At 67.2% G+C, this 55,986-nt stretch carries 54 protein-coding genes and 1 tRNA gene (2 of these 55 only partly in view); 41 read left to right on the forward strand and 14 right to left on the reverse strand.

Features of this window, described 5'->3' with window-relative positions:
• The 3 genes in view from ilvD to BP68_RS11940 are tightly spaced (at most 14 nt apart) and all read left to right on the forward strand, a layout consistent with a single transcriptional unit that may run on beyond the window.
• On the forward strand, positions 1-559 hold the 3' end of the coding sequence (gene ilvD, locus BP68_RS11930; protein WP_496371979.1) for a dihydroxy-acid dehydratase. Its footprint begins 1,298 nt before the window's first position; only the last 559 of its 1,857 coding nucleotides appear in the window; the start codon falls outside the window, past its left edge; it ends in the stop codon at positions 557-559.
• The gene (locus BP68_RS11935; protein WP_496371981.1) at positions 556-1,296 is read left to right on the forward strand and encodes an SDR family NAD(P)-dependent oxidoreductase; all 741 of its coding nucleotides are present in this window, start codon (positions 556-558) and stop codon (positions 1,294-1,296) included. The genes ilvD and BP68_RS11935 overlap by 4 nt, the downstream gene beginning before the upstream one ends.
• 14 nt (positions 1,297-1,310) lie before the next feature.
• The gene (locus tag BP68_RS11940) at positions 1,311-1,736 is read left to right on the forward strand and encodes a PaaI family thioesterase (RefSeq protein ID WP_496371983.1); all 426 of its coding nucleotides are present in this window, start codon (positions 1,311-1,313) and stop codon (positions 1,734-1,736) included.
• Positions 1,737-1,787: 51 nt separating this feature from the next.
• On the opposite strand, the gene ycaC is transcribed toward BP68_RS11940, so the two are convergent.
• Together ycaC and BP68_RS11950 are read right to left on the reverse strand one after the other, a co-directional pair.
• A complete protein-coding gene (gene ycaC / locus BP68_RS11945) occupies positions 1,788-2,414 on the reverse strand; it encodes an isochorismate family cysteine hydrolase YcaC (RefSeq protein ID WP_496371985.1) in 627 nt (208 codons plus the stop codon).
• An 89-nt stretch (positions 2,415-2,503) separates the two neighbouring features.
• The gene (locus BP68_RS11950; protein ID WP_496371987.1) at positions 2,504-3,367 is read right to left on the reverse strand and encodes a pirin family protein; all 864 of its coding nucleotides are present in this window, start codon (positions 3,365-3,367) and stop codon (positions 2,504-2,506) included.
• 123 nt (positions 3,368-3,490) lie between these two features.
• On the opposite strand from BP68_RS11950, the gene BP68_RS11955 reads away from it, so the two are divergent.
• Positions 3,491-4,405: a LysR family transcriptional regulator gene (locus BP68_RS11955; protein WP_496371989.1), complete on the forward strand. Its 915-nt coding sequence runs from the start codon at positions 3,491-3,493 to the stop codon at positions 4,403-4,405.
• 99 nt (positions 4,406-4,504) lie between these two features.
• On the opposite strand, the gene bfr is transcribed toward BP68_RS11955, so the two are convergent.
• The 3 genes from bfr to BP68_RS11970 all read right to left on the reverse strand — a co-directional run bounded on the left by bfr (position 4,505) and on the right by BP68_RS11970 (position 7,425).
• Positions 4,505-4,969, reverse strand: a complete 465-nt coding sequence (gene bfr / locus BP68_RS11960) for a bacterioferritin (RefSeq protein WP_496371991.1) — start codon at positions 4,967-4,969, stop codon at positions 4,505-4,507.
• 118 nt (positions 4,970-5,087) lie between these two features.
• Complete coding sequence (locus BP68_RS11965; protein ID WP_496371993.1) at positions 5,088-6,287, reverse strand: MFS transporter; 1,200 nt, start codon at positions 6,285-6,287, stop codon at positions 5,088-5,090.
• Positions 6,288-6,378: 91 nt separating this feature from the next.
• On the reverse strand, positions 6,379-7,425 hold the full coding sequence (locus BP68_RS11970) for a GlxA family transcriptional regulator (RefSeq protein ID WP_496371995.1): 1,047 nt from the start codon (positions 7,423-7,425) through the stop codon (positions 6,379-6,381).
• 141 nt (positions 7,426-7,566) lie between these two features.
• Here BP68_RS11970 and lgt point away from each other — a divergent pair, with 141 nt between their 5' ends.
• From lgt to BP68_RS12000, 6 genes are all read left to right on the forward strand, one after another.
• Complete coding sequence (lgt, locus tag BP68_RS11975; RefSeq protein WP_496371997.1) at positions 7,567-8,388, forward strand: prolipoprotein diacylglyceryl transferase; 822 nt, start codon at positions 7,567-7,569, stop codon at positions 8,386-8,388.
• A 299-nt stretch (positions 8,389-8,687) separates the two neighbouring features.
• Positions 8,688-9,356 carry a GntR family transcriptional regulator gene (locus tag BP68_RS11980; protein WP_496371999.1) on the forward strand — a complete coding sequence of 223 codons (669 nt, stop codon included), beginning with the start codon at positions 8,688-8,690 and terminating at the stop codon, positions 9,354-9,356.
• Positions 9,353-10,813 carry a malonyl-CoA decarboxylase gene (locus BP68_RS11985; RefSeq protein WP_496372001.1) on the forward strand — a complete coding sequence of 487 codons (1,461 nt, stop codon included), beginning with the start codon at positions 9,353-9,355 and terminating at the stop codon, positions 10,811-10,813. The genes BP68_RS11980 and BP68_RS11985 overlap by 4 nt, the downstream gene beginning before the upstream one ends.
• 116 nt (positions 10,814-10,929) lie before the next feature.
• Positions 10,930-11,955, forward strand: a complete 1,026-nt coding sequence (locus tag BP68_RS11990) for a Bug family tripartite tricarboxylate transporter substrate binding protein (protein WP_496372003.1) — start codon at positions 10,930-10,932, stop codon at positions 11,953-11,955.
• An 86-nt stretch (positions 11,956-12,041) separates the two neighbouring features.
• Entirely contained in the window at positions 12,042-12,872 is an 831-nt protein-coding gene (locus tag BP68_RS11995; RefSeq protein WP_496372005.1) for an enoyl-CoA hydratase/isomerase family protein, read from the forward strand.
• A 19-nt stretch (positions 12,873-12,891) separates the two neighbouring features.
• A complete protein-coding gene (locus BP68_RS12000) occupies positions 12,892-14,451 on the forward strand; it encodes a malonate--CoA ligase (RefSeq protein WP_496372007.1) in 1,560 nt (519 codons plus the stop codon).
• 121 nt (positions 14,452-14,572) lie between these two features.
• Here the strand turns inward: BP68_RS12000 and BP68_RS12005 are convergent, their stop codons facing one another.
• Complete coding sequence (locus BP68_RS12005) at positions 14,573-15,016, reverse strand: universal stress protein (protein WP_496372009.1); 444 nt, start codon at positions 15,014-15,016, stop codon at positions 14,573-14,575.
• 153 nt (positions 15,017-15,169) lie between these two features.
• On the opposite strand from BP68_RS12005, the gene BP68_RS12010 reads away from it, so the two are divergent.
• From BP68_RS12010 to BP68_RS12050, 9 genes are all read left to right on the forward strand, one after another.
• On the forward strand, positions 15,170-17,551 hold the full coding sequence (locus BP68_RS12010) for a heavy metal translocating P-type ATPase (protein ID WP_496372011.1): 2,382 nt from the start codon (positions 15,170-15,172) through the stop codon (positions 17,549-17,551).
• A 1-nt stretch (position 17,552) separates the two neighbouring features.
• A complete protein-coding gene (ccoS, locus tag BP68_RS12015; RefSeq protein WP_152915866.1) occupies positions 17,553-17,690 on the forward strand; it encodes a cbb3-type cytochrome oxidase assembly protein CcoS in 138 nt (45 codons plus the stop codon).
• Positions 17,691-17,755: 65 nt separating this feature from the next.
• The gene (gene ccoN / locus BP68_RS12020) at positions 17,756-19,195 is read left to right on the forward strand and encodes a cytochrome-c oxidase, cbb3-type subunit I (RefSeq protein ID WP_496372013.1); all 1,440 of its coding nucleotides are present in this window, start codon (positions 17,756-17,758) and stop codon (positions 19,193-19,195) included.
• Positions 19,196-19,213: 18 nt separating this feature from the next.
• Positions 19,214-19,846 carry a cytochrome-c oxidase, cbb3-type subunit II gene (gene ccoO / locus BP68_RS12025; protein WP_496372015.1) on the forward strand — a complete coding sequence of 211 codons (633 nt, stop codon included), beginning with the start codon at positions 19,214-19,216 and terminating at the stop codon, positions 19,844-19,846.
• A gap of 11 nt (positions 19,847-19,857) precedes the next feature.
• Entirely contained in the window at positions 19,858-19,995 is a 138-nt protein-coding gene (locus BP68_RS12030; RefSeq protein WP_496372017.1) for a cbb3-type cytochrome oxidase subunit 3, read from the forward strand.
• A 29-nt stretch (positions 19,996-20,024) separates the two neighbouring features.
• Positions 20,025-20,939 (forward strand): cytochrome-c oxidase, cbb3-type subunit III, encoded by a 915-nt coding sequence (ccoP, locus tag BP68_RS12035; RefSeq protein ID WP_496372019.1) that lies wholly within the window; start codon positions 20,025-20,027, stop codon positions 20,937-20,939.
• Between the two features lie 86 nt (positions 20,940-21,025).
• Positions 21,026-22,468, forward strand: coding sequence for a cytochrome c oxidase accessory protein CcoG (gene ccoG / locus BP68_RS12040; RefSeq protein WP_496372021.1), 1,443 nt, complete (start codon positions 21,026-21,028; stop codon positions 22,466-22,468).
• A 73-nt stretch (positions 22,469-22,541) separates the two neighbouring features.
• Positions 22,542-22,820, forward strand: coding sequence for a FixH family protein (locus tag BP68_RS12045; protein ID WP_496372093.1), 279 nt, complete (start codon positions 22,542-22,544; stop codon positions 22,818-22,820).
• A 94-nt stretch (positions 22,821-22,914) separates the two neighbouring features.
• Positions 22,915-23,205: a hypothetical protein gene (locus BP68_RS12050; protein WP_496372023.1), complete on the forward strand. Its 291-nt coding sequence runs from the start codon at positions 22,915-22,917 to the stop codon at positions 23,203-23,205.
• 64 nt (positions 23,206-23,269) lie between these two features.
• On the opposite strand, the gene BP68_RS12055 is transcribed toward BP68_RS12050, so the two are convergent.
• The gene (locus BP68_RS12055) at positions 23,270-23,563 is read right to left on the reverse strand and encodes a hypothetical protein (protein ID WP_496372025.1); all 294 of its coding nucleotides are present in this window, start codon (positions 23,561-23,563) and stop codon (positions 23,270-23,272) included.
• 299 nt (positions 23,564-23,862) lie between these two features.
• Here BP68_RS12055 and BP68_RS12060 point away from each other — a divergent pair.
• A tRNA-Arg gene (locus BP68_RS12060) sits at positions 23,863-23,939 on the forward strand.
• A 3-nt stretch (positions 23,940-23,942) separates the two neighbouring features.
• On the opposite strand, the gene BP68_RS12065 is transcribed toward BP68_RS12060, so the two are convergent.
• The 3 genes from BP68_RS12065 to BP68_RS12075 are packed head-to-tail and all read right to left on the reverse strand — an operon-like array spanning position 23,943 to position 25,866.
• Positions 23,943-24,509, reverse strand: a complete 567-nt coding sequence (locus tag BP68_RS12065) for a class I SAM-dependent methyltransferase (protein ID WP_496372027.1) — start codon at positions 24,507-24,509, stop codon at positions 23,943-23,945.
• Entirely contained in the window at positions 24,509-24,646 is a 138-nt protein-coding gene (locus BP68_RS12070; protein ID WP_496372029.1) for a hypothetical protein, read from the reverse strand. The genes BP68_RS12065 and BP68_RS12070 overlap by 1 nt, the downstream gene beginning before the upstream one ends.
• Entirely contained in the window at positions 24,643-25,866 is a 1,224-nt protein-coding gene (locus BP68_RS12075; RefSeq protein ID WP_496372031.1) for an MFS transporter, read from the reverse strand. Before BP68_RS12075 ends, BP68_RS12070 begins: the two co-directional genes overlap by 4 nt.
• A gap of 103 nt (positions 25,867-25,969) precedes the next feature.
• On the opposite strand from BP68_RS12075, the gene BP68_RS12080 reads away from it, so the two are divergent.
• From BP68_RS12080 to parC, 3 genes are all read left to right on the forward strand, one after another.
• Positions 25,970-27,952, forward strand: a complete 1,983-nt coding sequence (locus tag BP68_RS12080; RefSeq protein ID WP_496372033.1) for a DNA topoisomerase IV subunit B — start codon at positions 25,970-25,972, stop codon at positions 27,950-27,952.
• 92 nt (positions 27,953-28,044) lie between these two features.
• A complete protein-coding gene (locus tag BP68_RS12085) occupies positions 28,045-28,857 on the forward strand; it encodes a lytic transglycosylase domain-containing protein (RefSeq protein ID WP_496372035.1) in 813 nt (270 codons plus the stop codon).
• Positions 28,854-31,199 (forward strand): DNA topoisomerase IV subunit A, encoded by a 2,346-nt coding sequence (parC, locus tag BP68_RS12090; RefSeq protein ID WP_496372037.1) that lies wholly within the window; start codon positions 28,854-28,856, stop codon positions 31,197-31,199. The genes BP68_RS12085 and parC overlap by 4 nt, the downstream gene beginning before the upstream one ends.
• Positions 31,200-31,244: 45 nt before the next feature.
• Here parC and mutS read toward each other — a convergent pair whose 3' ends face one another.
• The 4 genes from mutS to BP68_RS12110 form a co-directional block, all read right to left on the reverse strand.
• On the reverse strand, positions 31,245-33,890 hold the full coding sequence (gene mutS, locus BP68_RS12095; protein WP_496372039.1) for a DNA mismatch repair protein MutS: 2,646 nt from the start codon (positions 33,888-33,890) through the stop codon (positions 31,245-31,247).
• 77 nt (positions 33,891-33,967) lie between these two features.
• Positions 33,968-35,575: an alkaline phosphatase D family protein gene (locus BP68_RS12100; RefSeq protein WP_496372041.1), complete on the reverse strand. Its 1,608-nt coding sequence runs from the start codon at positions 35,573-35,575 to the stop codon at positions 33,968-33,970.
• 9 nt (positions 35,576-35,584) lie between these two features.
• On the reverse strand, positions 35,585-37,108 hold the full coding sequence (locus BP68_RS12105; protein WP_496372043.1) for a GGDEF domain-containing protein: 1,524 nt from the start codon (positions 37,106-37,108) through the stop codon (positions 35,585-35,587).
• 101 nt (positions 37,109-37,209) lie between these two features.
• Positions 37,210-38,184, reverse strand: a complete 975-nt coding sequence (locus tag BP68_RS12110) for an NADPH:quinone oxidoreductase family protein (RefSeq protein WP_496372045.1) — start codon at positions 38,182-38,184, stop codon at positions 37,210-37,212.
• Positions 38,185-38,320: 136 nt separating this feature from the next.
• Between BP68_RS12110 and surE the strand changes: the two genes are divergently transcribed.
• The 18 genes from surE to hflK all read left to right on the forward strand — a co-directional run.
• A complete protein-coding gene (gene surE, locus BP68_RS12115) occupies positions 38,321-39,103 on the forward strand; it encodes a 5'/3'-nucleotidase SurE (RefSeq protein ID WP_496372047.1) in 783 nt (260 codons plus the stop codon).
• Positions 39,103-39,876 carry a protein-L-isoaspartate(D-aspartate) O-methyltransferase gene (locus tag BP68_RS12120; protein ID WP_496372049.1) on the forward strand — a complete coding sequence of 258 codons (774 nt, stop codon included), beginning with the start codon at positions 39,103-39,105 and terminating at the stop codon, positions 39,874-39,876. The genes surE and BP68_RS12120 overlap by 1 nt, the downstream gene beginning before the upstream one ends.
• A gap of 11 nt (positions 39,877-39,887) precedes the next feature.
• The gene (locus BP68_RS12125; protein WP_496372051.1) at positions 39,888-40,784 is read left to right on the forward strand and encodes a peptidoglycan DD-metalloendopeptidase family protein; all 897 of its coding nucleotides are present in this window, start codon (positions 39,888-39,890) and stop codon (positions 40,782-40,784) included.
• 32 nt (positions 40,785-40,816) lie between these two features.
• Complete coding sequence (locus BP68_RS12130) at positions 40,817-41,815, forward strand: RluA family pseudouridine synthase (RefSeq protein ID WP_496372053.1); 999 nt, start codon at positions 40,817-40,819, stop codon at positions 41,813-41,815.
• Positions 41,816-41,969: 154 nt separating this feature from the next.
• Positions 41,970-42,716: an SMC-Scp complex subunit ScpB gene (gene scpB / locus BP68_RS12135; RefSeq protein ID WP_496372055.1), complete on the forward strand. Its 747-nt coding sequence runs from the start codon at positions 41,970-41,972 to the stop codon at positions 42,714-42,716.
• 1 nt (position 42,717) lies between these two features.
• Positions 42,718-44,088, forward strand: a complete 1,371-nt coding sequence (locus BP68_RS12140; protein ID WP_496372057.1) for a pseudouridine synthase — start codon at positions 42,718-42,720, stop codon at positions 44,086-44,088.
• A gap of 79 nt (positions 44,089-44,167) precedes the next feature.
• Positions 44,168-44,593, forward strand: a complete 426-nt coding sequence (gene ndk, locus BP68_RS12145; RefSeq protein WP_496372059.1) for a nucleoside-diphosphate kinase — start codon at positions 44,168-44,170, stop codon at positions 44,591-44,593.
• Between the two features lie 88 nt (positions 44,594-44,681).
• Positions 44,682-45,803: a dual-specificity RNA methyltransferase RlmN gene (gene rlmN / locus BP68_RS12150; protein ID WP_496372061.1), complete on the forward strand. Its 1,122-nt coding sequence runs from the start codon at positions 44,682-44,684 to the stop codon at positions 45,801-45,803.
• A 28-nt stretch (positions 45,804-45,831) separates the two neighbouring features.
• The gene (pilW, locus tag BP68_RS12155) at positions 45,832-46,662 is read left to right on the forward strand and encodes a type IV pilus biogenesis/stability protein PilW (RefSeq protein ID WP_496372063.1); all 831 of its coding nucleotides are present in this window, start codon (positions 45,832-45,834) and stop codon (positions 46,660-46,662) included.
• Positions 46,655-47,569 carry a helix-turn-helix domain-containing protein gene (locus BP68_RS12160; protein WP_496372065.1) on the forward strand — a complete coding sequence of 305 codons (915 nt, stop codon included), beginning with the start codon at positions 46,655-46,657 and terminating at the stop codon, positions 47,567-47,569. Before pilW ends, BP68_RS12160 begins: the two co-directional genes overlap by 8 nt.
• Positions 47,570-48,847 carry a flavodoxin-dependent (E)-4-hydroxy-3-methylbut-2-enyl-diphosphate synthase gene (ispG, locus tag BP68_RS12165; RefSeq protein ID WP_496372067.1) on the forward strand — a complete coding sequence of 426 codons (1,278 nt, stop codon included), beginning with the start codon at positions 47,570-47,572 and terminating at the stop codon, positions 48,845-48,847.
• A gap of 102 nt (positions 48,848-48,949) precedes the next feature.
• Positions 48,950-50,239, forward strand: coding sequence for a histidine--tRNA ligase (hisS, locus tag BP68_RS12170; protein ID WP_496372069.1), 1,290 nt, complete (start codon positions 48,950-48,952; stop codon positions 50,237-50,239).
• A gap of 14 nt (positions 50,240-50,253) precedes the next feature.
• Positions 50,254-50,931 (forward strand): YfgM family protein, encoded by a 678-nt coding sequence (locus tag BP68_RS12175; RefSeq protein WP_496372071.1) that lies wholly within the window; start codon positions 50,254-50,256, stop codon positions 50,929-50,931.
• Positions 50,932-50,957: 26 nt separating this feature from the next.
• A complete protein-coding gene (gene bamB, locus BP68_RS12180) occupies positions 50,958-52,076 on the forward strand; it encodes an outer membrane protein assembly factor BamB (protein WP_496372095.1) in 1,119 nt (372 codons plus the stop codon).
• An 18-nt stretch (positions 52,077-52,094) separates the two neighbouring features.
• On the forward strand, positions 52,095-53,438 hold the full coding sequence (gene der / locus BP68_RS12185) for a ribosome biogenesis GTPase Der (protein WP_496372073.1): 1,344 nt from the start codon (positions 52,095-52,097) through the stop codon (positions 53,436-53,438).
• Between the two features lie 77 nt (positions 53,439-53,515).
• Positions 53,516-53,764 (forward strand): RNA chaperone Hfq, encoded by a 249-nt coding sequence (hfq, locus tag BP68_RS12190; protein ID WP_496372075.1) that lies wholly within the window; start codon positions 53,516-53,518, stop codon positions 53,762-53,764.
• A gap of 63 nt (positions 53,765-53,827) precedes the next feature.
• Positions 53,828-55,006: a GTPase HflX gene (hflX, locus tag BP68_RS12195; protein ID WP_496372077.1), complete on the forward strand. Its 1,179-nt coding sequence runs from the start codon at positions 53,828-53,830 to the stop codon at positions 55,004-55,006.
• Positions 55,007-55,061: 55 nt separating this feature from the next.
• Positions 55,062-55,986, forward strand: partial view of an FtsH protease activity modulator HflK gene (hflK, locus tag BP68_RS12200; protein ID WP_496372079.1) — the 5' portion only. Its footprint extends 446 nt past the window's final position; only the first 925 of its 1,371 coding nucleotides appear in the window; its start codon is at positions 55,062-55,064; its stop codon lies off the right edge, out of view.

Genomic DNA, 55,986 nt, shown 5'->3' on the forward strand with positions numbered 1-55,986 from the left:
CATCGCCCAGGACGGCTGCGTGGTCAAGACCGCCGGCGTGGACGACTCCATCCTGGTGTTCGAGGGCCCGGCCCACGTGGTCGAGTCGCAGGACGAGGCCGTGGCCAACATCCTGGCCGACCAGGTCCAGGCCGGCGACGTGGTCGTAGTGCGCTATGAAGGCCCCAAGGGCGGCCCCGGCATGCAGGAAATGCTCTACCCCACGAGCTACATCAAGTCCAAGGGCCTGGGCAAGGCCTGCGCGCTGCTGACCGACGGGCGCTTCTCGGGCGGCACGTCGGGCCTGTCCATCGGCCACTGCTCGCCCGAGGCCGCGGCCGGCGGCGCCATCGGCCTGGTGAGGAACGGCGACCGCATCCGCATCGACATCCCCAACCGCACCATCAATGTGCTGGTGAGCGACGAAGAGCTGGCCAAGCGCCGCACCGAACAGGACGCCCTGGGCTGGAAGCCCGCCAAGGCGCGCCCGCGCAAGGTGTCGGCCGCGCTCAAGGCCTATGCCAAGCTGGTGATGTCGGCCGACAAGGGCGCCGTGCGCGACCTGTCGCTGCTCGATTGAGCACCGCACCCGTCGCGCTGGTCACCGGCTCCACCTCGGGCATCGGCGCGGCCATCGCGCGGCGCCTGTCCCAGGACGGGTATGCGGTCGTGCTGCATTCCCGCAGCTCCGTGGAGACGGGCCGGGCCATGGCCGCCGAACTGGGCCGGGCGGCCTACGTGCAGGCCGACCTGGCCGTGGACGCGGACCGGGTGCGGCTGGTGCGCGAGGCCGTGGCCCGGTGGGGCCGGCTGGACCTGCTGGTGAACAACGCGGGCATCAGCCGCGTCGTGCCCCACGGCGACCTGCACGCGGCCACGCCCGAGATCTGGCGCGCGCTGCACGAGGTCAACGTCATCGCCCCGTTCCGTTTGATCGCCGAGGCCCAGCCTGCGCTGGACGCAGCGGCGAACCGCGGACGGCCGGGCTGCGTGGTCAACGTCAGTTCGCACGCGGGCGTGCGGCCCAAGGGGGCGTCGATCCCCTACGCGGCGACCAAGGCCGCGCTCAACCACATGACGCGGCTGCTCGCGCTATCGCTGGCACCGCGCATCCGCGTGAATGCCGTCGCGCCGGGCCTCGTGGATACACCGCTCACGGCGGACTGGACGGCCGCACAGGCGCTGTGGCGCGACCGCTCTCCCATGCGCCGCGCCGCCCAGCCGCAGGACATTGCCCAGGCGGTTGCCCTGCTGGCGGCCAGCGACTACATGACCGGTGAAATACTGCTGCTGGACGGCGGGCTGAACCTCACATAACGACAGGAACGACCATGAACGATCTGCAGCAACGCATTGCCGGCAGTTTCGATGCGCAAGGACTGATGGCCACCCTCGGCGCGCGGCTGGCGCTGGTGCAGGAGGGCGAGGTGCATATCGAGATGCCGTTTTCCACCCACCTCTCGCAGCAGCAGGGCTTCGTGCATGCGGGCGCGGTCACCAGCATCGTGGACAGCGCCTGCGGCTACGCGGCGCTGACGAAGTCGCCGCCCGGCTGTGAGATCGTCACGGCGGAGTTCAAGACCAACTTCATGCGGCCGGCGAAGGGCGTGCGCTTCCTGGCGGTGGGCAAGGTGCAGAACGCGGGGCGCTCGCTCACGGTGTGTACCGGCGAGGTGCGCGCATTCGCCGGCGATGGCCCGGAATACAAGGTGGTGGCCCTGATGCAGGCCACCATGGTCAACGTGCCCATCGCCTGACGCGGCGGCACCGCGGCCCGGGCGGGCGCGGTGCCGTGGGGCGGCCGGGGCTTACTTGGCCGCCGTCAGCGTGGCGTAGCTGTTGATCAGGTTGCGGTAGTCGGGGATGTGGTTGGAGAACAGTGCGCCCAGGCCTTCCACGTCGTTGCGCCAGTCGCGGTGCAACTCGCAGGCCGCGCCGAACCAGGTCATGAGCTGGGCGCCGGCCTGCTCCATGCGGCTCCAGGCGGCCTGCTGGGTCATGCTGTTGAAGGTGCCCGAGGCGTCAGCGATCACGAACACTTCGAAGCCTTCTTCCAGGGCCGACAGCACGGGGAAGGCCACGCAGACCTCCGTCACCACGCCGGCCACGATGAGCTGCTTCTTGCCCGTGGCCTTCACGGCCTTGACGAAGTCCTCGTTGTCCCAGGCGTTGATCTGGCCGGGGCGGGCGATGTAGGGTGCGGTGGGGAATTTCTCCTTCAGCTCGGGCACCAGCGGGCCGTTGGGGCCGTTCTCGAAGCTGGTGGTCAGGATGGTGGGCAACTCAAAGTACTCGGCCATGTCGGCCAGGGCCAGCACGTTGTTCTTGAACTTGTCCGGGTCGATGTCGCGCACCAGGGACAGCAGGCCGGTCTGGTGGTCCACCAGCAGCACGGCGGCGTTGTGCTTGTCGAGGCGGGTGTAGGGTTTGCGCATGGGTATCTCCTTGAGGTGAGAAATGCGCCCGGGAGGGGCGCGGTGGGGGAATCGGAAAGGTTGTGGCGCGGCGGGGCCCGGGCGCCCGCTCACAGGCGGCCGAAGCGGCCGCTGCGCAGGTCGGTCAGCGCCTGGGCGATCTCGGCCTGGGTGTTCATGACGAACGGGCCGTAGCCGGCCACGGGCTCGTCAATGGGCTCGCCAGCCAGCCACAGCAGCGTGGCGTCGCTGTGGGCCTCCAGGCGCACCTGGTCGCCGCCCCGGTCGAAATGCAGCAGCTGGCCTTCGCGCACCACCTCGTGCTCGTTGACCAGCACCGTGCCGTGCAGCACCACCAACGCCAGCGTGTGGCCCGGCGTGGCTGTCAGGTCGGCTGTGGCGCCGGCGTTCAGGCGCATGTCCCAGACGTTGATGGGCGTGAACGTGCGCGCCGGCCCGGCATGGCCACCAAAGGCGCCGGCGATCACGCGCACGCGGCCCGCGCCGTGGGGCAGGTCGACGCTGGGGATGTCCTGGTTCAGCAGCGTCTGGTAGCCGGGTGCGCCCAGCTTGTCGCGGGCGGGCAGGTTCACCCACAGCTGCACCATCTCCAGCATGCCGCCGCGCCGGGTGAATGCCTCGGAGTGGAACTCCTCGTGCAGGATGCCCGAGGCGGCCGTCATCCACTGCACGTCGCCCGGGCCGATCAGGCCGCCGGCGCCGGTGGAGTCGCGGTGCGCCACCTCGCCCTCGTAGACGATGGTCACGGTCTCGAAACCCCGGTGCGGGTGCACGCCCACGCCGCGCGGCGCGTCGGCGGGCTCGAAGCGCTGGGGGCCGGCGTGGTCCAGCAGCAGGAAGGGGCTCAGCGCCTTGCCGTGGTCGCCGTAGCTGAACAGCGAGCGCACGGGAAAGCCGTCGCCCACCCAGTGGGGGCGGGGGGCGGCATACACACCCAGGATTTTCTTCAGCATCGCGTGACTCCTCAGAGTGGCAGGGCGGGCCTGCCGTTGAACATGGAGCAAGTATGGGTTTTGAACGATGATTGCGGTAGATGGCAATAATTGCCTTCAGCGTTCCATGAGTGAAACAGTGAAATGGCCCTACCCGATCTGAACGACCTGTATTTCTTCGCCCAGGTGGTGGAGCACGGCGGCTTTGCGCCCGCCGGCCGGGCGCTGGGGGTGCCCAAGTCCAAGCTCAGCCGCCGCGTGGCGCTGCTGGAGCGGCGCCTGGGCGTGCAACTGCTCATGCGCTCCACGCGCAGCTTCGCGGTCACCGAGGTGGGCAAGCGCTACTACACCCACTGCCGCGCCATGCTGACCGAGGCCGAATCGGCCGAGGAATCCGTGGCCGTGCTGCACACCGAGCCCTGCGGCGCGGTGCGCGTGTCCTGTCCCGTGGCGCTGCTGTCCGCGCGCGTGGGCCCCATGGTGGCGGCCTTCATGGCGCGCTACCCGCGCGTGAGTCTGCAGCTGGAGGAGACCAACCGCCGGGTGGACGTGGTGGCCGAGGGCATCGACCTGGCGATCCGCGTGCGCCCGCCGCCGCTGGAGGACAGCGACCTGCTCATGCGCATGCTGTCCGACCGGGGACAATGCCTGGTGGCCAGCCCGGCCCTGGTCGAGCGCTGCGGCGGCCGGCCCCTGGGGCCGGCGGACCTGGCGGCCTGGCCCAGCATGGACCGGGGCGCGCCGCAGGAGGTACACCGCTGGCTGCTGCTGGGCCCCGAGGGCGCGCGCGCCGAGGTGCGCCACAGCCCCCGCTATGTGACGGGGTCCCTGTTCGCCCTGCGCGATGCGGCGGTGGCCGGCGTGGGGGTGGTGCAGCTGCCGCACATGTTCATCGAGCGGGAGCGGGCCAGCGGCGCCCTGGTCGATGTGCTGCCCGGCTGGGGGCCGCGCCGCGAGATCATCCACTGCGTGTACGCCTCGCGCCGGGGCCAGTTGCCGGCCGTGCGTGCGCTGATCGACTTTCTGGTGGAGGAGTTCGCGCGGCTGCAGGAAGACTGACGGGCCGCGCAGGCTCGCGTAGGTGCAGCAGTGCCTTGTTTGCTATATTTAATATAGCTATTCGCGCTTGTTAGAAGGGCGCTGCGGCCGTTTTTGGTTTCATTTTTGGCTTTGCAGGTAGTTCTGCAGCCCGATCTTCTCGATCAGGCCCAGTTGCTGCTCCAGCCAGTAGGCATGGTCCTGCTCGGTGTCGTGCAGCTGGGCCAGCAGCAGGTCGCGGCTCACGTAGTCGCGGTGCGTCTCGCACAGGGCCATGGCGGCCTTGAGGTGCGTTTGCACGCTGTACTCGGTGTCCAGGTCCTTGCGCAGCATCTCCTGCACCGTGTCGCCCGGCGTGAAGGCGTGCGGGCGCATGTCGGGCTTGCCGCCCAGCATCAGGATGCGGCGCAGGATGGCGTCGGCGTGCTGCGTCTCTTCCTCCATCTCGTGGCCAATGCGCTCGTACAGGCGCGTGAAGCCCTGGTCTTCGTACTGGCGCGAATGGATGAAGTACTGGTCGCGCGCGGCCAGCTCGCCGCGCAGCAGGTCCTTGAGGCTGTCGATGACTTCGGGATGGCCTTGCATGTCGTTGTGCGTTCGTTCGTGAGGGTTGCGTTGCGTCCGAGTATCGCCCACGGCCCGGGTCCTTCACCTCCTCAATCCCGGACAGATCCGACTGGCAAGCCGACCGGGGCCAGGCGCCTCAGGTGCTGCCGGGGGACACCGCGGCGGCCCGGGGCGTGCGCAGCCACCAAGCCATGGCAGCCAGCACCGCCAGCACTGCCAGGTTGGCGGCCTGCCAGCCCGCGGTCTGGATCAGCACCCCCGAGGCGAACGACATGCCCGCCGCCATGGCGCTGTTGGCCCACTCCATCAGCGGCTGGGCCGTGGCGCGTTCCTGCGCACTGTGCGACTGCGCGAGCAGCGTCGTGCCCGCCAGCAGCGTCAGGTTCCAGCCCGCGCCCAGGAGCAGCGAGCTGACCAGGAAATGCGGCACACCCGTGCCCGACAGGGCCCAGGCCGCGCTGGCGCCCAGCAGCAGCACGCCGGCCCAGGCCACGCGCCGCGCGCCCCAGCGGTCCAGGGCCGCGCCGGCCCACAGCGACGGCAGAAACATGCCCAGAACATGCCACTGAATCACCTGGGCCGAGGTGGCCAGGCCGTGGCCGCACAGGTCCATGGCCAGCGGCGTGGCATTCATCACCAGCACCATCAGCCCGTGCCCAGCCGCCGTCACCAGTAGCGCCGCGCGCAGGTCGGGCCGCTGCCACAGCGCGCGCCGCGTGGTCGTGGGGGCCTGGGCGGCCGAAGGCGCGGCCATCGCCATCGCCGGCGCCGGCGGTGAGGGCAGCCAGCGCAGCACGCACCAGGCCAGTGCCGCCAGCGCGCTGATGCAGACGTACGCGCCCGCCATGGGCGCGCCCAGCAGGTTGCGCGTGTGCAGCGCCAGCGTGGGCGCCAGCAGGGCGGCGGCAATGCCGCCCGCGACCACCCAGGCCGCGGCGCGCCCCTTGTGGGCGCCGTCCACCCCCTCCAGCGCGGCGAAGCGGTAGAACCCGGCGGATGCCTGGTAGGCGCCCACCAGCATGCAGCCGAGGCTGAAGCACGCAAAGCTGCCGAGGGCGATGCCCAGCGCGCTCACGCCGCCGCCGGCCATGCCCAGCAGCGCGCCGCGCTGCAGCCCCGTGCGCCGGCCATGCACCTGCATCCAGCGGGCCACGGGCCCCACGGCCAGCAGGGTGCCGGCCACCAGCAGGGCCAGCGGCAGCGTTGCCAGCCAGGGCTGGGCGGCGAGTTCGCGCCCCACCAGCGAGGTGAGCGTGATGCCGATGATCGAGCAGCTCCAGTACAGCGCCTGGGCGGCGAACAGCAGGGGCAGGGCGGGGTAGCGTCTGAGCAGCATGGTGTGGACCTTGGAAAAAAGGGCGCGCGCCGCCCCGGCGCGGCGCCGCGCCCTGGCAAGGCGGCAGAGTGGAAAAGGGGACGCGGTGGCGTCAGCCGCCGCCGAAACGCTCGGCGAAGGCCTGCGGGCTGACGGACAGGTGCTTGTGGAAGCTGCGGCGCAGGTTCTCGGGATGGCCGAAGCCGCACAACCGCGCCACCGTGGCGACGGAGGACTGCTGCTGCGCGAGCAGGGCCGACGCGGCCTCCAGCCGCACCCGCTCCACGTAGCGCGCGGGCGTGGTGTTCAGCTCCTTCTGGAACACGCGCGCCAGCGTGCGCGGCGGCAGGCAGGCCTGCGCGGCCAGCCGTTCCATGCCCAGGTCGGCGCCGAGCTGGCCCGGAATCCACTCCAGCAGCCGCGCCAGGCGCGGCGCGTGCACGGCCTCGGGCGACAGCAGCGGGCTGAACTGGGCCTGTCCGCCGGGGCGGCGCATGAACATCACCAGCTGGCGCGCGACCGACAGCGCCATGGCGCGGCCCAGATCGGCCTCGACCAGCGCCAGGGCCAGGTCGATGCCCGCCGTGACGCCGGCCGACGTGAAGCGCCGCCCGTACACCGGGTGGCCGGCGTCGTAGGTGTGCAGCCGGTCGGCGTCCACCTGCGAGTCGGGGCTGATGGCGCGCAGCTCGTCCAGCCGGCACCAGTGCGTGGTGGCGTCCAGCCCTTGCAGCAGGCCCGCCCGCGCGAGCACCAGCGCCCCCGAGCACACGGATCCCAGCCGCAGCACCCGGGGCGCCATGGCCTGCAGCCAGCGGCGCAGGTCGGGGTCGTGCTGGGCGGCGTCCACGCCGTCGCCGCCGGGGACCAGCACCGTGCACTGCGCCTGCGCGCGCACCTGGCGCCAGGCGCGCTGGGCCACCAGCTGCAGGCCGCAGGACGTGGTCACCGGCCCGGCCGCGGCGGCCAGCAGCTCCAGCCGGTACATGGGGGGCAGGCCCTGCTGGCGGCGCAGGTCGTTGGCGGTGGCGAACACCTGCATGGGGCCCGTGATGTCGAGGCTCATCACGCCGGGATAGGCCAGGCACAGCACGCGGTGGCCCTCTCGGGCGCGGGGGGGCGGGGTGGCGGGGCCGGGGCGAGCAGTGGGCTGTGGCATGCCTGCAGTGTGGGGCGGGCGCGGCATGGCAGCAAGGACATTGTTCGCACATTTCCTGCCATGGGAGGCGAAGCATTCACCCCGTGCGCAGTGGTGTGAGCGCGCGCGGGGCTGTCATGCCGCTGCGGCACAATGTTCGCCATGCTGATGTACCCGCAAATCGATCCCGTGGCCCTGCAGGTCGGGCCGCTGGCCATCCACTGGTATGGCCTGACCTACCTGGCCGGGTTCGCGCTGTTCATGTTCCTGGGCATGCGCCGCCTGCGGCACCAGCCCTATGCCGCGCTGCGCGGCGATCAGGCCTGGTCGCGCCGGGATGTGGAGGACATTCTGTTCCTTGGCGTGCTGGGCGTGGTGGTGGGCGGGCGGCTGGGTTACTGCCTGTTCTACAAGCCGGGCTACTACCTGGGCCACCCGCTGGAGATCTTCTACATCTGGCAGGGCGGCATGAGCTTTCATGGCGGGCTGCTGGGCGTGATCGGCTCCATGTTGTGGTTTGCCCATTCGCGGCGCAGGCCCTGGCTGCAGGTGGCCGACTTCGTGGCCCCCTGCGTGCCCACGGGGCTGGCGGCGGGGCGCATCGGCAACTTCATCAACGGCGAACTGTGGGGGCGCTTCGCACCGCCGGACCTGCCCTGGGGCATGGTGTTTCCGCAAAGCGGCTCCATGCTGGCGCGCCATCCGTCGCAGATCTACCAGTTTCTGCTCGAAGGCCTGCTGCTGTTTGTGCTGCTGTGGCTGTATGCCCGCCGCCCGCGCAAGCGCGGCGAGGTGGCGGCGGCCTTCCTGGTGGGCTATGGTGCGCTGCGCTTCATCGCCGAATACTTCCGCGAGCCCGACAGCTTCCTGGGCCTGCTGTCGCTGGGCATGAGCATGGGGCAGTGGCTGTGCATCCCCATGGTGCTGGCCGGCGTGGGCCTGTGGCTGTGGGCACAAAAGCAGCCTGCGCCACTGAATTCATAATAAAAAAGGCCTCTGGCGCTTACTGGGTAAGCGCTGATAGCTCATTTTTTGATAGTGGTGCGGCACCATGCCGCACCGGCTGCCCTGCGGCCGCCCGGCCGGCCGTCAGGCCCGGTGTTGCAAGCAGGCATCACTTGCGCCCTTTATCCCCGCGTCTTGGTGTTACTACCCATCGCCAGCGTGGCGGGTTTCTCCATAATTATTTGAAATTACGCGAAATCATGCGGTTTCGCGCTGCTTTGCCTGCCGTTGATGGATAGATAGCCCCTTTGCCACCAATCCGCCGCTGACTTGCCGACATGCGCCCCGTTGCCAATTCCCTGCACGACCAAGCCGCCGAGATGCTGCGCGAGCAGATCTTCGCCGGCGAACTGGCGCCGGGCAGCTTTCTGGACGAGGCGGCGCTGTGCGAGCGGCTGGCCGTGTCGCGCACGCCGCTGCGCGAGGCGCTCAAGGTGCTGGCGGCCGAGGGCCTGCTGCGCCACGAGCCGCGCCGCGGCTGCTTCGTGGCCGAGATCACGGCGCGCGACCTGCAGGAGATCTTCCCCGTGATCGCGCTGCTGGAGGGCCGTGCCGTCTACGAGGCCACCGAGCGCGCGGCCGCGGCCGACATCGCCGCGCTGGAGGTGCTGCACCAGCGCCTGCGCGAGCATGCCGAGGCGGGCCGCATCACCGAGTACTACGAGGCCAACTACGCGATCCACGAGGCCTTCATCACCCTGGCGGACAACCGCTGGCTGGCCCAGGTGATCGGCGACCTGCGCAAGATCCTGCGCCTGGCGCGGCACCAGACGCTGCAGTTGCCGGGCCGCCTGCAGCATAGCCTGGCCGAGCACCTGGAGGTGTTCGCCGCGCTCAAGCGGCGCGACGCCCAGGGCGCCGAGCAGGCCATGCGCAACCACCTTCTGGCGCAGCGCGACGCGCTGCGCGAACTTGCCCACCACCACCCTTCCCGGATAGCACCATGAACGCCGCCTCTACCTGGATCTCGCGCAATGTCGGACGGCTGCGGTCGGCCGATGGCAAGGACGCAGCCGCCAAGGAGCAGGGCGCGGCCGCGCCCAAGGCGGCCGCCGCACCCGAGCGCTCCACCCACGAACGCCTGCAGGCCACGCTGCGCAAGAGCGGCGAGGCGCTGTCGCCGCGCGCGCTGCGCCGCGTGCTGGGCGAACTGCAGGAGGTGGTGGCGCCCCGCGTGAGCGAGATCGAGGGCGGGCGCCGCGCCCAGGCCGTCGCCGCCTGGTATGCCGAGGCGCCTGCCGAGGAGCGGCGCGACCTGTGGCTGCTGATGTGCGAGCAGTTCGTGCCCGACGCCACGCGCTTCAAGTCTGCCCAGCAGCGCTACGAGGCCGCCGCCGGCACGGCCGACGCGCCCCAGGCCGAGGCCCATCTGCGCCGCGCCCTGGTGTCGCCGCGCACGCGGCTGCTGCAGCGCTTCGCGGTGTTCCCCGAGGGCATGCGCTTCCTGGTGGACCTGCGCGCCGAGCTGCTGCCCCTGCTCAAGAGCGACAAGCGCCTGCTGCCGCTCGACGCCGAGCTGGAGCAGCTGTTCTCCACCTGGTTCGACGTGGCGTTTCTGGAGCTGAGGCGCCTGTCGTGGGACTCGCCGGCCTCGCTGATCGAAAAGCTCATCAAGTACGAGGCGGTGCACGACATTCGCAGCTGGGCCGACCTGAAGAACCGGCTGGACAGCGACCGGCGCTGCTACGGCTTCTTCCACCCGCGCCTGCCCAACGAGCCGCTGATCTTCGTGGAGGTGGCGCTGGTCAACGAGATTTCCCCCAGCATCACGCCGCTGCTGGACGAGGCCGCCGCGCCGGTGGACATCAAGCGCGCCACCACGGCCATCTTCTATTCCATCAGCAACACGCAGACGGGGCTGCGCGGCGTGAGCTTCGGCGACTCGCTCATCAAGCATGTGGCGGAGACGCTCACCGAGGAGTTCCCGCGCCTGCGCACCTTCGCCACGCTGTCGCCCATTCCCGGCTTCCGCGCGTGGCTGGCCAAGAACTGCGCGGCGCAGCTGGAGCAGCTCGACGAAAAGCGCCTGGCCGAGCTGGGCCGCGCCGTGGGCTTCGAGCCGCCGCAGGCCGCCCATGTGCTGGCCGCGGCCGACAAGGCGCTGGAGCTGCCCCCGAAGGCGCCCGTGCGCCAGCTGCTCATGCAGTGCGCCGCCCGCTACCTGGGGCGCGAGCTGCAGGACGGCAAGCCCGTGGACCCCGTGGCGCGCTTCCACCTGGGCAACGGCGCGCGCGTCGAGCGCCTGAACTGGGCGGGCGACCCGTCGGCCAAGGGCGTGAAGCAGTCCTTCGGGCTCATGGTCAACTACCTCTACGACCTGAAGCGCATCGACAGGCACCGGGGGCTGCTGGCCCAGGGCCGCGTGCCGGTGTCGGGCGACATCGACAGCCTCTGTCGTGACTGAACACGCAGTTTGCCGTGGCGTGCCGGGGCCGCTGGCCCTGTATGCTCGCCAGCGGCCGCCGGCAGGGAGCGGCACCCTTCATGATTTCAACAACGGAAAAACAAGGAGACGACACCATGCGTGAGAGAGACCACATCGGCCATTCATCCACCGGCGCACTGCAGCGGCGCGACATGCTGCGCGCCGCAGGGGCCGCGGGTCTGGCGCTGGCCACGGGCGGCGCCTGGGCGCAGGGGGCCAGCGGCTGGCCCGCCAAGCCGGTGAACCTGGTGGTGCCCTTCCCGGCGGGCGGCGGCACGGACGCATTCGCGCGTCCGCTGGCGGCGCAGTTCTCCAAGTCCACGGGCAAGACGCTGGTGGTGGACAACCGCGGCGGCGCGGGCGGCACCGTGGGCGCGAGCTTCGCGGCCAAGGCCCATCCGGACGGCTACACGCTGTTCATGGGCGGCACGCACCATGTCATCGCGCCCTCGATGTACCCCCGCCTGGACTACGACATCGAGAAGGACTTCATCCCCCTGGCCCTGCTTGCCAGCGTGCCGCAGGTGCTGGTGGTGAATCCGCGCAACGTGACGGCGGCCAACATGAAGCAGTTCCTGGACTTCGTGAGGGCCAACCCCGCCAAGCTCAACTACGGCTCGGCCGGCTCGGGCAGCTCGCACCACCTGGCGGGCGAGCTGTTCAAGCTGCAGAGCAACACCTTCATCACCCACATCCCCTACCGCGGCGCGGGCCCCGCGCTGCAGGACCTGATCGCGGGCAACGTGGACATGGTGTTCGACGGCCTGGGCTCTTCGGCGGCGCACATCAAGGGCGGGCGCATCAAGGCGCTCATGGTGTCGGGCGCCAAGCGCAATCCCGCCTTCCCCGACGTGCCCTGCGCGGCCGAGGTGGGCCTGCCGGACTACACGGTGTCCACCTGGTACGGCCTGTGGGCGCCCAAGGGCACGCCGGCCGACATGCAGGCGCGCATTGCCGAGGAAATCCGCAAGATCGGCGCCGCCGAGGAAATCAAGACCATCTGGGCCGGCAACGGCGCGGAGTTCGGCACGCTGTCGCCGGCGGACTTCGGCAAGATGGTCAGCGGCGAAGTCAAGCGCTGGGCCCAGGTGGTGAAGGCCTCTGGCGCCAAGCTGGAGTGATGTAGCGCGGACCGATAGACCAAGCCGCGCGGCCGGGGCTCCGGCGGCGCGGCCGGCGGACCGTGCAGGGAAGAGGGTGCAATTGCATGTCGGGTGAAGTAGTGGCGGCCATGGCCGCGGGAGAGGCCGCCGGCCGGGGCGTGGTGCGCGTGACGCTGCGCCATGACGGGCGGTTGAATGCGATGTCGCGCGCCATGTGGCGCCAGTTGCGCTCTGTTTTCGAGAGCATTCAGCGCAGCACGGATGCGCGCTGCGTGCTCATCGAAGGGGCGGGGGAGGCGTTCTGCGCGGGGGGCGACATCTCCGAGTACCCGGCCTTCCGCTTTGACGCCGCGCAGTTGCGCGACTTCCATGAGAACGACGTCTGGGGCGGCCTGGCAGCCATGTTGGCCTGCGACGTGCCCATCGTCGCGCGCATCGCCGGGGCCTGCATGGGCGCGGGGGTGGAGATCGCCAGCTGCTGCGACATCCGCATCGCCGCCAGCGGCGCCCGCTTTGGCGCGCCCATCGCCAAGCTGGGCTTTCCCATGGCCCCGCGCGAGGCCGCCCTGGTGGCCGGAGCGGTGGGTGAGGTCACCGCGCGCCAGATGCTGCTGGAGGCCGCGACCTTCAGCGCGGCGGAGATGGCGCAGCGCGGCTTTCTGAGCCGCGTGGTCGACGCCGAGCAGCTGGACGCCCAGGCCCTGGGCACGGCGCTGCGCATGGCCGCGCTGGCACCCGGCGCGGCGCGGCTCAACAAGCGGACGCTGCGGGCGCTGAAGGGGTTGAATATGCCGCAAGCGCCCATCCATCAAGCGCAAGGTGCTATTAATTTTGAATTGCCTGAGGTGCTGGCGGATCCCTATGCCTACGCCGACAGCGCCGAACACCGCGAGGGGATTGCGGCCTTTCTGGCCAAGCGTCCCCCCGTTTTCTGATTCTTTGGGCCTGTAGATCATGAGCACTTCCAACCAGAACCTCTTTGCCGCGCTGCGCGCCGCATTCCCTTCCGACCTGAGCCAGATCGCCGTCGAGGCAGCGTCGCCCGCGGGCGAGCCGCTGAACTACAGCTGGCGCGACCTGGACCAGGCCAGCGCGCGCATCGCCAACCTGCTGGCGTCTTTGAACCTGCCCGAGGGCAGCCGCGTGGCGGTGCAGGTGGAGAAGTCGGTCGAGGCCATGCTGCTGTACCTCGGCACCCTGCGCGCCGGCTATGTGTTTTTGCCGCTGAACACGGCCTACCAGAGCGCCGAGATCGAGTACTTCATCGGCAACGCCGAGCCCGCGGTGGTGGTGTGCACGCCGGCCAACTTCGGCTGGGTGTCGAAGATCGCCTTCACGGCCGGCACGCAGCATGTGTTCACGCTGGGCGACGACCGCACGGGCAGCCTGCTGGAGCGCGCCGCGCATTGCGGCAACGACCACCAGACCGTGCCCCGCAAGGCGGACGACCTGGCCGCCATCCTCTACACCAGCGGCACCACGGGGCGCAGCAAGGGGGCGATGCTCACGCACGGCAACCTGCTGTCTAACGCCGAGGTGCTCAAGGACTACTGGGGCTGGAAGCCGGGCGACGTGCTGATCCACGCGCTGCCCATCTTCCACGTGCACGGCCTGTTCGTGGCCATCCATGGCGCGCTGATCAACGGCAGCAAGATGATCTGGATGGCTAAGTTCGACCCCAAGGCCGTGATCGCCGCCATGCCGCGCGCCACCGTGTTCATGGGCGTGCCCACGCTGTACGTGCGCATGCTGGCCGAGCCCGCGCTCACCCAGGCGGCGGCCAGCCACATGCGGCTGTTCATCGCAGGGTCGGCGCCGCTGCTCATCGAGACCTTCAAGGAATGGCAGGACCGCACGGGCCACACCATTCTGGAACGCTACGGCATGAGTGAGACCATCATGCTGACCTCCAACCCCTATGCGGCCGACGCCCGCCACGGCGGCCAGGACGAGCGCCGCGGTTCCACCGTGGGCTTTGCGCTGCCCGGCGTGGGCCTGCGCGTGGTGGACGACGCCGGCCAGCCGGTGCCCGTGGGCGAGATCGGCAACATCCAGGTCCAGGGCCCCAACGTGTTCAAGGGCTACTGGCGCATGCCCGAGAAGACCAAGGAAGAGTTCAGCGCCGACGGCTGGTTCAAGACCGGCGACGTGGGCAAGGTGGACGAGCGTGGCTATGCCAGCATCGTGGGCCGCAGCAAGGACCTGATCATCAGCGGCGGCTACAACGTGTATCCGGCCGAGATCGAGGGCTACATCAACGAGATGGCCGGCGTGATGGAGAGCGCCGTGGTCGGCGTGCCGCACCCGGACTTCGGCGAGGTGGGCGTGGCGGTGGTGATTCCCAAGGCGGGCGAGCGGGTGGATGGCGAGGCCATCGTCGCCCAGCTCAAGTCCCAGCTGGCCAACTTCAAGATCCCCAAGCGCTGCTTCGTCACCACCGAGCTGCCGCGCAACACCATGGGCAAGGTGCAAAAGAACCTGCTGCGCGACCAGTACAAGGCGCTGTTCGCCTGAGTGGACAGGGTGCCGCGTGAAGGCATGAAAGGCGGACAAGCCGCCTTTCATGTATGTTTGTTGCTATAAAATATATAGCTATCAGCGCTTTGCAGTAAAGCGCTGAAGGCTGTTTTGCTGCTTAACGCAGCACCAGCACCGGGATGTGCGAGTGCGTCAGCACATGCTGCGTCTCGCTGCCCAGCAGCAGGCGCTTGAGGCCCTTGCGGCCGTGCGAGGCCATGACGATCAGATCGCACTTGTGCTTCTTGGCGGCGGAGATCACGGCCTCGGCAATCAGGTCCGACTTGGCTACCACGGCCTTGACGCTCACGCCCTCGTCCGTGCCGCGCGCCTTGACCTTGTTCACCAGCTCCTGCGCCGCGTCGCTCCACTGCTTCTCGATGCGCTTGATGTCGGTCGGGTCCACCGGCAGGCCGCCTTCGAAGTAGCTGCGCGGATAGCGCGGCACCACCTTGAGGGCGATGACCGAGGCGCCAGTCAGGCCGGCCAGCGACAGCCCGCTGTCGATGGCCTTCTCGGACAGAGGGGAGCCGTCGGTGGCGATCAGGATGCGTTTGTACATGGGCAGTTCCTCATGCTGGGTTGAAGTTGGGAATGAGCATAGGATGGCTCACATTTTGTATCTTGATTCAAGTCAATGAGTCTGTCACGCAATACGGATAGCCTCGAGCACATGTCAAATAGTTCTGCCGGCTCGTTGGCGACCGCTGGAAACATGGTCGTGCCTGAAGCAGCCCCTGGCCCCGGTGCTGCGGCATTGCTGGACGATCCGCAGGAGTGGTCGGCATTCGGCAGGCCGTGCGGCGTGCCGGCATCGCAAGAGCCGTCGGCCGATACGCCGTGGGAGTCGCATGTGGTGCTGGAGGGCATGCACTGCGCCGCCTGCGCGCTGACCATCGAGGACGCGCTGCGCCGGGTGCCCGGCGTGAGCGAGGCCGACGTTAGCGCCGCCACGCGACGGGCGCGCGTGGTCTGGGACCCCACGCAGGCATTGCCCTCGCAGTGGATGGAGGCCGTGCGCAAGGCCGGCTACCGCGCCATGCCCGCCATGGATGCCTTCGCCCGCGAGCAGCGCCAGCGCGAACACCGCCGCGCCCTGTGGCGCTGGCTGGTGGCGGGCTTTTGCATGATGCAGGTCATGATGTACGCATGGCCCGCCTACCAGGCCATGCCCGGCGACCTGACCACCGAGATGGAGCAGCTGCTGCGCTGGGCCTCGTGGGTCATCAGCCTGCCCGTGGTGCTGTTTGCCTGCGGGCCGTTCTTTTCCAGTGCGCTGCGCGACATACGGCAGCGCCGCGTGAGCATGGACCTGCCGGTGGCGTTGGGCATGCTGATCACCTTCATCGTGAGCATGGCCGGCACGTTTGACCCCACCGGGCCCTTCGGGCGCGAGGTGTACTACGACTCGCTGACCATGTTCGTCTTCTTCCTGCTCACCGGCCGCTGGCTGGAGCTGCGCCTGCGCGACCGCACGGCCGGGGCGCTGGAGGCCGTGATGAACCGCCTGCCCGACAGCGTGGAGCGCCGCGCCGCGGACGGCAGCTTTGTGCGCGTGGCCACGCGGCGCCTGCAAATGGGCGACGTGGTGCGGGTTCTGCCGGGCGAGGCCTTTCCGGCCGACGGCTGCATCCTGTCCGGCAACACCCAGGCGGATGAGGCCTTGCTCACGGGTGAGTCCACGCCTGTCGACAGGCCCCAGGGCAGCTTCGTCACGGCGGGCAGCTACAACCTGCGCTCCCCGGTCGAGGTGCGGGTCGAAACCCTGGGCGCCAGCACGCGCTTCGGGCAGATCGTGACCCTCATGGAGAGCGCCTCGCTGCAGAAACCGCGGCTGGCGCAACTGGCCGACCGCGTGGCGCGCCCGTTCCTGGTGGCCGTGCTCCTGGCTGCGGCGCTGGCCGCGGTCTGGTGGTGGCCCAGCGACCCGAGCCATGCCCTCATGGTGGCGGTGGCGGTGCTCATCGTCACCTGCCCCTGCGCGCTGTCGCTGGCCACGCCCGTGGCCATGCTCACGGCCGCGGGCACCCTGGCGCGCCGTGGCGTGCTGGTGCGCAACCTGCAGGGGCTGGAGGCGCTGGCCGCCGTGGACACCGTGGTGTTCGACAAGACGGGCACGCTCACCAGCGACGGACTGGGGGTGCGCGCCACGCATGTGGCGGCCCAGGCCGGCTTGACTCAGGATGAGGCGCTGGCACTGGCGGCACTGCTGGCGCGGCATTCGCTGCACCCGGTGTCGCGCGCGCTGGTAGCGGCGGCGCAGCAGGGGGCGCCGGTCGCGCAGGGTTGGACGGTGCATGCCGTGCAGGAACTGGCGGGAGCAGGCCTGGTTGCCGAGGCCCGCCACGCGGGGCAGGACCGGGCCGCGCCGCAGATCCTGCGCCTGGGCTCTCCCGCGCATGCGCGCGCGGTGCCCAGCGAGGGCGGAGCGCAGCAGGTGGTGCTGTCGGCAGAGCAGGGCGGGGTGGTGGCGGAGCTGGCACGCTTCGACCTGAGCGAGGAGTTGCGCCCCGAGGTGGCAGCGGTGGTGAATGGCCTGCGCGCGGCGGGAGTGGCGGTCGAGCTGCTGTCGGGCGACCGCACGGCGGCCGTGCAGCGGGTGGCCGCGCAGGCGGGCATCGGCGAGGCCCACGGAGACTGCACGCCGCAGGACAAGCTGGAGCGCCTGCAGGCCCTGCAGGGGCAGGGCCGCCATGTGGCCATGGTGGGGGACGGCCTCAACGACGGGCCGGTGCTGGCTGGCGCGCATGTTTCGTTCGCCTTCGGGCGCGCCGTGCCGCTGGCACAGTCGCGTTCCGACTTCGTCGTCATGGGCGAGAATCTCGGCCTTGTGCTGCAGACCCTGCTGCTGGCGCGCCGCACCCTGCGTATCGTGCGCCAGAACCTGTGGTGGGCGGCCGGCTACAACGCCCTGAGCGTGCCGCTGGCGATCGCCGGGTATATGCCGGCCTGGCTCGCCGGGCTGGGCATGGCGCTCAGCTCGCTGCTGGTCGTGCTGAATGCGGCACGCCTGACACGCGCGCCGGAGGTAGCGGACGGCGCCGTGTATTCATCCAACCCGCCGCAGACGGCGGCCGTATCCCTGGAGGTGGCCTGACATGGACATTCTTTACCTGCTGATTCCCCTGTCGGTGGTGCTGGTGCTGTTTGTGCTCGCGGGCCTGTGGTGGGCGGTCTACCGTGGCCAATTTGAGAACGTCGAACAAGAGGGGGAGCGCATTCTGAGAGACGGTTGATGTTCATCAACGATTCCAATGCGAGCCTGGCTGAAACTTTTTGCTGCAAATATAAGAGGTGCCCGATGGATTCTCCACAATCAAAAGTAGCGCATTACGACGATACCGTCGTGCGCCAGTTTTCTATCATGGCCGTCGTTTGGGGGGTGGTCGGCATGCTGGTCGGCGTGTTCATCGCCGCCCAGCTGACCTGGCCTGAACTCAACTTCGGCATTCCATGGCTGAGCTATGGGCGGCTGCGTCCGCTGCACACCAATGCCGTGATCTTCGCCTTCGGCGGCTGCGGCCTGTTCGCCACGAGCTACTACGTGGTGCAGCGCACCTGCCAGACGCGCCTGTTCCTGCCAAAGCTGGCAGCGTTTACGTTCTGGGGCTGGCAACTGGTGATCGTGGCCGCAGCCATCAGCCTGCCGCTGGGCTATACCTCCGGCAAGGAATATGCCGAGCTGGAGTGGCCCATCGACATCCTGATCGCTGCCGTGTGGGTCTCCTACGCGGTCGTGTTCTTCGGCACGATCGGCACGCGCAAGGTCAAGCACATCTACGTGGCCAACTGGTTCTTCGGCGCCTTCATCATCGCCGTGGCCCTGCTGCACATCGTCAACAGCGCCGCTATTCCCGCGGGCTTCATGAAGAGCTACTCGGCCTACGCGGGCGTGCAGGACGCCATGGTGCAGTGGTGGTACGGCCACAATGCCGTGGGCTTCTACCTGACCACGGGCTTCCTGGGCATGATGTACTACTTCATCCCCAAGCAGGCAGGCCGGCCGGTGTACAGCTATCGCCTGTCCATCGTGCACTTCTGGGCACTGATCTTCACCTACATGTGGGCGGGTCCGCACCACCTGCACTACACGGCATTGCCCGACTGGACTCAGTCCGTGGGCATGGTGTTCTCGCTGATCCTGCTGGCGCCCAGCTGGGGCGGCATGATCAACGGCATCATGACGCTGTCGGGTGCATGGCACAAGCTGCGTGACGACCCCATCCTGCGCTTCCTGATCGTGTCCCTGTCGTTCTACGGCATGGCCACGTTCGAAGGTCCGATGATGTCCATCAAGACCGTCAACGCGCTCTCGCACTACACCGACTGGACCGTGGGCCACGTGCACGCTGGCGCTCTGGGCTGGGTGGGCCTGATCACCATGGGTTCGCTCTACTACCTGGTTCCGCGCCTGTTCGGCAAGGAAAAGATGCACTCCGTGAAGGCCATCGAGTTGCACTTCTGGATGGCGACCATCGGCATCGTGCTGTACATCGCTGCGATGTGGATTGCCGGTGTGATGCAGGGCCTGATGTGGCGCGCGGTGAATGCCGACGGCACGCTGACCTACACCTTCGTGGAAAGCGTCAAGGCGACCTATCCCTTCTACGCCATCCGTTTCTTCGGTGGCCTGCTGTACCTTGGCGGCATGCTCGTCATGGCATGGAACGTGTGGTTGACTGCGATCTCCGGTCGTTCCGTCAAGGTGGCCATTCCGGCCGTGAATGCCGCACACGCTTGAGGATGGAGGAGCAACGTCATGTCTAACACTCAAAACAAAGCTTCGTCCGGCTTCACGCACGAAAAGGTTGAAACCAGCAACTTCCTCATGATCGTGCTGATCCTGCTGGTGGTTGCCGTGGGCGGCCTGGTGGAAATCGTTCCGCTGTTCTTCCAGAAGTCCACGACAGAGGCGGTGCAGGGCGTCAAGCCCTATACCGCGGTTCAGCTGATCGGCCGCGACGTCTATCTGCGTGAGGGTTGCTACAACTGCCACTCGCAGATGATTCGCCCCTTCCGCGCGGAGACGCTGCGCTATGGCCACTATTCCGTGGCCGGCGAGTTCGTCTATGACCATCCCTTTCAGTGGGGCTCCAAGCGCACCGGCCCCGACCTGCACCGTGTGGGTGGGAAGTACAGCGACGAATGGCATCGCATCCACCTGAACAACCCGCGTGACGTGGTGCCGGAGTCCAACATGCCGGCCTATCCGTGGCTGGAGAAGAACCAGATTGATCCTTCCATCGTGGCTCCGCGCATGAAGGCGCTGCGCACGGTGGGCGTCCCGTACACGGATGAGGAAATCGCTGGTGCCGCAGAGCAGGTCAAGGGCAAGACGGAGATGGATGCCGTGGTGGCCTACCTGCAGGTTCTGGGCCGCGCGCTCAAGTAAGAGGAGTGGCCATGGACATCACCACCATGCGTATCGTGGCCACGCTGGCATCGCTGGCGTGTTTCGTGGGCATCTGGTTCTGGGCGTTCATGCGCCGCAACCAGGCCCAGTTCGAGGAGGCGGCGCAACTGCCCTTCGCCGAGGACTGAAGAACTCACCCACAGAAAAGAGATAACCCATGAGCGATTTCACCAGTAACTTCTGGTCCATTTATGTGGCCGGAATCACCATCGTCGGCATCGTTGCCTGCGGACTGCTGCTTTGGATCACTTCGCGCAAGAAGGTTGAGGCAACGGCAGACAACACCACCGGGCACGTCTGGGACGAAGACCTGACCGAGATGAACAACCCCATGCCGCGCTGGTGGATGTGGCTATTCATCATCACCCTCGTTTTTGGCGCCGGCTATCTGGCGGCCTATCCCGGTCTGGGTACCTACCAAGGCAAGCTGGGCTGGACGCAGATCGGCGAATACAAAGCCGAGGTGGACAAGGCGGCGACGGAACTGCAGCCGCTGTACGCACGCTTCGAAACCATGAAGACGCAGGACATGGCGAGCGACTCGGCGGCAATGGCCATTGGCGAGCGCCTGTTTATGAACAACTGCGCCCAGTGCCACGGTTCGGACGCACGCGGCAGCAAGGGCTTCCCCAGCCTGGCCGACGGTGACTGGTTGTACGGCGGTGCTCCTGAGCAGATCCGCCAGACCATCCATGACGGGCGCGTGGGCGTCATGCCCCCCATGGCCGCGGCCGTGGGCTCGCCCGAAGACGTGCGCAACTTGGCGCATTACGTTCTGAGTCTGTCGGGTAGCCCGCACGACTCTCTGAAGGCTTCGCTGGGCAAGTCCAAGTTCACGGCATGCGCAGCTTGCCACGGCATGGACGGCAAGGGCAACGTGGCCCTGGGTGCCCCCAACCTGACGGACGACATTTGGCTGCATGGCTGGGGCGAGTCGGTCATCACGGCTATGATCAACAATGGCAAGACCAATGAGATGCCTGCACAGGCAGGCAAGCTTTCCGAGGCACAGATCAACGTGCTGACGGCTTACGTTTGGGGCTTGTCCAACAAGGCCGGCGCTCCGCGCTGACGTCTGCTCTGCGGCCGGCTGCTCCCTTGCGGGACGCCGGCCGTTTTTGTTTTTCGGAAGTCGCACTTCCCCCGAGAGATTCCGCCATGAAGCCAGCCGAAGGCCAGCCCCGCAAGGTGATCCCCATTGCACCCGTAGCGGCAGAGAACTCGCAGACCGAGGTCGTTTCGCTGTACGAGGCTCAAAAGAAGATTTATCCCCGTTCCATCAGCGGCGTGTTTGCTCGCTGGCGCTGGGCGATGGTGTTCTTGACGCAATTGGTCTTCTACGGCTTGCCGTGGTTCGAGTGGGGGCAGCGCCAGATGGTGCTGTTCGACCTGGGGGCGCGGCGCTTCTACATCTTTGGCTTGGTGCTGTACCCGCAGGATTTCATTTACCTGACGGGTTTGCTCATCATCTCCGCGCTGTCGCTGTTCCTGTTCACGGCGGTGGCGGGGCGGCTGTGGTGCGGGTTCGCGTGTCCGCAAACGGTCTACACGGAAATGTTCATGTGGATCGAGCACAAGATCGAAGGCGATCGCAGTGCCCGGATGCGCTTGGACAACGGATCCTGGACGTTCGAGAAAATCTGGAAAAAATCGCTCAAGCAGTTGGTATGGGTGGTCGTGGCGTTCTGGACCGGCTTCACCTTCGTGGGCTATTTCGTGCCCATCCGTGAATTGGGCAGCGAACTGCTGGCACTTCATGGCACCTGGCAGATCTTCTGGGTGTTCTTCTACGGTTTCGCGACCTACGGCAATGCGGGATATCTGCGCGAGCAGGTCTGCAAGTACATGTGCCCCTACGCGCGCTTCCAGAGTGCGATGTTCGACAAGGACACGCTGGTCGTTAGCTACGACCCAGAGCGCGGAGAGCAGCGCGGGCCGCGTAATAAGAACATCGACTACAAGGCCAAGGGGCTGGGGGATTGCATCGACTGCACGCTCTGTGTGCAGGTGTGTCCCACGGGCATCGACATCCGGGACGGGCTGCAATACGAGTGCATCGGCTGCGGTCTGTGTGTGGATGCATGCAATACCGTGATGGACAAGATGAAGTACCCGCGCGGGTTGATCCGCTTCTCCACCCAGAACGGGGTGAAGAACCACTGGACCCAGTCGCAGATGCTCAAGCGGGTGCTGCGCCCCCGCGTGCTCATTTACACCGGTGTCCTGCTCCTGCTTTGCGTGGGCATGCTGGCCAGCTTGGTGGTGCGCACGCCGCTCAAGGTGGATGTGGTGCGGGATCGCGCGGCACTTTCGCGCATCGTGGCCGGGGGCAAGCTGGAGAACATCTACCGCTTGCAGATCATGAACGCGACGGAAAGGGCTCAGCGCTATGTCATCAGCGCACGGGGGCTGGATGGGCTGGAGGTTGCCTCCGAGGCAGAGGTCGAGATCGGGCCTGCCGAGTCGCGCTGGGTCGCCATGCGTTTGCAGATTCCCTATGGCTCTGCTGCGCCTGGGTCGCATACGGTGTATTTCGACATACAGGCCCAGGGTGACAAGGCCCAGGTGGCCGAAAAATCGGTATTCCTGGTGCCGCGCTGAATGCGTGGAGCCGGTGCACCGGAGTGGTATGACAGTTTCTGAATGGCCCGCACAGGGCAAGGAGTTCGCGGCAATGTCGGCAAACCCATTGATGAATGCAGCACCTGAGTCCCAGCCGTGGTGGAAATATGGCCATGTCTGGCTGGTGATCGCTGGCCCGGTGATCGTGATCATCGCCGGTTTCGTGACGCTGTGGCTGGCCGTCAGGCAGCCAGACCCCCTGCTGGCGGAGGACTATTACCAGCGCGGGCTGGACATCAACAAGACCCTCAAAAACCCGGACATCAGCATGGCGCCGGCGATGAAGGGGCGCAACCATGCGGCCACGCCGGTGGAGGACCAGCCGCGCTGACCGGGTGCCATTTCTAAGGGGAATCAGGGATTCGTGCACCCTTTGCATGCGGGGTGCATGGTGCTAGGCTGTCACCATTGCAAGGAGGCGTGCGATGTGGACACAGCGACTGATGTGGATAGCCTGGCCTGCCTTTCTCATGGCCGGCGTGATGGAGATGGTGGTGTTTGCCTTCGTGGACCCAGAGGCACTGCACTGGTTTGACGGCCAGCCCATGGGTCTGTCGAATCAGGGGGTCTACACCATTGCCTTCTTCATTTTCTGGATAGTCACCATGGCGTCAGGAGCACTGACCACGCTGCTGTCCCTTTCTCCCTTTGAACTCAACCGCTGCCCGGTGCCCAAGGGGGAGCGGCCACTCGACTGCCCAAAGTACCAGCCCTGACCCACACGTGTGGGCCGGAGGTGTTGGCCGCTAGTGCGCTGTGACGATGCCAGGCCCGCGGGCATCAGCCCGCCGAACCCTGGGCCAAGTAGGACGGCTGGGACAGGCCCTGTTCCTTGTTTTTCTTCAATGCTGCAATGCGAGGCAGCTGCGAAGGACCCATCACCAGCGCGGCTTGCTCATCTCCCGATGTCAGTTCCGCTTCCAGACGCGCAACGCGGTGCCGGTACATCTTGGCCAGGGCGGCGTGGTGCTCCGCTGCATTCTCGTGTTCCAGTGCGGCCATGCGAGCTTCATCAAGGCTGTGCTGGATGCGGCGGGCATAAATGGTTCCGGGATCAAAGAATCGTTTGAGCATGATCTTCCTCCTGGCAGGGCTGGAACAGGGGTGCTTGCGAGCCGGGCCAAGGCCCTTTCAGCACATCAGACGAAAGCCCTTATGGTCCGACCGACTGGTGCAGTATCAGTGCTTCATGTATGCAAGACAACGCATAAGTCTCGGTCGGCCGCGGTATTGAGGGCTTGTCCTACACCTGGGCGCATGCGATGGTTCGGCAGGCCGGCTGGCGCGAAAAATCAACCGTTTGAAGGAACGGGGAGGGCGCCCCGTTTATGATGCGGCCCGTCCAGTCTGGTTCGCGCGCCAGCGCGCCACACCTGCCCGTAGCTCAACTGGATAGAGCAATTGCCTTCTAAGCAATAGGTCGGGGGTTCGAGTCCCTCCGGGCAGGCCATTGTTACAGCGGCCTGCGCACCGGGCCATACGCGGGTAGCGGCTCGCGCACGGCTGCGATGCGCTGCACGAAGCGCGCGGGGGCATCGAGGAAACCGTCTTCGTAGGCCACCACGCGCAGCCCGCTGCAGGCCTGCAGCAGCTCGCCGGGGCGCAGCAGGAATTCGGGGCGTGCGGGCCGGCCCACGGTTTCGTTGCCCTGGGCGAAGGTTTCGTAGAGCAGCACGCCACCCGGCGCCACGCTGTCCAAGAGGGTGGGCAGCAGGGGACGCCAGAGGTAGTTGGTGACCACCACGCAGGCGAAGCGGCGGCCCGGCAGGGGCCAGGGGTCGGCTTCGAGGTCGGCGGTGATGGCTTCTCCCCAGTTTGCTATTGAATTAATAGCTTTTTGCGCTGTATCTACGCCCGTTACAGGGTGATTTTGTTCATAAAACCAGCGCATGTGACGGCCCAGGCCGCAGGCCACGTCCAGCACGTCGCCGCCAGGGGGCACCAGATGCGACCAGCGCCGGATCCAGTCGGACGGGGGCTGCTCGCCGTGGTGTGGGGGGATGGGGGTGGTGTTTGGCATCAGAAGCAGGCCCAGACCTGGTCCGCCAGCGTCAGCATGAACTCTGGCTGCGTATACAGGGCAAACACGGCCAAGAGCACCAGCACGGCGGCTGTCAAGGCGGCTAGACGGGCCCAGCGGCTGGTTGGCGTGATCATGCGCGTGCCCCTTGTGGCACGGCGCGCGGGATGGCCCCCTCGCGCACCGGCAGATTCACCAGGCCGGCCAGGACGCCCAGTACGATGGCCAGGTACCAGACGATGTCATAGCTGCCCATGCGGTCGTACAGGTAGCCGCCAAGCCACACGCCCAGGAAGCTGCCGATCTGGTGGCTGAAGAACACGAAGCCGCTGAGCATGGACAGGTGCTGCACGCCGAAGATCTGCGCCACGGCGGCGTTCGTGGGCGGCACGGTGGACAGCCACAGCGCCCCGATCACGGCGGAGAACACGTAGACCGACATCGGCGACAGCGGAACCAGCAGAAAGATGGTGATGACCACGGCGCGGGCGAAGTAGATGAACGCCAGGATGTGGCGCTTCGGCATTCGCTGGCCCAGCGAGCCCGCGATGTAGGTGCCGAAGACGTTGAACAGCCCGATCAGCGCCAGCGCGTAGCTGGCCACCTGGGGCGTTAGCCCCTGGTCCTTGAGGTAGCTGGGCATGTGCACGCCGATGAACACCACCTGGAAGCCGCAGACGAAATAGCCCGCCGTGAGCAGCAGGAAGCTGGGGTAGCGCAGGGCCTCGGCAAAGGCCTCGCCCACGCTCTGGGTGCGTTTGACGGGGGCGCTGCCATGGAAGCCCGGCTCGCGCAGGCCGAAGGCCAGCGGCACGATCAGCAGCACCATGGCCGACAGCACCAGCAGCGCCTCCTGCCAGCCCAGGCGCAGGATGAGCTGGCCCTCCAGCGGCACCATGAGGAACTGGCCGAACGAGCCGGCGGCCGCCGCCACGCCCATGGCCCATGAGCGCCGCTCGGCCGAGATCTGCCGGCCCAGCACGCCGTAGATGATGGCGTAGGTGGTGCCGGCCTGGGCGGCGCCGATCAGCACGCCCGTGGTCAGCGCAAACAGCAGCGGCGTGGGCGACAGCGCCATGCCCGCCAGGCCCAGTGCGTAGAGCCCGGCCCCGCCGATGAGCACGCGAAACGCACCCAGCCGGTCGGCCAGCATGCCGCCGACGATGCCGAAGAGGCCCCAGGACAGGTTCTGGATGGCCATGGCCAGGGCGAAGGTCTGGCGCGTCCACCCCATGTCCTGCGTGACCGGCTGCAGCCACAGGCCGAAGCCGTGCCGGATGCCCATGGAGAGGGTGACGATGGCGGCGCCGCAAATCAGCACCTGGGCCATGGACAGTTTTCGCATTTCGTTGTGCATCCGGCGAATGTAGCGAAAACCCGCAGTACCCGCTGGAGGCGGGCCGTGGGCGGCCGGAAATACTGCCATCCTGGTTTTATATCCAGCACTACAATCCGCCGCCATGGCAGTCAAACCCGCATCCACTTCCGCCAGCGATTACTCCGAAGGTTCGATCCGCGTCCTCAAGGGCCTGGAGCCCGTCAAGCAGCGGCCCGGCATGTACACCCGCACCGACAACCCCCTGCACATCCTGCAGGAGGTGCTGGACAACGCGGCCGACGAGGCCCTGGCCGGCCACTGCAAGCGCGTCAAGGTCACGCTGCATGCCGACGGCTCGGTCAGCGTGGAGGACGACGGCCGCGGCATCCCGTTCGGCATGCACCCCGAGGAACGCGCGCCGGTGATCGAACTGGTGTTCACCCGGCTGCACGCGGGCGGCAAGTTCGACAAGGGCAAGGGCGGGGCCTACAGCTTCTCGGGTGGCCTGCACGGCGTGGGCGTGTCGGTGACCAATGCCCTGGCCACGCGGCTGGAGGCGACCACGCACCGCGAGGGGCAGGTGGCCCGCCTGGTGTTCGAGGGCGGCGACGTGACCGAGCCGCTGGTGGCGCGCCCCCTGGCGGCGGGCGAGCGCAAGCAGGGCACGACGGTGCGCGTGTGGCCCGATGCCAAGTACTTCGAGTCGAGCCAACTGCCCATGGGCGAGCTGACGCACCTGCTGCGCAGCAAGGCCGTGCTCATGCCCGGCGTGACGGTGCAGCTCATCAACGAGAAGACGCGCGACACCCAGACCTGGCAGTACAAGGGCGGCCTGCGCGACTACCTGGGCCAGACGCTGTCCTTCGATCCGGTGATTCCGCTGTTCGAGGGCGAGGGCTTTGCCGACCGCCACAGCGAGAGCTTCGCCGAGGGCGAGGGCGCCGCATGGTGCGTGGCCTTCACCGAGGAAGGCGCGCCCGTACGCGAAAGCTACGTCAACCTCATTCCCACCAGCGCCGGCGGCACGCACGAGAGCGGCCTGCGCGACGGCCTGTTCACCGCCGTCAAGAGCTTCATCGAGCTGCATTCGCTGCTGCCCAAGGGCGTGAAGCTCATGCCCGAGGACGTGTTCGCGCGCGCCAGCTATGTGCTCAGCGCCAAGGTGCTGGACCCGCAGTTCCAGGGCCAGATCAAGGAGCGGCTCAATTCCCGCGACGCCGTGCGGCTGGTGTCCAGCTTCGTGCGCCCCGCGCTCGAACTCTGGCTGAACCAGCATGTGGAGTACGGCAAGAAGCTGGCCGAACTCGCCATCAAGGCGGCGCAGACGCGCCAGCGCGCTGGCCAGAAGGTCGAGAAGCGCAAGGGCTCGGGCGTGGCCGTGCTGCCCGGCAAGCTCACCGACTGCGAAAGCCGCGACCTGGCCTACAACGAGGTCTTCCTGGTGGAGGGCGACTCGGCCGGCGGCAGTGCCAAGATGGGGCGCGACAAGGAAAGCCAGGCCATCCTGCCGCTGCGCGGCAAGGTGCTCAACACCTGGGAGGTGGACCGCGACCGCCTGTTCGCCAACACCGAGGTGCACGACATCTCGGTGGCCATCGGCGTGGATCCGCACGGCCCGAACGACACACCGGATCTGAGTGGCCTGCGCTACGGCAAGGTCTGCATCCTGTCCGACGCCGACGTGGACGGCTCGCACATCCAGGTGCTGCTGCTCACGCTGTTCTTCCGCCACTTTCCCAAGCTGGTGGAGGCGGGGCATATCTACGTGGCGCGCCCGCCGCTGTTCCGCGTCGACATTCCCGCGCGCGGCAAGAAACCGGCCGCCAAGGTCTATGCGCTGGACGAGGCCGAACTGGCCGCCATCCTCGACAAGGCCGCCAAGGACGGCGTGCCGCGCGAGAAGTGCCAGATCAGCCGCTTCAAGGGCCTGGGCGAGATGAACGCCGAGCAGCTGTGGGAAACCACGCTCAATCCCGACACGCGCCGGCTGCTGCCGGTGCAACTGGGCGCGTTCGACTTCGCGGCCACCGAGGGGTTGATCACCAAGCTCATGGGCAAGGGCGAGGCCGCCGCGCGGCGCGAGCTCATGGAGCTGCACGGCGACCTGGTGGACGTGGACATCTGATACGGACGCCCGTGGCCGCCAGCCCCATGCCGCGCATCTCCGCCCCGCGTACTTCAAGCCTTTCAGGCGTTTTGCGCAGGTGGATCGGGTGTATGCTGCTCCTGTTTTTGCAGCAGGCGGCGCATGCCGACCTGTGGGCCTTCGTCGATGCACGCGGCGTGACCCACTTCGCGGCGGAGCAGCTGGACGAACGCTACGCGCTGTTCTTTCGCGGCCATGACTTCGACTCCGCGCGCGACATGCCGGCCGCCGCCGCGCAGCCGGCAACGCCGGCCGATGCGGCCCCGCCCTCCGGCGCGCGGCTGCTGGCCTTCTTCGAGGTGTCGCACGACTACAAGCTCGTGCGCCAGCACCTGCGCGCCGCGGCCACCCACCATGGCGTGGACTACGAGCTGCTGCAGGCCGTGATCGCCACCGAATCGGGGTTCGATGCGCGCGCCGTGTCGCCGCGCGGCGCCGTGGGGCTGATGCAGCTCATGCCGGCCACCGCCAGCCGCTTCGGCGTGGCGGGCGATGCCCGGCGCTCGGTGGAGCAAAAACTCACCGACCCGGCCACCAACCTGGCCGCGGGCACGCGCTACCTGCGCTATCTCATGGACCTGTTCGAGGGCAGGCTGGACCTGGCGCTCGCGGCCTACAACGCGGGCGAGGGCGCGGTGCAGCGCGCTGGCAACCGCGTGCCGGCCTACCGCGAAACCCGCAACTACGTCACCACCGTGCTCGGCCTGTATGCGCTGCTCAAGCCGCCGGCCCCGTTGCAGGCGCACCGCGCCGCCACGGGCCGCCTGCGCATGGAGCTGCCGGCCGTGCCCCATCCCGCATCCGACACCGGCGCGCGCGGCGGCGAGCCGCCCGCGCGCATGGCCTGGCGTCCCGCGACCGAGCCTTCTCCCATCACCGAATGAGCGACCAACCCACTCTCGACCTTTCCACCCCCGCCGACGGCGGCGACAGCCTGGAGCTGGCCGGCTACGCCCAGCGGGCCTACCTTGAATACGCGCTGTCGGTCGTCAAGGGGCGCGCGCTGCCCGACGTGTGCGACGGCCTCAAGCCCGTGCAGCGGCGCATCCTCTACGCCATGGACCGCATGGGCCTGGGCTACAACGGCAACACGGCCGCCAAGCCCGTCAAGAGCGCCCGCGTGGTCGGCGACGTGCTGGGCCGCTTTCACCCGCACGGCGACCAGTCGGCCTACGACGCGCTGGTGCGCCTGGCGCAGGACTTCAACCAGCGCTACCCGCTGATCGACGGCCAGGGCAACTTCGGCAGCCGCGACGGCGACGGCGCGGCCGCCATGCGCTACACCGAGGCGCGCCTGTCCAAGATCACCGGCCTGCTGCTCGACGAGATCGACATGGGCACGGTGGACTTCCAGCCCAACTACGACGGCAGCACGCAGGAGCCGCGCCAGCTGCCCGCGCGCCTGCCGTTTGCGCTGCTCAACGGCGCCAGCGGCATCGCCGTGGGCCTGGCCACCGAGATCCCCAGCCACAACCTGCGCGAGGTGGCCGACGCCTGCGTGGCCCTGGTGAAGAAGCCGCAGCTCTCCGACGACGAGCTGTTCGTGCTGGTTCCCGGCCCCGACTACCCGGGCGGCGGCCAGATCATCAGCAGCGACACCGACATCCGCGACGCCTACCGCACGGGCCGCGGCAGCCTCAAGGTGCGCGCGCGCTGGAAGATCGAGGAGTTGGCGCGCGGCCAGTGGCAGATGGTGGTGACCGAGCTGCCGCCCGGCGTTTCCGCGCAGAAGGTGCTCGAGGAGATCGAGGAGCTGACCAACCCCAAGGTCAAGACCGGCAAGAAGGCGCTCACGCAGGAGCAGACCCAGCTCAAGGCCTCGCTGCTGGCGCTGCTGGACGGCGTGCGCGACGAGTCCAGCAAGGACGCGCCGGTGCGCATCGTCATCGAGCCCAAGACCGGCAAGGTGCCGCAGCAGGACCTGATCACCACGCTGCTGGCCCATACCAGCCTGGAGACCTCGGCGCCCATCAACCTGACCATGGTGGGGCTGGACGGCCGGCCGGTGCAGAAGTCGCTGCGCCAGATGCTGGAGGAATGGATCGCCTTCCGCCAGACCACGATCACGCGGCGCAGCCAGCACCGGCTGCAAAAGGTGCTGGACCGCATCCATATCCTCGAGGGGCGGCAGCTGGTGCTGCTGAACATCGACGAGGTGATCGCCATCATCCGCCAGTCCGACGAGCCCAAGGCGGCGCTGATCGCGCGCTTCAAGCTCTCCGACCGGCAGGCCGAGGACATCCTCGAAATCCGCCTGCGCCAGCTGGCGCGGCTGGAGGCCATCAAGATCGAGCAGGAACTGAAGGAGCTGCGCGAAGAGCAGGGCAAGCTGGAGGACATCCTGGCCAACCCCGCCTCGCTGCGCCGCCTGATGGTCAAGGAGATCGAGCAGGACGCCAAGCAGTTCCAGGACGCGCGTCGCACGTTGATTCAGGCCGAGAAGAAGGCCGTGGCCGAGGTCAAGGTGCTCGACGAGCCCGTTACCGTGGTCGTCTCCGAAAAGGGCTGGGTGCGCGCCCGCCAGGGCCATGGGCACGAGGCGGGCAGCTTCGCCTTCAAGGCGGGCGACGGGCTGTACGGCACCTTCGAGTGCCGCACGGTGGACACGCTGATCGTCTTCGGCAGCAACGGCCGCGTGTACTCGGTGGCCGTGGCCAATCTGCCCGGGGGGCGCGGCGACGGCCAGCCTATCACCACGCTGATCGAGCTGGAGGCCGGCACGCAGCCGGTGCACTACTTTGCCGGCCCGGCCCAGGCGGCGCTGTTGCTGGCCGGCTCGGGCGGCTACGGCTTCCTGTCCACGGTGGAGCACATGACCGCACGCAACCGGGGCGGCAAGGCCTTCGTCACGCTGGGCGAGGGCGAGCGGCTATGCCGGCCGTCGCACGCGGCGTTCACCAGCGGCAGCCAGAGCCTGGCGCCGGCCACGCATGTGTGCTGCGCGTCGGCGGGCGGGCGCGTGCTCACGTTCGAGATCGCCGAGCTCAAGCTCATGGAAAAGGGCGGCCGGGGCCTGCTGCTCATCGACCTGGAGCCCAAGGACCAGCTCGCGGGCGCGGCGGCCTATACGCGCAGCGTGCGCTTCGAGGGCGTGGGCCGTGGCGGCAAGCCGCGCGAGGAGACGCTGGAGATCCGCAGCCTGAACAACGCGCGCGCCGTGCGCGGGCGCAAGGGCAAGGCGGCGGACCTGGGCTTCAAGCCGGCTGACGTGCTGCGCGTGGAGTGACGGGCGCCGGCGGGCGGGCGGCGCGGCCCGCCCCGGCGCGGGGCGCTATGCCCCGCTCAGCCGCTTGAGTTGGTACAGCGCGTCCAGCGCCTCGCGCGGGCTGAGCTGGTCGGGGTTGATCTGCGCCAGCGCCGACTCCACGGGGCTGACGGCCTGCACCTCGGGTGCGGGCGGCGGCGCGAACAGGTCCACCTGCAGATCGTCCTCGCCCGCGCGCTCCTCCAGCGCGGCCAGCGTGTGGCGCGCATGGTGCAGCACGGCCGCGGGCACGCCGGCCAGCTTGGCCACCTGGATGCCGTAGCTGCGGCTGGCGGGGCCGGGCTGGATCTCGTGCAGAAAGACGATGTCCGAGCCCGATTCGGTGGCGCCCACATGCACGTTCACCGCATGCTGGTGGCGGGCCGACAGCTCCGTCAGCTCGAAGTAGTGCGTGGCGAACAGGGCGAAGGCCTTGGTGCGGTCGTGCAGATGGGTGGCGATGCCGCTGGCCAGGGCCAGGCCGTCGAAGGTGCTGGTGCCGCGGCCGATCTCGTCCATCAGCACCAGGCTGTGGGGCGTGGCGCTGTGCAGGATCTGCGCGGCCTCGGTCATCTCCAGCATGAAGGTGGACTGCGCGTTGGCCAGGTCGTCTGCCGCGCCGATGCGGGTGTGGATGGCGTCGATGGGGCCCAGGCGGCAGGCGGTGGCCGGCACATGGCTGCCCATGCTGGCCAGCAGCACGATCAGCGCCACCTGGCGCATGTAGGTCGATTTACCGCCCATGTTGGGGCCGGTGATGATCTGCATGCGCGTGTTGCCGTGCAGCCGCGTGTGGTTGGGGATGAAGGCGCCGCTGGAGGTCTCGGCCAGGCGCGCCTCCACCACCGGGTGGCGGCCGGCGTCGATGTCGATGCAGGGCTGGTCCACAAACTGCGGTGCGCACCAGTTGAGCGTGAGCGAGCGCTCGGCCAGCGTGCACAGCACGTCCAGCGAGGCCAGCGCATGGGCCAGCTGCGTGAGCTGCGGCACATGGGGCTGCAGCCGGTCCAGCACCTGCTCGTACAGCCATTTCTCGCGCGCCAGCGCGCGCTCCTGGGCCGACAGGGCCTTGTCCTCGAAGGACTTGAGTTCCGGAGTGATGAAGCGCTCGGCGTTCTTCAGCGTCTGGCGGCGGCGGTAGTCGTCGGGCACCTTGTCCACATGGCTGGCCGTCACCTCGATGTAGAAGCCGTGCACCTTGTTGAACTGCACACGCAGGTTGGGAATGCCGGTGCGGGCCTTCTCGCGGGTTTCCAGCTCCAGCAGGAAGTCGTCGCAGTTGTTCTGGATGGCGCGCAGCTCGTCCAGCTCGGCGTCGAAGCCGGTGGCGATCACGCCGCCGTCGCGCACCAGGGCGGCGGGTTCCTCCTGGATGGCGGCCTGCAGCAGCGCGGTGCACGCGGCGGGCGGGTGCAGTTGGCCAAAAATTTGAGCCAAAAATGCCTCTGGAGCTTGTGTATTAAGCGCTAGTAGCTCTGTTTTTTGTAGCGTTTTGCACAGCGCCACCAGTTCACGGGGGCGCACCTGGCGCAGGGCGATGCGGGCGGTGATGCGCTCCACGTCGCTCACGCCGCGCAGCTCAGCGCGCAAGACCTGCCACGGGCCCTGGCCGGCGCCCGCGCCCCGCAGTGCGGCGGTGGCGGCCAGGCGCTGGCGCGCGGCGCCGCGGTCGCGCTCGGGCTCCAGCAGCCAGGTCTTGAGCAGGCGGCTGCCCATGCCGGTCATGCAGGTGTCGAGCAGGGAGAACAGCGTGGGGCCGTCCTCGCCGCGCAGCGTCTTGACCAGTTCCAGATTGCGGCGCGTGGCCGCGGGCAGGTGGATGAGCGCATCGCTGCGCTGCACATGCACCTTGTGGATATGGGTCAGCGTGCGCCCCTGCGTGTGCTCGGCGTACTGCAGCAGCGCGGCGGCGGCGGCATGGGCGTGGGGCAGGCCCTCGGCGTTCCAGGCCTGCAGGCTGGCGGCGCCCAGGTGCTCGAGCAGCTTGCGCTCGCCCAGGGCGGCGTCGAACTGCCAGTCCGGACGCAGGCTCAGGGGGCAGGCAAATGCGCCGCCCTGGCGCAGCTGGGTCAGTTGCTCCTCAAAGCGCTGCGTGACGCCGGCGCTGTAGATCACCTCGCTGGGGGCGATGCGGGCCAGCCATGCGCCCAGCTCGTCATGGGCGCATTCGGCCAGGTGCACCACGCCCTGCGTGACCGACAGCCACGCCAGGCCGCAGCGCGCACGCGCGCCCTGGTGCACGGACAGCAGCAGGGATTCGTTCTTGTCGGACAGCAGTTCGCTGTCGGTGAGCGTGCCGGGCGTGACCACGCGCACCACCTTGCGCTCCACCGGGCCCTTGCCGGCGCCGACCTCGCCGACCTGCTCGGCGATGGCCACCGACTCGCCCATCTTGATGAGCCGGCCCAGGTAGTTCTCCAGCGCATGGAAGGGCACGCCCGCCATCATGACCGGCTGGCCGGCCGACTGGCCGCGCTGGGTCAGCGTGATGTCCAGCAGCCGCGCGGCCTTCTCGGCGTCGGCGTAGAACAGTTCGTAGAAATCGCCCATGCGGTAGAACACCAGGGTGTCCGGGTGCTGGGCCTTGAGGCCCAGGTACTGGGCCATCATGGGTGTGTGGTTCGAGAAGTCGGCCTCTTCGGGACGGGGTGTGGGCGCTGATTTCCCGGTCATCTGTCTGTCTGTTCCTACGGTGCGGGGGGGCATGGGGTGGGGCGCGCGGCGCACAGCCGCCGGTGCGGGCTGCGGCGCTAGGCCGGCTGGGGGCCGGGACGGCCGTCTTCCACCACGAAACGGGCCAGAGTGTACGCGCCGCTGTCGGCGTCGAGCGGGTCCCGGACGGCGCGCAGCGTGGTCGTCCAGCGGGCGGGCGTGATGTCGCACAGGCCGTAGCCGCGCTCGCCGCAGCGGGCCAGCAGCACATGCGGGTTGCGGCGCGCGATGGCGTCCACCTTGTCCTGCGTGGTGCCGGCGCGTGAGGAGATCGAGGTGCCGCAGAACTCGCTGGCCAGGATGCGCGGCGGGTGTCCGCCGTGGGCGGTGGGTGCCGCCGTCACGTTGCACACGTAGTTCTGGTGGATGTCGCCGCCCAGCAGCACGGTGTTGCGCGGGGGATGCCCGGCCAGGGCCTGCAGCAGGCGGGCGCGGGCGGCGGGGTAGCCGTCCCAGGTGTCGGTGGACTGCACGCCCGAGGGGTAGCGGCGGGGCGAGAACAGCGTCTGCTGCGCCAGCACGCTCCAGCGCGTGGAATGCCCGCGTGCGTCCGCCGCCAGGCCCGTCTGCAGCCATTGCTCCTGCCCCCACCCCAGAAGGCTGCGGCCCGGTTCGGCAAGCTCGGCGCAGGCGTCGGGGCGCACCGCGCCGGCGGAGCCGCTGCCCGGCGCGCGGCAGGCCTGGAGATCGCGGTACTGGCGGGCATCCAGTATGTGCAGCCGGGCCAGGCGCCCCCAGGGCAGGCGGCGATGGATCTGCAGCCCCTGAAAGGCGGATGCCGCGAGGGTGGATGCGCGCAGCGGCATGTGTTCGTAGAAGGCCTGCCAGGCGGCGCTGCGCAGGAGAAGCCAGTCGGCGCGGTCGCCCCGGCCGTGGCCCGCGGCGTAGTCGTTCTGGGCCTCGTGGTCGTCCCAGGTCACGACCCAGGGGGCGCAGGCGTGCGCGGCCTGCAGGGCGGGGTCGCTCTTGTGCAGGGCGTAGCGGTCGCGGTAGTCGGCCAAGCTATTGGGCAGGCGCAGGTGGTGCACGCGCGCCAGGCCTGTGGTGTCCTTGGGCGTGGGGTATTCGTAGATGTAGTCGCCGAGGAACAGCACCAGGTCGGGGCTGTCCGCGCAGGCGTGCCGCCAGGCGGCGTAGTGGCCGTGTTCCCAGCGCTGGCATGAGGCATAGACCAGCCGCAGCCGCTCATCCAGCGCATGCGGCGCCGGGGCCGTGCGGGTGCGGCCCACGGCGCTGACGGCATCCGCCAGCATGAAGCGGTAGTGGTACCAATGGCCGGGCTGCAGGCCCTGCACCTCCACGTGGATGCTGTGCGCCAGCTCGGGCAGGGCGGTGGCCGTGCCATGCCGTACGATGCGGCGGAACTGCGCGTCGTCGGCGAGCTCCCAGCGCACGGTGAGCGGGCCGGCCCAATGGAGCGGGGCGTCAGGCTCCATGCCGCCCGTGCCGCCCATGTGGGCCGGGGGCAGCAGGCGGGTCCAGAGCACCACGCCGTCGGGCGTGGGGTCGCCGCTGGCCACCCCGAGGGCGAACGGGTCGTGCCGCACGGGCGTGCGGGCCCAGGCCCATCGGGGCAGCTGCGTGGCCATGGCCGCCCAGGCCGCCTTGTGCAGCAGGGCGCGGCGGCTGGCGGCAGTGGCTTGCATGGCGGGGTGCTACGCGGCCACCACGCGGTTCTTGCCGGAGCGCTTGGCCAGGTACATGCCCTGGTCGGCGCGGCGGATGGCGTCGGCGCTGTCGTGCTCGCCTTCCACCTGCGCCACGCCGGCGCTGAAGGTGATGAGCAGGCGCTCCTGGTCCTTGAGGAAGTAGCGCGTGGTCAGCTCGCGCTGCAGGCGTTCCATGGCTTTTACGCCCTCGGGTAACCGGGTGTCGGGCAGGACGAGCACGAACTCCTCGCCGCCGTAGCGCGCCAGCTGGTCCTGGGGCCGCATGACCTCGCGTGTGACCTTGGCCAGGTGCATCAGGGCTTCGTCGCCGGCCGTGTGGCCCAGCCGGTCGTTGATGGCCTTGAAGTTGTCCAGGTCCAGCAGCGCCACGCACAGCGGCGTGCCATTGCGCCGCGCGCGTGCGACCTCCCGGTCCAGGGCTTCGTCGAGGCCCTTGCGGTTGAGCGAGCCGGTCAGCGGGTCGTGGCGGGCCTGGGCGCTGGCCCGGTCCAGCTCCCGGCGCAGCAGGTCGATTTCGGCGTGCTTGGCCTCGGCGCGCTCGCGCAGGTCCTGCAGCTCGCCACGCGTCACGCGGCTGCTCAGCGCCATGGCGCGGGTGGCCGCCATGACCTCCTCCAGCAGCGGCATGATGTCCTGCAGCTGGGTTGCCTGGCCGATGCGCTCGGCGCAGTGCTCCATCTTCTCGTGGTAGGCGCTGCTGGATTCGTCCATGTGCGCCAGCCGCTCGATGAAGGTGGCCAGCAGCTCGCGCATCTGGGCCTGGGCCTGCACCGTGCGCTCCTTGGCCTCGGACTGCTTGAAGATCACGTCCTTGAGCCGTCGCTGCACTTCGTCGAGCTGGCGCAGCGTGAGCGGCGGCGTGGAGGCGGCCAGCAGGGCATCGGCCTGGCCATGCAGCCATTCGTCGTCCAGGCTCAGCGCGGCGATGTTTTCGAACACCAGGCGCAGCAGTCCCAGCAGGTTCGTGCGGATGGCGGCCTGGTCCTCCGCGGCGAACGAAAGCCGGTAGCTGAAGTTGCTCAGCATCAGCTCTGCCGTGGGAACGGGGGGCTCGGGCTCGCGCAGGAAGGCGCTGAGCTGCGCCGCCAGCTCGTGCACGCGGGCATCGTCCTCGCCCAGCGCCGGCAGGGTGTTGTCCACCAGCCGCGCCAGGTTCTGGGCCAGTGTGGGGGGCAGGTGTGCCAGGTCGGCGTCGGCGGACTCGGGTGCGGCGGCCGGGGCAAGCCCCAGGTTGGCATAGCCCACGAACACGTTTTGCAGCATGGACCAGTCTTGCCGCGTGATGGCGTTCTCCAGCAGGCCCAGCAGGCGCTTCTGTCCCGGGGTCTGCCCCGGTATTACCCGGAGAATCTGCCGCAGCTGCGCTGTGGGAAACGATGGCGCGCTGGGGTGCCCCGCGACCTCGTCGTACAGCGCCTGGTAGTTGTCGGGGGAGGGCTGGAGCCGGCGCGCGGCCAGTTGCTTGAGGGTTTCACGCGCGATCTCGGACGGGGATTTGGCTACGGCCATCTGCAGGGCTGACAGGAAGGGGCGAAGGCCTGGAAGTGTGACAGAGCGTAGCCGGCTTGAATAGCCAACGCCTCTATACCCCCGCCGGTCGGCCCGCCTCGTCAGTTGACCAGCACCAGCTTTCCCATCACCGCGCGTGCGCCCATGTGGGCATAGGCGGCAGGCAACTGCGCCATGGGCATGGTGCGGTCGATCACGGGCTTGATCCTGCCCTGTGCATACCACTGGGCCAGCTCGGCCATCATGGCGGCGTTGGCCTGGGGCTCGCGCTTGGCGAATTCACCCCAGAACACGCCGACGATGGAGGCGCCCTTGAGCAGCGCCAGGTTCAGTGGCAGCGAAGGGATGGGCCCCGAGGCGAAGCCCACCACCAGATAGCGCCCGCGCCAGGCGATGGAGCGAAAGGCCGGCTCGGAGAAATGTCCGCCCACGGGGTCGTAAATCACGTCGGGGCCCTTGCCGTCGGTAAGGGACTTGATGGCCGTGCGCAGGTCTTCCTGGCTGTAGTTGATGACGGCATCGGCCCCCACCTTGAGGCACAGGTCGCACTTGTCGTCCGTGGACGCCGCGGCGATCACGCGTGCGCCCAGGGCCTTGGCAATCTGGATCGCGGCTGTCCCCACGCCGCCCGCAGCCCCCAGCACCAGCACGGTCTCGCCGGCCTGGAGCCGTGCACGGTCCACCAGCGCATGGTGGGAGGTGGCGTAGGTCATGATGAAGGCGGCAGCATCCACCGGCGGGAATCCTTCGGGCAGTGGGATGCAGCGCGCCGCCGGTGCGATGGTATGGGTGGCGAACCCCCCGGTGCCGCTCAGGCAGGCCACGTTCTGCCCGGCGCGCAGGTGGGTCACGCCATCGCCCACGGCCTGCACGACGCCCGCGTACTCCGAGCCGGGGACGAAGGGCAGGGGCGGCTTGATCTGGTATTTGTCCTGCACGATCAGCAGGTCGGGGAAGTTCAGGCTCGCGGCGTGAATCCTGATCAGCACCTCGCCGGCCCGCGGTTCGGGCGTGGGCATTTCGGTCCAGGCCAGGGCCTCTACGCCGGTGGGGTTGGTGCAGAGCCAAGCGTGCATGGGAGTCTCCTGTGTTGTGGGCGGTGGCGCGGGCGCGCATCATAGGTGGCGCCCAGGAGGGGGCCTTGTCCCTTGGGTGACGGGGCGAAATGGGGGAGTGCCCTTCTACAATGCTTGCGATCCAGTCTCCGTGACCATGAAAATCCTCATATCCAACGATGATGGCTACCAGGCGCCGGGCATTGTGGCGCTGCATGACGCTCTCAAGACCATTGCCGATGTCGAGGTGGTGGCACCCGAGCACAACAACAGCGCCAAGTCGAATGCCTTGACGCTGCATTCGCCGCTCTATGTGCACCGTGCGACCAACGGTTTCCGCTATGTGAATGGGACGCCGGCCGACTGCGTGCATATTGCGCTGACCGGCCTGCTGGGGTACCGGCCCGATCTGGTGGTCTCCGGCATCAACAACGGCGCCAACATGGGCGACGACACCATCTATTCCGGCACCGTAGGGGCTGCGATGGAAGGCTATCTGTTCGGTATTCCAGCCATCGCCTTCTCGCAGGTGGACAAGGGCTGGGGCGAGATCGAGTCCGCCGCGCGCAAGGCGCGCGAGATCGTGGAGCAGATGCAGGCGCAAAAGCTGGTGGGTGAATCCCCGTGGCTGCTCAATGTCAACATTCCCAATATGCCGTTCGATGCGCTGCGTCCGTTGCGCCTGTGCCGCCTGGGGCGCCGCCATGCGGCAGAGCGTGTCATTGAGCAGCAGAGCCCGCGTGGCGAGTTGATGTACTGGATCGGCGGCGCTGGGGAGGTCAAGGATGCCGCAGAGGGCACGGATTTCCATGCCACGGCGCATGGTCATGTGTCCATGACCCCTCTGAAGGTGGACCTGACCGACCACGACGGCCTGGGCTATTGGGTGCAGACTGCTGCGCGCCTGGTGCCTGCGGCCGCGCCGGCAGGGAGCGCCTGATGCAGCGCCGGCCTGGATTCCCTGCACGCATCGACTGGCAGCAGGGTGCCTTGCCGCGGGTGGATGCCGCATCGACGCGCGCCCGGCGCGAGGTGCTGCCGCCCGCACCACAAGGCGTGGGACTGGACTCGGCCGCGGTGCGCGCGCGCATGGTGCAGCGGCTCGCAGCGGCGGGCATCACGGCGGAGCCGGTGCTGCGGGCCATGGGGGGCGTGGAAAGGCACCGCTTCGTCGACACGGCCCTGGTGAACCAGGCCTATGAAGACACGAGTCTGCCCATAGGTCTGGGCCAGACCATTTCCAAGCCCAGCGTGGTGGCGCGCATGACGGAATTGCTGCTGGGTGCGGAAGGCGCCAGGGCCAATGGGCTTGGCCGGGTGCTGGAAATAGGCACCGGTTGCGGCTACCAGGCCGCTGTGCTGTCCCGTTTGGCGCGTGAGGTGTACACCATCGAGCGGCTGCGCGCGTTGCATGAAAAGGCGCGAGACCATCTGCGCCCGCTGCGCCTGGCCAATGTCCACCTGATTCTGGGTGACGGGATGCTGGGTTACGCCAGCGGTGCGCCCTATGCAGGCATCATTTCCGCGGCGGGTGGTGAAAACCTCCCTCTGCAATGGTGTGAGCAATTGGCCGTTGGTGGGCGTCTCGTGGCGCCCATGGCGGGCGCTAACGGGCAGCAGATGTTGCTTGTTGTTGACAAAACTTTGCAGGGCCTGAAACAGAGTGTTCTCGAGGCCGTGCATTTCGTCCCCCTAAAATCGGGGATCGCCTGAAGGAATTGCTTATGTTGGTATCGCGTGGTCTTGTAACTTGGGGATTTGTGGCGCTTGCTGGCGGGCTGCTGGCGGGCTGCAGCACTCCAGTGAACAGGGCTCCGGTAGAGGATCGAGGCACTTTTGCCGCCAACGGCGCCGGCAGCACAATGTCTGCGTCCGCAGCGCCGGATGCCAAGCCGTTGCCAGGTGCTGAAAACGCCGGAAAGCCGGGGTACTACACCGTCAAGCCCGGGGACACCCTGATTCGCATCGGGTTGGAGAATGGGCAGAGCTGGAAGGACATTGCTCGCTGGAATAGCCTGGAAAACGCCAACCTGATCGAGGTCGGACAGGTTCTGCGCGTGGCCCCGCCGGGGGCGGCCCCCTCCACTGCGGTAGCGTCCGATACGGGGGTCGTGACCCGGCCGATTGCTTCATCGACCGTGGCGCCAGCCTCCTCTGCGAGCGCCCCCAAGCCGGCCGCATCCGCGCCGGCAGCCGTGGCGCCCACGCCGGCTGCGGCAGCAACGCCGGCGCCAGCCACTGTCGGCGGTGCCGATGACATGAACTTCATCTGGCCTTCCTCGGGCTCTTTGCTGGCAGGCTTTGATGAGGCGCGCAACAAGGGCTTCGATATTGGCGGCAAGGCCGGGGACCCAGTGCTCGCCGCCGCAGATGGCCGGGTGGTGTACGCCGGTGCGGGCCTGCGTGGCTACGGCAATCTGGTGATCCTGAAGCACAACAACACCTATCTCACGGCCTATGCGCACAACCAGACGCTGCTCGTGAAAGAGGATCAGAACGTGCGCCGAGGCCAGAAGATTGCAGAAATGGGCAGCACCGACGCAGATCGCGTGAAGCTGCATTTTGAAATCCGCCGCCAGGGCAAGCCGGTGGACCCCACGCGCTATTTGCCAGCGCGTTGAGTGCGCCTGTGTCGGTGACAGAAACGCGGGAGATGGATGACGATTCCTGTGCGCATGAGCTGAGTGAAGAATTTGCCCCGTCGGCGGTCGGCGCTGAATGCGAGTTGCGCGAAGTGGCCGCATCCGCCGCGCAGCATGGCCTGCGGTTGGACAAGGCGCTGGCTGAGCTGGTCCCGGAGTTTTCCCGTAGCTATCTGCAGCAACTGCTTGTGCAAGGAGCGGTGTGCCTGAACGGCCTGCAGGTGCTCAAGCCGGCCCACAAGGTAAAGGCCGGGGATCGCGTGGTGGTGGAGATGCGCCCCACGCAGGAGAGTCAGGCCTTCAAGCCGGAGCAGTTGTCGCTGGACATAGTGCATGAGGACGAGCATCTGCTGGTGGTCAATAAGCCGGCGGGATTGGTAGTGCATCCTGCGCCAGGCAACTGGAGCGGGACGCTGCTCAATGCGCTGCTGGGGCGGGATGCCCGGGCCATTCAGGTGCCGCGCGCCGGTATCGTGCACCGTCTGGACAAGGACACCAGTGGACTCATGGTTGTGGCGCGCAGTCGTGCGGCCATGGATGCGTTGGTGCGCATGATTGCGGCACGCGAGGTGAGTCGCCAGTATCTGGCCTTGGCCTGGGGGGGCTGGTCGGGGCCGCAGCACCGCAGCATTCTTGCGCCGATAGGGCGCGATCCGCGCAATCGATTGCGCATGGCGGTGGTGGATCTGAATCAGCACGCGGGCAAGGAGGCGCGTACCGACTTCGATCTGCTCGACGCAAACGACGAGGTCTGCCTGGTCCGGTGCACGCTCCATACCGGGCGCACCCATCAGATTCGCGTGCACATGGCATCCATTCGTCACCCCTTGGTGGCCGACACTTTGTACGGTGGAGTGACTGCCGGTCCCATGCGGCGGCAGGCCTTGCATGCTTTTCGTCTGGCCTTCGCGCATCCTGTCACGGGCGAGGCAATGGAATTCCGCGCTCCCTTGCCTGGTGACATGCAGCAAGTCCTTGATTTCTGGGGGCTGCGCTACAATTGCCCTTGACGGCTGTTCTGCCGCAGATGCCGGCTTGGTGTGGTTGACACGAGCCGGCTCCATGAAGGCGCGACATCACTCGCCCCATCTCGCGCATATTCTCCAATCCTAGGTGCCTGTCCTGTCAAGGAGGGGCGGATGCCTCTTTCGGAACTGTTGGACCATGAATTCTGTGGATGCCAAACGGGTTCTTGAAACCGCGTTGATCTGTGCCCCGCAGCCCGTATCGATTCGCGAGTTACGTACCTTGTTCGATGACGTGCTCGGATCCGATACGGTCAAGATGCTGCTGTTCGAACTGCAGCAGGACTGGGCGCAGCGCGGCGTCGAATTGGTGCAGGTGGCGACGGGTTGGCGATTCCAGAGCCGGCCCGAGATGCGAGAGTATTTGGATCGCCTGCATCCAGAAAAGCCGCCTCGCTACACACGGGCCGCGCTGGAGACGCTGGCGATCATTGCATACCGCCAGCCGGTCACGCGCGGCGACATTGAGGATGTCCGCGGGGTCACCGTCAACAGCCTGATCATCAAGCAGCTGGAGGACAGGGGATGGGTGGAGGTCATCGGCCATCGCGAAACGGTGGGTCGCCCAGCATTGTTCGCCACGACAAGGCAGTTTCTGGATGATCTGGGGTTGCAGTCGTTGGATCAACTGCCCACGCTGAGTGACCAAGGTGCGCAGGCCAGTGTGTTCGATGCGCTTGACGCTGGAACTGACATTTTGCCGCCCGAAGATGTTAATGAATCCTCCCTTCAGGAGAGTGCGCAAGAAGTGGCCGCACCTGGTGCCGCGGAAGCTTCATCTTCGGATGAGCGGGTGGTGCAGGGGGATGCAGAAATTGGCGCAGCACCGGCCTTGATGGCGGGTGCCTCACATGACGATGCCGATGAGGGTATCGCAGGAAATTGATATGAATGATTCTCACAAGAGCCTTGATGCCGGACAGCCGGCGATGGAGCCACAGTCCTCTGTCAAAGACAGGGCAGCCAAGGGGTGCAGATCTCGCAAGGGTGATCCGGCAGAAACCGTGGCGCCCCGGGAAAATGCTGTGGAGCGGGAGCCGCAAGAGCCTCGCGAGGGTGGGGGCGGGACCGTGGTATCGCCGGAGTCACAGCAAGAGGGTGGGCGAGAGGGACGCGCAGGGCGCGGGGGCTCCGGGTCGGGCCATGGCAAGCGGGCGGACAGGCCGGCGCCACAGGGTGACGGATATCGCTTTGCGGACATCGTGTCGGGCCGGCTTGATCAAGACGAAGCGGATGCCGATGCGGTGCCTGCCAAACGGGTGCTGCAACCCCAGGCTGAGACGCCCAAATTGCACAAGGTCCTGGCGCAGGCGGGCATGGGGTCGCGGCTGGAGATGGAGCAGCTCATCCTCGAGGGGCGTATTTCCGTCAATAACGAGCCGGCCCATATTGGGCAGCGTGTCCAGTTCGGGGACCAGATCAAGGTCAATGGCAAGCCGATTCGATTCCGCATTGCTCCGCCGCCAGTGCGGGTAATCGCCTACCACAAGCCGGTGGGGGAAGTCGTGACGCACGACGACCCGCAGAACCGCCCCACGGTGTTTCGCAAGCTGCCGCGGCTTCAGCAGGGCAAATGGCAATCCGTCGGGCGCCTGGATCTCAATACGGAGGGGCTTTTGTTGTTCACCAGCTCCGGCGAGCTGGCCAACAAGCTGATGCACCCGCGGTTCGGCCTGGAACGTGAGTACGCCGTGCGCGTACTGGGTGCGCTCAGCAGCGAAGAAAAGCAGCGGTTGCTGGACGGCGTGTCTCTGGAGGATGGAATGGCCTCTTTTGGCTCCATCGAGGAGGGCGGCGGCGAGGGGGCCAACTGCTGGTACCGCGTCACCATTTCCGAGGGGCGCAATCGCGAGGTTCGGCGCATGTTCGAGACGGTAGGCCATGCGGTGAGCCGGCTGATCCGTATCCGCTATGGGGCCATGATGCTGCCGCGCGGCCTCAAACGTGGGGCGTGGTTGGAACTGGACGAGCGCGACATCCGCTCCCTGATGCAGGCGGCAGGCGTTGCAGGGGGCGAAGCGCGGGGGGGCGAGCGTGTTGGGGGCAGGGACGGCCGCCGAGGCGATCGCAAGCCCTTGGGCGGCAAGATGTCTGGCGGCGGCAACGCCAGGGAGAAGCAGGCAGGGCGTGCGGGTGGGCGCTCCGCTGGCGCGCAGCCTGATCCGATGAAAACCTCCGTGGGATATATCGGTGCCGACAGCTTCTCGCGCCATCGTCAGCAGCAGCGCAATACGGGGTCGCGCCGCGGCGGGCGGTAGGGGATTGGCGAAAAGCTAAAATTAATGGTTTTGCCCGAAAGGCAAAAAATACCGCAACATCCTACGTAGGAACATCAACATGGCTATCGAACGCACCCTCTCCATCATCAAGCCCGATGCAGTCGCAAAGAATGTGATCGGCCAGATCTATGCACGCTTCGAGGGCGCAGGCCTGAAGATTGCCGCCGCTCGCATGGCCCACCTGTCGCGTGGCGAAGCCGAGCAGTTCTATGCCGTCCACAAGGAGCGTCCCTTCTTCAAGGACCTGGTGGACTTCATGATCTCCGGCCCCGTGATGATCCAAGTGCTCGAAGGCGAGAACGCCATCCTGAAGAACCGCGAACTCATGGGCGCAACGGACCCCAAGAAGGCTGAGGCCGGCACGATCCGCGCCGACTTTGCCGACAGCATCGACGCCAATGCGGTGCACGGCTCTGACGCTGCCGAAACCGCCCAGGCTGAAGTGGCCTTCTTTTTTCCTGGCCTGAATATCTACTCGCGCTGATGCAGCGGCTCTGGGCGCAGGGTGCCAGGTGGAACACCTCGCCCTGTGCTCGGGGAACGCTATGTGGGCGTGGACATCCGACGACGTTATGACCACGAACCTTCTGGATTTTGACCTGGACGGAATGGCCGCTTTTTGCGAGCGGTTGGGAGAAAAACGTTTTCGGGCCACGCAACTGTTCCGCTGGATTCACCAGCGGGGCGCCAGCGACTTCGACCAGATGAGCGATCTGGCGAAGTCACTGCGTGAAAAGCTCAAGGGTTGCGCGCATGTGACCGCGCTGCCGGTCATCAGTGAGCATGTATCGGCAGATGGCACGGTGAAGTGGCTGTTTGACGTGGGGGATGGCAATGCCGTGGAGACGGTCTTCATTCCCGAAGACGATCGCGGTACGCTGTGCATTTCCTCGCAGGCGGGCTGCGCCGTGGGCTGCCGCTTCTGTTCCACCGGGCACCAGGGGTTCAGCCGCAATCTCACCACGGGTGAAATCATTGCGCAGCTCTGGCATGCCGAGCACGTCTTGCGCCAGCGTCGGGGCGATGGCGAACGCGTGATCTCCAATGTCGTGATGATGGGTATGGGCGAGCCGCTGCAGAACTACTCTGCCTTGGTGCCGGCGCTGCGCATCATGCTCGATGACCATGGCTATGGCCTGTCGCGCCGCAGGGTGACCGTGTCCACCTCGGGTGTGGTACCCATGATGGACCGCCTGGCGCAGGATTGTCCCGTGGCCCTGGCCGTTTCCTTGCACGCGCCCAACGATGGGTTGCGTGACAACCTGGTTCCGCTCAATCGCAAGTATCCGCTGGAGGAGCTGCTGGCGGCCTGCCGGCGTTACCTGGATCACGCGCCGCGTGATTTCATTACTTTTGAATACTGCATGCTGGACGGCGTCAATGACCAGCCCGAGCATGCGCGCCAGCTGATCGAACTGGTCGACCGCAAAGCCTCGGGCGGCGTGTCGTGCAAGTTCAACCTGATCCCATTCAATCCATTCCCTGCCTCGGGTCTGCGCCGCTCTTCCCAGGCGAGTGTGTCGGCTTTTGCGAAGTTGTTGAGTGATGCCGGTATCGTCACGACCGTACGCAAGACACGTGGCGATGATATTGATGCGGCCTGTGGCCAACTGGCCGGTGATGTGAAGGACCGGACCAAGGTCAATAAACGCATGGCCAAGCTCCGAGTCATCGAGCTCAAGCCCATCGCCTGATGCACACTTCGACTAAGGGAGGCTATTCATGAAGTTGTGGGGAGGAGATCGAGGCGCAGGGCGCTGGATGGTGGCTGCATGCGCTGTTGCCGCGGCCTTGGCGGGGCTGGGAGGCTGCGCCCATCAGGCATCGCCCGACCTGGGGGCTAGCGCCATGGAGTCGGGATCTGCTTCTGCCGAGACCGATGCGCGTCGGCGTGCGCGGATCCGGCTGGAGCTGGCTGCCAACTATCTGCAGATGGGGCAGACGTCGGTGGCCCTGGACGAGGTAAGGCAGGCCATTGCCACAGACCCTACGTATGCGGATGCCTACCATCTGCGCGGACTGACGTACATGAGCATGGGCGATCTGGCCCTTGCGGATGACAGTCTCAAGCGCGCCCAAGGCATGAAGCCGGCCGATGCGGACATCATGCACAACTATGGATGGCTTCACTGCCAGCGCCAGCAGTACGAACAGGCCAATCAGCTGTTCGAGCGTGCCCTGGCGGTCCCCACCTATGGTGCACGCAGCAAGACCCTGCTGTCTCAGGGGCTGTGCCATGAGCGGGCCGGGCGTGCGGCTGACGCGGAGCAGGCCTTGCAGCGGGCGTATGAGATCGATGCAGGCAATCCAGTGGTGGGATTCAACCTGGCTTCTCTGCTGCTCGCTCGCGGCGAGACCAAGCGGGCGCAGTTCTATATCCGCCGCGTCAACAATGGCGAGTTCGCCAACGCGGAATCTCTCTGGCTGGGCATCAAGGTAGAGCGTGCCCTGAAGGATTTTGTTGCCATGCGGCAGTTGGGGGATCAATTGCGCAAGCGCTTCCCTGGCGCCAAGGAAACATTGGCGTTTGAAAGAGGGGCATTCGATGAGTGAGTCGGTCGCGACGCAAGGCGCCGATGATTTTTCTCAGGGGGCCGCGCCCTCCGCCGGCGGTCCGTCGGCGGGCGCGCTGCTGGCCCAATGGCGGGGGGCTGCCGGCGTCCACATCGAGGCGCTGGCAGTGACCCTGAAGGTGCCTGTCAGCAAGCTGGAGGCGCTGGAGGCCGATCAATATGACGCGTTTCCGGACGCCGTCTTCATGCGCGCCCTGGCGTCCAGCGTGTGCCGGGCGCTGAAGGCCGACCCCGCTCCGGTCCTGGCGCTGCTGCCCCATGGCGAGCCGGTCCAGCTCAAGGTGGACAGGGGCATCAACGCCTCCTTCAAGGATCAGGGGCATCGCTCTGGCAAGGGCGCGTCCATAGAACGGCCCAAGTCGCGCATGCTGGGCGTTGCCGTGGTGGCTTTGCTGGTGGCGGCCTTGGCCATTGCCTTCCTGCCCAAGAGCATCGACGGCCAGGGTGAGCAGGTCGTGTCCAATCGGGTGGAGGTTCCGCTGGTGCCTGCAGAGCCAGCGGCACAGGAACCCTCCGCCGTATCCGCACCGCGGGACGGGGCGCCTGCGGCGGCCGTCTCCGCGGAGCCTTCGGCACCTGCCGCCAATGCGCCAGAGGTCAGCGCTCCCGCTGCTCCGGTCGAGGCGGTTGCCTCCGACGCGCCCGTGGCGGAAGGCGTGCTGGTCATCCGTGCGCGCGCGGAATCCTGGGTGCAGGTGCGCGGCGCTTCCGGTGAGGTGGTGCTGCAAAAAAGCCTGGCGGCAGGGGAAAGCGTCTCTGCCGCGGGCGCTCCTCCATGGGCCGTGGTGGTCGGCCGGGCCGATGCCACCGACGTCATCGTGCGAGGCAAGCCCATGGATCTGAAGGCCATTGCGCGCGAGAACGTGGCGCGTTTCGAGGTGAAGTGAATGAACATGTCCGGCACAGCAGCTCCCATTGCCATGGCGGCGCCGATGGCGCGCAGCTCGCGGCAGGCGCGAGTCGTCTGGGGCGACCGCGTCGTCACCGTGGGCGGCGACGCACCGGTGCGTGTGCAGTCCATGACGAACACCGACACGGTGGACGCCATTGGCACGGCCATCCAGATCAAGGAGCTGGCGCAGGCCGGCTCCGAAATGGTGCGCATCACGGTGAATACGCCGGAGGCCGCGGCGGCCGTGCCCTACATTCGTGAGCAGCTGGACCGCATGGGCGAGACCGTGCCCCTGGTTGGCGACTTCCACTACAACGGCCACCGCCTGCTGACGGAGTTCCCGGACTGTGCGCAGGCGCTGTCCAAGTACCGCATCAACCCGGGCAACGTGGGCAAGGGCGACAAGCGCGACCGCCAGTTCGGCCAGATGATCGAAGCCGCGATCCGCTGGGACAAGGCCGTGCGCATCGGCGTCAACTGGGGCAGCCTGGACCAGGAGCTGTTGGCCCAGCTGATGGACGCCAACACCCAGCGGGCCCAGCCCTGGGATGCGCGCCAGGTCATGTACGAGGCGCTGATCACCTCGGCCATCGAGTCGGCTCGGCGTGCCGAGGAGATGGGCCTCAAGGGCGACCAGATCATCCTGTCGTGCAAGGTCAGCGGCGTGCAGGACCTCATCGCGGTGTACCGTGAGCTGGCGCGCCGCTGCGACTACGCCCTGCACCTGGGCCTGACGGAAGCGGGCATGGGTACCAAGGGCGTCGTGGCCTCGACCACGGCCCTGTCCATCCTGCTGCAGGAGGGCATTGGCGACACGATCCGCGTCTCCCTGACCCCTCAGCCGGGAGAGGCGCGCACCCAGGAGGTGGTGGTGGCGTCCGAGATACTGCAGGCGCTGGGGATGCGCGCCTTCGTTCCCAGTGTGACGGCCTGCCCCGGCTGCGGGCGCACCACCAGCACCACGTTCCAGGAGCTGGCCAAGCAGATCGACGACTACCTGCGTGCGCAGATGCCCGTGTGGCGCCTGCGCTATCCCGGTGTGGAAAAGCTCAAGGTGGCCGTCATGGGTTGCATCGTCAACGGCCCTGGCGAGAGCAAGCATGCCGACATCGGCATCAGCCTGCCGGGCACCGGCGAGGCGCCCGCGGCCCCCGTGTTCATCGACGGCGAGAAGGCCATGACGCTGCGCGGGGACAACATCGCCCGCGAGTTCCAGGACATCGTCGATGGCTACATCGCCCGCCGCTTTGGCGAAGGCGTCCATGCGGGATGAGCCGCATCCCGGGTTTGTTTGCTATCAAATATATAGCTGTATGCGCTTGATACGCGGGCGCTAGCAGCCTATTTCGTTTAAATCTCTATTCCACTCAACAAGATGCAGAAGCTGGTTGCCATCAAGGGCATGAACGACATCCTGCCGCCGGACTCGGCGCGCTGGGAATGGCTGGAAGACAAGGTGCGCGCCCTCATGGCGCGCTACGCCTACCGCAACATCCGCACGCCCATCGTCGAGCCCACGCCGCTGTTCGTGCGCGGGCTGGGCGAGGTGACCGACATCGTCGAGAAGGAGATGTATTCCTTCGAAGACCGCCTCAATGGCGAACAGCTGACGCTGCGCCCGGAGGCCACGGCCGGCGTCGTGCGCGCCGTGGTCGAGCATTCCATGCTGTACGACGGCGGCAAGCGCCTGTACTACATGGGCCCCATGTTCCGCCATGAGCGGCCGCAGCGCGGGCGCTACCGCCAGTTCCACCAGATCGGCGCCGAGGCGCTGGGCTTTCCCGGCGCCGAGGCCGATGCTGAGATCATCCTGCTGGCCCATGCGCTGTGGGCCGAGCTGGGCCTCAAGAACGTGCGCCTGGAGCTCAACAGCCTGGGGCAGCCACAGGAGCGCAAGGCCCACCGTGCAGCGCTGATCCAGCATCTGGAGCAGCACCAGGACGTGCTGGACGAGGACGCGCGCCGCCGCCTGCACAGCAATCCGCTGCGCATCCTCGACACGAAGAACCCGGCCATGCAGGCCATCGTGGAGGTGGCGCCCAAGCTCATTGACTTCCTGGGCGAGGACTCGCTGAAGCATTTCGAGACCGTCAAGGCCATCTTGGATGCCAATGGCGTGGCCTGGAGCCTGAACCCCCGGCTGGTCCGCGGCATGGACTACTACAACCTCACGGTGTTCGAGTTCGTGACCGACCAGTTGGGCTCGCAGGGCACGATCTGCGGCGGCGGCCGCTACGACTACCTGATCGAGCAGATCGGCGGCAAGCCGGCGCCCGCCGTGGGCTGGGCCCTGGGCGTGGAGCGCGTGCTGGAACTCCTCAAGGAGCAGGCAACGCAGGCGCCCGGCCTGGCGGCCGACGCCTATGCCGTGGTTCCCGATGTCGCCGCGCTGCCCGCGGTCATGGCCGCACTGCAGCAGCTGCGCGCCCTGGGGGTCTCGGTCCAGATGCACAGCCCGACGAGCGCGGGCGAGGGCATGGGCAGCATGAAGTCGCAGTTCAAGAAGGCCGATGCCAGCGGAAGCCGATTTGCCCTGGTCTTCGGCGCGGACGAAATGGCGCGCGGCGCCGTCACCGTCAAGCCCCTGCGCGACGGCGGCGAGCAGGTGGAGCGCCCGCTCGCCTCGCTGTCGGACTGGGCCTGCACCCTACAATCCCCGCGCTGAACGGAACCCGCACTATGGCAAATAACTTTGACCTTCAAGAACAAGAGCAGCTCGACCAGATCAAGCATTTCTGGAACACCTGGGGCACGCCCATCACCTGGCTGCTGATCGTCATCCTGGGCGCTCTGGCCGCCTGGAATGGCTACCAGTTCTGGCAGAGCCGCCAGGCCCAGCAGGCCACGGCCCTGGTGGAAGCCGTGGAGACGGCTGCACAGGCGGGCGACCTGGCGCGCGTCCAGCAGGCCTTTGGTGATCTGAAGTCCGGCTATGGCGGCACGGCGCAGGCCGGCCAGGCGGGTCTGCTGGCGGCCAAGGTGCTGGTTGACGCCGGAAAGTGGGACGAGGCCAAAGGCATTCTGACCTGGGTGGCAGACAAGGCGGCCGACGAGGGCTACATGGCCCTGGCCAAGCTGCGCCTGGCCGCGGTGCTGATCGAGGCCAAGTCCTACGACGAGGCCTTGGCCCAACTGGCAGGGCGCTTCCCGCCCGAATTTGCCGCCACGGTCGCGGATCGCAAGGGCGATGTACTGGTGCTGCAGGACAAGAAGCAGGAGGCCATTGCCGAGTACCGCCGCGCCTACCAGGCATTCGATGAGCGCGCCGATTACCGCCGCCTGGTGGAGGCCAAGCTGAATGCGCTGGGTGCCCAGGTCGAGACGGCGCCGGCCGCATCGTCGGGGAGCGCCAAGTGAGCGCGGTCCGCAGCCGTGCCAAGCCGCTGGTGGCGGCGCTTGCGCTGGTGAGCCTGCTGGGGGCCGGTGGTTGTTCGCTGTGGGGTGGTGCTTCCAAGCCAAAGCCCGCGGAACTGGGCGCCAATATCCCGGTGCTGAGCGTGCGTCAGGCCTGGACGGCCAGGATGGGGGGCACCGATGGCATCGCGCTGGATGTGCTGGTGAACGGCAATGCGGTCACGCTGGCGTCTGGCAACGGCGAGGTGGCGGCGATTGATGCGCGCACGGGTGGCGACATCTGGCGCACGCAGCTGAACCTGCCACTGGCCTCGGGCGTGGGTGGCGACGGTCGCTGGACCGCTGTTGTATCCAAGAGCAATCAGGTCATCGTTCTCGACGGTGGGCGTGAAATCTGGCGCAAGCCGCTGCCGGCACAGGCGTACACGGCGCCGCTGGTTGCGGGCAATCGTGTCTTCGTGCTGGCGGCGGATCGTTCCATCGCCGCCTTCGATGCCGCGACGGGTTACCCGCTGTGGAACCAGCAGCGGCCGGGTGAGCCATTGATCCTGCGTCAGGGCGGCGTCCTGATGGCAGTGGGCGACACGTTGGTCGCCGGCCTCTCGGGGCGTCTGGTCGGCTTCAATCCGGACAATGGCGTGGTTCGCTGGGAGGCGCCGCTGGCCAGCCCGCGGGGCACCAATGACGTCGAGCGTCTGGTGGAAATCGTCGGCCGTACCAGCCGCGTGGGTGACAGCGTGTGCGCACGGGCCTTCCAGGCCACGGTCGGCTGCATCGATGCGGCGCGTGGAACGGTGGCGTGGACGCAGCCGGCCAGTGCCGGCGAGGGCATCCATGGGGATGAAACCATGCTGTTTGGAACGGAAAGCAACGGCACGGTTGTCGCCTGGCGCCGTGCCGATGGCTCCCGGGCTTGGTCTTCCGAGCGGCTGCAGTTCCGCAAGCTCACGGCGCCGCTGCTGCTGGGGCGCTCCGTCGTGGTGGGCGACGATGCGGGCCTGGTGCATCTGCTCTCCCGCGAGGACGCCGCGCCACTCAACCGCCTGACCACGGACGGCTCGGCCATTGCTGCCGCTCCGGTGGCCGCGGGCGATACGCTGGTGGTCGTGACGCGCAAGGGTGGCGTCTACGGCTTCCGCCCGGATTAACAGGGATAGGACACAGGGATGAAGCCTGTTATCGCTCTGGTGGGGCGGCCCAATGTGGGCAAATCCACCTTGTTCAACCGGCTGACCAAATCGCGTGATGCGATCGTGGCCGACTTCGCCGGTCTCACGCGGGACCGGCACTACGGCAACGGCAAGCAGGGCAAGCACGAGTACATCGTGATCGACACCGGCGGTTTCGAGCCCGACGCATCCAGCGGCATCTACCGAGAGATGGCCCGGCAGACCCAGCAGGCGGTGGCGGAAGCCGACGTGGTGATCTTCGTCGTGGACGTGCGCGCGGGTGTGTCTGCGCAGGACCATGACATCGCCAACTACCTGCGCCGCCTTGGCAAGCCCTGTGTGCTTGCCGGGAACAAGGCCGAGGGCATGCAGGACAGTGCCCACCTCGTCGAGTTCTACGAGCTGGGCCTGGGCGAGGTGTTTCCCGTGTCGGCGGCGCACGGCCAGGGGATCCGGAGTCTGGTGGATCTGGCGCTCAAGCCCCTGGCCCTGCCGGACATCGAGGACAACGATGCCGCAGCCGAGAACAACGTCATACGCCTCGCCGTGGCGGGGCGCCCCAACGTGGGCAAGTCCACGCTGATCAACACCTGGCTGGGTGAAGAGCGGCTGGTTGCATTCGACATGCCGGGGACGACGCGCGACGCCATCTCCGTGCCCTTCGAGCGCAATGGCCAGAAGTTCGAACTGATCGATACCGCGGGGCTGCGCCGCAAGGGCAAGGTGTTTGAGGCGATCGAGAAGTTCTCCGTGGTGAAGACCCTGCAGGCGATCGAGTCGGCCAATGTCGTGTTGCTGCTGCTTGATGCCACGCAGGGTGTGACGGACCAGGATGCGCATATCGCGGGCTACATCCTGGAAAGCGGTCGAGCGGTGGTCATCGCGGTCAACAAGTGGGATGCGGTGGACGACTACGGCCGCCAGCAGTTGGAGCGTTCCATCGAGACGCGCCTGTCATTTCTGAAGTTCGCCTCTCTGCATTTCATCTCGGCCAAGAAGCGCCAAGGCATAGGGCCGCTCTGGGCATCCATTGTCCAGGCCTACAAGGCGGCTACCTGCAAGATGCCAACGCCGGTGCTGACGCGACTGCTTCTGGAGTCTGTGCAGTTCCAAAGCCCCAAGCGCTCGGGAATGTTCCGACCCAAGCTGCGCTACGCGCACCAAGGGGGCATGAATCCGCCGGTCATCGTGATCCATGGCAACTCCCTGGAACATGTCACGGATGCCTACAAGCGCTTCCTGGAAGGGCGGTTCCGCAAGGAGTTCAATCTGGTGGGAACGCCGCTGCGCATAGAGATGAAGACCTCCAGCAACCCGTTCGCAGACAAAAACGAATCCTGAGCCCCTGTGCCGAATACGGCTCCACTGCTGTGGTAAGGTGCTGGTTTACAACAACATTTTTGAACACGGAGAATATCGTGAGCAATAAAGGTCAACTTCTTCAAGACCCGTTCCTGAACGCGCTGCGCCGCGAGCATGTGCCCGTTTCCATTTATCTGGTGAACGGCATCAAGCTTCAGGGACAGATCGAGTCCTTCGATCAATATGTCGTCCTTCTGCGCAACACGGTGACCCAGATGGTGTACAAGCACGCCATTTCCACCATCGTGCCGGGCCGTGCAGTGAATTTCTCGACGGCTGAGCCTGCCGTCGGGGATGCCCAATAAGTACGCCTTGCGGCTTGGGGTTGCGCTGAGGCGCGAGCGCTTCGCATTCAAGGGGCCGCAGCCTTGAGTTCCAAAAAATCATCTGGCGACAAGTCCGCACCGGTCCTTCTGGTCGGTGTGGATTTCGGCTTGCCCCATTTCGATGCCGAGCTCGAAGAGCTTGGCTTGCTGGCCCAGACGGCCGGATTGGATCCGGTCGCTCGCCTGGTCTGCAAGCGCAAGACCCCTGATGCCGCACTGTTCGTCGGCAGCGGCAAGGCGGATGAGATCCGCACCCTGGCGCAGATGCACGGCGCCCAGGAGGTGCTCTTCGACCAGGCCCTGAGCCCGGCGCAGCAGCGCAATCTGGAGCGCCATCTGCAACTACCGGTCAATGATCGGACCTTGCTGATTCTCGAGATATTTGCCCAGCGGGCGCGCAGCCATGAGGGCAAGCTGCAGGTTGAGCTGGCACGCCTGCAGTATCTGAGTACAAGACTGGTTCGACGCTGGTCGCACCTGGAGCGCCAGCGCGGTGGCATTGGCACCCGTGGCGGCCCGGGGGAAACGCAGATTGAGCTGGACCGCCGCATGATCAGCGAGGCGATCAAGCGCACGCGGGAGCGATTGGTCAAGGTCAAGCGCCAGCGCGCAACGCAGCGCCGCCAACGGGAGCGGCGCGACACGTTCAACATCTCCCTTGTCGGATACACCAATGCGGGCAAGTCCACGCTGTTCAACGCGCTGGTGAAGGCGCGTGCATACGCGGCGGATCAGTTGTTCGCGACCCTGGACACCACCACGCGGCAGCTTTACCTGGGCGAGGCGGCGGGGTCGGCTTCTTTGTCCGATACGGTGGGTTTCATCCGCGATTTGCCGCATGGCCTGGTGGACGCCTTTCAGGCCACGCTGCAAGAGGCGGTAGATGCAGACCTGCTTCTGCATGTCGTGGATGCCGCCAACCCGGGTTACCCGGAACAGATTGCGCAGGTGCAGTTGGTGTTGGCTGAGATCGGGGCCTCGGAAATCCCGCAGATCCTGGTGTTCAACAAGCTGGATGCGATGCCGCCCGAAACCCGGCCCGCTGTGCTGCAGGATATGTACGACCTCGATGGACGGCAGGTGCCGCGCATCTTCGTCAGTGCCCGTCAGGGGGATGGTCTGCCGACTTTGCGGGAGCAGTTGGCAAGCATGGTCCAGACAGCCCTTGCTGGGTGCATGACCCTTGGCGAAACCACTGATTTGTCAAGCCCCGCAGGCTGATTGGGCCACAATGCCGCGTGTTCCATGTCTACGCAGAGAATAAGAGAACTTACGCATGAACTTTCATAATCGTGCATCCCGCTGGGCACTGCTGCCTGAGCGTCTCAGAGGGATGTTCAACCTCAACGACCCGCGCTGGGGGCGTGGCGAAGACAAGGGCGAAGGCGGTCAGCGCCCGGCCGAGCCCGATCGTCCTTCCAATGACAACGCCCAAGGTAACCGTGGACGCGAACAGGGTTCCGCCGGCCAGCCGCCGGATCTCGATGAGCTGTGGCGGGACTTGAACCGCAAGCTGGGCGGGCTCTTCGGGGGACGCAATGGCGGTGGCCGCGGCCCATCGTCGGGTGGTGGTAACGGCGGCTTTCAGCCCGACATGAAGAATGCGGGCGTGGGCGTGGGGCTGATTGCGGCCATAGCCGTACTCATTTGGCTGGGGACGGGCTTCTTCATCGTGCAGGAAGGCCAGCAGGCGGTGATCACGCAGTTTGGCAAGTACAAGAGCACGGTCAATGCCGGTTTCAACTGGCGGCTACCTTATCCCATCCAGCGCCATGAGTTGGTGTTCGTGACGCAGATCCGTTCCGCGGATGTGGGCCGTGACAGCGTCATCAAGAGCACGGGTCTGCGCGAGTCCGCCATGCTGACGGAGGACGAGAACATCGTCGAGATCAAGTTCGCAGTGCAGTACCGGTTGAACGATGCCCGTGCATGGTTGTTCGAGAGCCGCAACCCGGCTGACGCCGTGGTGCAGGCGGCGGAGACGGCCGTTCGCGAAGTGGTGGGCAAGATGCGCATGGACACGGCGCTTGCCGAGGAGCGAGATCAGATCGCTCCACGCGTGCGCAACCTGATGCAGACCATACTTGACCGTTACAAGGTCGGAGTAGAGGTGGTCGGCATCAACCTGCAACAGGGTGGGGTGCGTCCGCCGGAGCAGGTCCAGGCGGCATTCGACGACGTTCTGAAGGCCGGCCAGGAGC

Source organism: Diaphorobacter oryzae DSM 22780, from assembly GCF_059568935.1.

Bases quoted from the DNA above. Each gene is read 5' to 3' on its own strand.
- BP68_RS11980 (WP_496371999.1), top strand. From the start codon at position 8,688: ATGCGCCCCGTTGCCAATTCCCTGCACGACCAAGCCGCCGAGATGCTG.
- ycaC (WP_496371985.1), bottom strand. From the start codon at position 2,414: ATGCGCAAACCCTACACCCGCCTCGACAAGCACAACGCCGCCGTGCTG.
- ccoN (WP_496372013.1), top strand. From the start codon at position 17,756: ATGGATTCTCCACAATCAAAAGTAGCGCATTACGACGATACCGTCGTG.
- rlmN (WP_496372061.1), top strand. From the start codon at position 44,682: ATGACCACGAACCTTCTGGATTTTGACCTGGACGGAATGGCCGCTTTT.
- BP68_RS12075 (WP_496372031.1), bottom strand. From the start codon at position 25,866: ATGCACAACGAAATGCGAAAACTGTCCATGGCCCAGGTGCTGATTTGC.
- BP68_RS11965 (WP_496371993.1), bottom strand. From the start codon at position 6,287: ATGCTGCTCAGACGCTACCCCGCCCTGCCCCTGCTGTTCGCCGCCCAG.
- BP68_RS12130 (WP_496372053.1), top strand. From the start codon at position 40,817: ATGGATGACGATTCCTGTGCGCATGAGCTGAGTGAAGAATTTGCCCCG.
- BP68_RS12045 (WP_496372093.1), top strand. From the start codon at position 22,542: ATGTCGGCAAACCCATTGATGAATGCAGCACCTGAGTCCCAGCCGTGG.
- lgt (WP_496371997.1), top strand. From the start codon at position 7,567: ATGCTGATGTACCCGCAAATCGATCCCGTGGCCCTGCAGGTCGGGCCG.
- pilW (WP_496372063.1), top strand. From the start codon at position 45,832: ATGAAGTTGTGGGGAGGAGATCGAGGCGCAGGGCGCTGGATGGTGGCT.
- BP68_RS12030 (WP_496372017.1), top strand. From the start codon at position 19,858: ATGGACATCACCACCATGCGTATCGTGGCCACGCTGGCATCGCTGGCG.
- BP68_RS12005 (WP_496372009.1), bottom strand. From the start codon at position 15,016: ATGTACAAACGCATCCTGATCGCCACCGACGGCTCCCCTCTGTCCGAG.
- BP68_RS12055 (WP_496372025.1), bottom strand. From the start codon at position 23,563: ATGCTCAAACGATTCTTTGATCCCGGAACCATTTATGCCCGCCGCATC.
- ndk (WP_496372059.1), top strand. From the start codon at position 44,168: ATGGCTATCGAACGCACCCTCTCCATCATCAAGCCCGATGCAGTCGCA.
- BP68_RS12175 (WP_496372071.1), top strand. From the start codon at position 50,254: ATGGCAAATAACTTTGACCTTCAAGAACAAGAGCAGCTCGACCAGATC.
- BP68_RS11995 (WP_496372005.1), top strand. From the start codon at position 12,042: ATGTCGGGTGAAGTAGTGGCGGCCATGGCCGCGGGAGAGGCCGCCGGC.
- ccoP (WP_496372019.1), top strand. From the start codon at position 20,025: ATGAGCGATTTCACCAGTAACTTCTGGTCCATTTATGTGGCCGGAATC.
- BP68_RS11985 (WP_496372001.1), top strand. From the start codon at position 9,353: ATGAACGCCGCCTCTACCTGGATCTCGCGCAATGTCGGACGGCTGCGG.
- BP68_RS12080 (WP_496372033.1), top strand. From the start codon at position 25,970: ATGGCAGTCAAACCCGCATCCACTTCCGCCAGCGATTACTCCGAAGGT.
- BP68_RS11970 (WP_496371995.1), bottom strand. From the start codon at position 7,425: ATGCCACAGCCCACTGCTCGCCCCGGCCCCGCCACCCCGCCCCCCCGC.
- BP68_RS12050 (WP_496372023.1), top strand. From the start codon at position 22,915: ATGTGGACACAGCGACTGATGTGGATAGCCTGGCCTGCCTTTCTCATG.
- BP68_RS12100 (WP_496372041.1), bottom strand. From the start codon at position 35,575: ATGCAAGCCACTGCCGCCAGCCGCCGCGCCCTGCTGCACAAGGCGGCC.
- BP68_RS11950 (WP_496371987.1), bottom strand. From the start codon at position 3,367: ATGCTGAAGAAAATCCTGGGTGTGTATGCCGCCCCCCGCCCCCACTGG.
- BP68_RS12010 (WP_496372011.1), top strand. From the start codon at position 15,170: ATGGTCGTGCCTGAAGCAGCCCCTGGCCCCGGTGCTGCGGCATTGCTG.
- ccoO (WP_496372015.1), top strand. From the start codon at position 19,214: ATGTCTAACACTCAAAACAAAGCTTCGTCCGGCTTCACGCACGAAAAG.
- scpB (WP_496372055.1), top strand. From the start codon at position 41,970: ATGAATTCTGTGGATGCCAAACGGGTTCTTGAAACCGCGTTGATCTGT.
- BP68_RS12065 (WP_496372027.1), bottom strand. From the start codon at position 24,509: ATGCCAAACACCACCCCCATCCCCCCACACCACGGCGAGCAGCCCCCG.
- BP68_RS11990 (WP_496372003.1), top strand. From the start codon at position 10,930: ATGCGTGAGAGAGACCACATCGGCCATTCATCCACCGGCGCACTGCAG.
- BP68_RS12085 (WP_496372035.1), top strand. From the start codon at position 28,045: ATGCTGCTCCTGTTTTTGCAGCAGGCGGCGCATGCCGACCTGTGGGCC.
- BP68_RS12070 (WP_496372029.1), bottom strand. From the start codon at position 24,646: ATGATCACGCCAACCAGCCGCTGGGCCCGTCTAGCCGCCTTGACAGCC.
- mutS (WP_496372039.1), bottom strand. From the start codon at position 33,890: ATGACCGGGAAATCAGCGCCCACACCCCGTCCCGAAGAGGCCGACTTC.
- ccoG (WP_496372021.1), top strand. From the start codon at position 21,026: ATGAAGCCAGCCGAAGGCCAGCCCCGCAAGGTGATCCCCATTGCACCC.
- ccoS (WP_152915866.1), top strand. From the start codon at position 17,553: ATGGACATTCTTTACCTGCTGATTCCCCTGTCGGTGGTGCTGGTGCTG.
- ispG (WP_496372067.1), top strand. From the start codon at position 47,570: ATGAACATGTCCGGCACAGCAGCTCCCATTGCCATGGCGGCGCCGATG.
- parC (WP_496372037.1), top strand. From the start codon at position 28,854: ATGAGCGACCAACCCACTCTCGACCTTTCCACCCCCGCCGACGGCGGC.
- der (WP_496372073.1), top strand. From the start codon at position 52,095: ATGAAGCCTGTTATCGCTCTGGTGGGGCGGCCCAATGTGGGCAAATCC.
- BP68_RS11955 (WP_496371989.1), top strand. From the start codon at position 3,491: ATGGCCCTACCCGATCTGAACGACCTGTATTTCTTCGCCCAGGTGGTG.
- surE (WP_496372047.1), top strand. From the start codon at position 38,321: ATGAAAATCCTCATATCCAACGATGATGGCTACCAGGCGCCGGGCATT.
- BP68_RS12110 (WP_496372045.1), bottom strand. From the start codon at position 38,184: ATGCACGCTTGGCTCTGCACCAACCCCACCGGCGTAGAGGCCCTGGCC.
- BP68_RS12125 (WP_496372051.1), top strand. From the start codon at position 39,888: ATGTTGGTATCGCGTGGTCTTGTAACTTGGGGATTTGTGGCGCTTGCT.
- BP68_RS12000 (WP_496372007.1), top strand. From the start codon at position 12,892: ATGAGCACTTCCAACCAGAACCTCTTTGCCGCGCTGCGCGCCGCATTC.
- BP68_RS12140 (WP_496372057.1), top strand. From the start codon at position 42,718: ATGAATGATTCTCACAAGAGCCTTGATGCCGGACAGCCGGCGATGGAG.
- BP68_RS12120 (WP_496372049.1), top strand. From the start codon at position 39,103: ATGCAGCGCCGGCCTGGATTCCCTGCACGCATCGACTGGCAGCAGGGT.
- bfr (WP_496371991.1), bottom strand. From the start codon at position 4,969: ATGCAAGGCCATCCCGAAGTCATCGACAGCCTCAAGGACCTGCTGCGC.
- BP68_RS11940 (WP_496371983.1), top strand. From the start codon at position 1,311: ATGAACGATCTGCAGCAACGCATTGCCGGCAGTTTCGATGCGCAAGGA.
- BP68_RS12105 (WP_496372043.1), bottom strand. From the start codon at position 37,108: ATGGCCGTAGCCAAATCCCCGTCCGAGATCGCGCGTGAAACCCTCAAG.
- BP68_RS12160 (WP_496372065.1), top strand. From the start codon at position 46,655: ATGAGTGAGTCGGTCGCGACGCAAGGCGCCGATGATTTTTCTCAGGGG.
- hisS (WP_496372069.1), top strand. From the start codon at position 48,950: ATGCAGAAGCTGGTTGCCATCAAGGGCATGAACGACATCCTGCCGCCG.